Origin of the sequence: Pseudonocardia oceanicola, assembly GCF_047200735.1 — a bacterium.
GTDB lineage: Bacteria > Actinomycetota > Actinomycetes > Mycobacteriales > Pseudonocardiaceae > Pseudonocardia.
Map to the genome: position 1 here is coordinate 170644 of NZ_JBJZON010000009.1, position 57177 is coordinate 227820.

At 69.0% G+C, this 57177-nt stretch carries 57 protein-coding genes and 2 pseudogenes (1 of these 59 only partly in view); 20 read left to right on the forward strand and 39 right to left on the reverse strand.

Features of this window, described 5'->3' with window-relative positions:
• From ACL02T_RS15655 to ACL02T_RS15710, 12 genes are all read left to right on the forward strand, one after another.
• The gene (locus ACL02T_RS15655; protein ID WP_412831444.1) at positions 1-453 is read left to right on the forward strand and encodes a pyridoxamine 5'-phosphate oxidase family protein; all 453 of its coding nucleotides are present in this window, start codon (positions 1-3) and stop codon (positions 451-453) included.
• Positions 454-522: 69 nt separating this feature from the next.
• A complete protein-coding gene (locus ACL02T_RS15660) occupies positions 523-1311 on the forward strand; it encodes an SDR family NAD(P)-dependent oxidoreductase (RefSeq protein ID WP_412831445.1) in 789 nt (262 codons plus the stop codon).
• Between the two features lie 12 nt (positions 1312-1323).
• The gene (locus ACL02T_RS15665; protein ID WP_412831446.1) at positions 1324-1722 is read left to right on the forward strand and encodes a cupin domain-containing protein; all 399 of its coding nucleotides are present in this window, start codon (positions 1324-1326) and stop codon (positions 1720-1722) included.
• A 25-nt stretch (positions 1723-1747) separates the two neighbouring features.
• Entirely contained in the window at positions 1748-2305 is a 558-nt protein-coding gene (locus ACL02T_RS15670; RefSeq protein WP_412831447.1) for a VOC family protein, read from the forward strand.
• Between the two features lie 35 nt (positions 2306-2340).
• Positions 2341-3078 carry an acetoacetate decarboxylase family protein gene (locus tag ACL02T_RS15675; protein WP_412831448.1) on the forward strand — a complete coding sequence of 246 codons (738 nt, stop codon included), beginning with the start codon at positions 2341-2343 and terminating at the stop codon, positions 3076-3078.
• Positions 3078-3914 (forward strand): mycofactocin-coupled SDR family oxidoreductase, encoded by an 837-nt coding sequence (locus ACL02T_RS15680; protein WP_412831449.1) that lies wholly within the window; start codon positions 3078-3080, stop codon positions 3912-3914. The genes ACL02T_RS15675 and ACL02T_RS15680 overlap by 1 nt, the downstream gene beginning before the upstream one ends.
• A 97-nt stretch (positions 3915-4011) precedes the next feature.
• Positions 4012-4995 (forward strand): sugar ABC transporter substrate-binding protein, encoded by a 984-nt coding sequence (locus tag ACL02T_RS15685; protein ID WP_412831450.1) that lies wholly within the window; start codon positions 4012-4014, stop codon positions 4993-4995.
• Between the two features lie 52 nt (positions 4996-5047).
• Complete coding sequence (locus ACL02T_RS15690; RefSeq protein WP_412831451.1) at positions 5048-5488, forward strand: Lrp/AsnC family transcriptional regulator; 441 nt, start codon at positions 5048-5050, stop codon at positions 5486-5488.
• Between the two features lie 43 nt (positions 5489-5531).
• Positions 5532-6461, forward strand: coding sequence for a LysR substrate-binding domain-containing protein (locus tag ACL02T_RS15695; protein ID WP_412831452.1), 930 nt, complete (start codon positions 5532-5534; stop codon positions 6459-6461).
• A gap of 123 nt (positions 6462-6584) precedes the next feature.
• Positions 6585-7253, forward strand: coding sequence for an RraA family protein (locus ACL02T_RS15700; RefSeq protein WP_412831453.1), 669 nt, complete (start codon positions 6585-6587; stop codon positions 7251-7253).
• 8 nt (positions 7254-7261) lie between these two features.
• Positions 7262-7918, forward strand: coding sequence for an RraA family protein (locus ACL02T_RS15705; protein WP_232874061.1), 657 nt, complete (start codon positions 7262-7264; stop codon positions 7916-7918).
• A complete protein-coding gene (locus tag ACL02T_RS15710) occupies positions 7915-8535 on the forward strand; it encodes a 4-carboxy-4-hydroxy-2-oxoadipate aldolase/oxaloacetate decarboxylase (RefSeq protein ID WP_412831454.1) in 621 nt (206 codons plus the stop codon). The genes ACL02T_RS15705 and ACL02T_RS15710 overlap by 4 nt, the downstream gene beginning before the upstream one ends.
• 570 nt (positions 8536-9105) lie before the next feature.
• Here ACL02T_RS15710 and ACL02T_RS15715 read toward each other — a convergent pair.
• The 7 genes from ACL02T_RS15715 to ACL02T_RS15750 form a co-directional block, all read right to left on the reverse strand.
• A complete protein-coding gene (locus tag ACL02T_RS15715; RefSeq protein WP_412831455.1) occupies positions 9106-10005 on the reverse strand; it encodes an SDR family oxidoreductase in 900 nt (299 codons plus the stop codon).
• 9 nt (positions 10006-10014) lie between these two features.
• A complete protein-coding gene (locus tag ACL02T_RS15725; RefSeq protein ID WP_503129090.1) occupies positions 10015-11790 on the reverse strand; it encodes a CocE/NonD family hydrolase in 1776 nt (591 codons plus the stop codon).
• 76 nt (positions 11791-11866) lie between these two features.
• On the reverse strand, positions 11867-12586 hold the full coding sequence (locus ACL02T_RS15730) for an SDR family oxidoreductase (protein WP_412831456.1): 720 nt from the start codon (positions 12584-12586) through the stop codon (positions 11867-11869).
• Positions 12587-12707: 121 nt separating this feature from the next.
• Positions 12708-13127, reverse strand: coding sequence for a nuclear transport factor 2-like protein (locus tag ACL02T_RS15735; RefSeq protein WP_412831457.1), 420 nt, complete (start codon positions 13125-13127; stop codon positions 12708-12710).
• Between the two features lie 72 nt (positions 13128-13199).
• Positions 13200-14228, reverse strand: a complete 1029-nt coding sequence (locus ACL02T_RS15740; RefSeq protein WP_412831458.1) for a hypothetical protein — start codon at positions 14226-14228, stop codon at positions 13200-13202.
• A gap of 110 nt (positions 14229-14338) precedes the next feature.
• On the reverse strand, positions 14339-14986 hold the full coding sequence (locus ACL02T_RS15745) for a hypothetical protein (RefSeq protein ID WP_412831459.1): 648 nt from the start codon (positions 14984-14986) through the stop codon (positions 14339-14341).
• Between the two features lie 294 nt (positions 14987-15280).
• Positions 15281-16222 (reverse strand): MarR family winged helix-turn-helix transcriptional regulator, encoded by a 942-nt coding sequence (locus ACL02T_RS15750; protein ID WP_412831460.1) that lies wholly within the window; start codon positions 16220-16222, stop codon positions 15281-15283.
• A 461-nt stretch (positions 16223-16683) separates the two neighbouring features.
• Here ACL02T_RS15750 and ACL02T_RS15755 point away from each other — a divergent pair, with 461 nt between their 5' ends.
• The 4 genes and pseudogenes from ACL02T_RS15755 to ACL02T_RS15770 form a co-directional block, all read left to right on the forward strand.
• The gene (locus tag ACL02T_RS15755) at positions 16684-17730 is read left to right on the forward strand and encodes a cupin domain-containing protein (RefSeq protein ID WP_412831461.1); all 1047 of its coding nucleotides are present in this window, start codon (positions 16684-16686) and stop codon (positions 17728-17730) included.
• Positions 17727-18959, forward strand: coding sequence for an FAD-dependent monooxygenase (locus tag ACL02T_RS15760; protein ID WP_412831462.1), 1233 nt, complete (start codon positions 17727-17729; stop codon positions 18957-18959). The genes ACL02T_RS15755 and ACL02T_RS15760 overlap by 4 nt, the downstream gene beginning before the upstream one ends.
• A complete protein-coding gene (locus tag ACL02T_RS15765; RefSeq protein ID WP_412831463.1) occupies positions 18956-19852 on the forward strand; it encodes a fumarylacetoacetate hydrolase family protein in 897 nt (298 codons plus the stop codon). The genes ACL02T_RS15760 and ACL02T_RS15765 overlap by 4 nt, the downstream gene beginning before the upstream one ends.
• A gap of 320 nt (positions 19853-20172) precedes the next feature.
• Positions 20173-21312, forward strand: a pseudogene (locus ACL02T_RS15770) (IS701 family transposase); the annotation flags it as partial.
• Between the two features lie 269 nt (positions 21313-21581).
• Here ACL02T_RS15770 and ACL02T_RS15775 read toward each other — a convergent pair.
• Both ACL02T_RS15775 and ACL02T_RS15780 read right to left on the reverse strand, forming a co-directional pair.
• Positions 21582-22202, reverse strand: coding sequence for a TetR/AcrR family transcriptional regulator (locus tag ACL02T_RS15775; RefSeq protein WP_412831464.1), 621 nt, complete (start codon positions 22200-22202; stop codon positions 21582-21584).
• A 172-nt stretch (positions 22203-22374) separates the two neighbouring features.
• On the reverse strand, positions 22375-22806 hold the full coding sequence (locus ACL02T_RS15780; RefSeq protein ID WP_412831465.1) for a DUF1330 domain-containing protein: 432 nt from the start codon (positions 22804-22806) through the stop codon (positions 22375-22377).
• Positions 22807-22893: 87 nt separating this feature from the next.
• On the opposite strand from ACL02T_RS15780, the gene ACL02T_RS15785 reads away from it, so the two are divergent.
• The gene (locus tag ACL02T_RS15785) at positions 22894-23016 is read left to right on the forward strand and encodes a hypothetical protein (RefSeq protein WP_412831466.1); all 123 of its coding nucleotides are present in this window, start codon (positions 22894-22896) and stop codon (positions 23014-23016) included.
• A gap of 8 nt (positions 23017-23024) precedes the next feature.
• On the opposite strand, the gene ACL02T_RS15790 is transcribed toward ACL02T_RS15785, so the two are convergent.
• The 12 genes from ACL02T_RS15790 to ACL02T_RS15845 all read right to left on the reverse strand — a co-directional run bounded on the left by ACL02T_RS15790 (position 23025) and on the right by ACL02T_RS15845 (position 33556).
• Positions 23025-23279: a transposase family protein gene (locus tag ACL02T_RS15790; protein ID WP_412831523.1), complete on the reverse strand. Its 255-nt coding sequence runs from the start codon at positions 23277-23279 to the stop codon at positions 23025-23027.
• Between the two features lie 6 nt (positions 23280-23285).
• The gene (locus ACL02T_RS15795; protein WP_412831467.1) at positions 23286-23795 is read right to left on the reverse strand and encodes a flavin reductase family protein; all 510 of its coding nucleotides are present in this window, start codon (positions 23793-23795) and stop codon (positions 23286-23288) included.
• The gene (locus tag ACL02T_RS15800; RefSeq protein WP_412831468.1) at positions 23792-24364 is read right to left on the reverse strand and encodes an NADPH-dependent FMN reductase; all 573 of its coding nucleotides are present in this window, start codon (positions 24362-24364) and stop codon (positions 23792-23794) included. Before ACL02T_RS15800 ends, ACL02T_RS15795 begins: the two co-directional genes overlap by 4 nt.
• A complete protein-coding gene (locus ACL02T_RS15805) occupies positions 24361-25605 on the reverse strand; it encodes a MalY/PatB family protein (protein WP_412831469.1) in 1245 nt (414 codons plus the stop codon). Before ACL02T_RS15805 ends, ACL02T_RS15800 begins: the two co-directional genes overlap by 4 nt.
• Positions 25598-26299: a helix-turn-helix transcriptional regulator gene (locus tag ACL02T_RS15810; RefSeq protein ID WP_412831470.1), complete on the reverse strand. Its 702-nt coding sequence runs from the start codon at positions 26297-26299 to the stop codon at positions 25598-25600. The genes ACL02T_RS15805 and ACL02T_RS15810 overlap by 8 nt, the downstream gene beginning before the upstream one ends.
• Positions 26292-27563: an MFS transporter gene (locus tag ACL02T_RS15815; RefSeq protein ID WP_412831471.1), complete on the reverse strand. Its 1272-nt coding sequence runs from the start codon at positions 27561-27563 to the stop codon at positions 26292-26294. Before ACL02T_RS15815 ends, ACL02T_RS15810 begins: the two co-directional genes overlap by 8 nt.
• A gap of 11 nt (positions 27564-27574) precedes the next feature.
• Positions 27575-28297 (reverse strand): ABC transporter permease, encoded by a 723-nt coding sequence (locus ACL02T_RS15820; protein WP_412831472.1) that lies wholly within the window; start codon positions 28295-28297, stop codon positions 27575-27577.
• A gap of 202 nt (positions 28298-28499) precedes the next feature.
• Positions 28500-29204, reverse strand: a complete 705-nt coding sequence (locus tag ACL02T_RS15825) for an ABC transporter ATP-binding protein (RefSeq protein WP_412831473.1) — start codon at positions 29202-29204, stop codon at positions 28500-28502.
• 95 nt (positions 29205-29299) lie between these two features.
• Positions 29300-30628, reverse strand: a complete 1329-nt coding sequence (locus tag ACL02T_RS15830; RefSeq protein ID WP_412831474.1) for an NtaA/DmoA family FMN-dependent monooxygenase — start codon at positions 30626-30628, stop codon at positions 29300-29302.
• A gap of 73 nt (positions 30629-30701) precedes the next feature.
• A complete protein-coding gene (locus ACL02T_RS15835) occupies positions 30702-31637 on the reverse strand; it encodes an ABC transporter substrate-binding protein (protein WP_412831475.1) in 936 nt (311 codons plus the stop codon).
• Positions 31638-32388: 751 nt separating this feature from the next.
• Positions 32389-32796 carry a hypothetical protein gene (locus ACL02T_RS15840; RefSeq protein ID WP_412831476.1) on the reverse strand — a complete coding sequence of 136 codons (408 nt, stop codon included), beginning with the start codon at positions 32794-32796 and terminating at the stop codon, positions 32389-32391.
• A gap of 139 nt (positions 32797-32935) precedes the next feature.
• Positions 32936-33556, reverse strand: a complete 621-nt coding sequence (locus ACL02T_RS15845; RefSeq protein WP_412831477.1) for a TetR/AcrR family transcriptional regulator — start codon at positions 33554-33556, stop codon at positions 32936-32938.
• Positions 33557-33724: 168 nt separating this feature from the next.
• On the opposite strand from ACL02T_RS15845, the gene ACL02T_RS15850 reads away from it, so the two are divergent.
• Positions 33725-34684: a quinone oxidoreductase family protein gene (locus ACL02T_RS15850; protein WP_412831478.1), complete on the forward strand. Its 960-nt coding sequence runs from the start codon at positions 33725-33727 to the stop codon at positions 34682-34684.
• Between the two features lie 379 nt (positions 34685-35063).
• A pseudogene (locus ACL02T_RS15855) lies at positions 35064-35871 on the forward strand (transposase family protein); the annotation flags it as partial.
• 589 nt (positions 35872-36460) lie between these two features.
• Here ACL02T_RS15855 and ACL02T_RS15860 read toward each other — a convergent pair.
• The 10 genes from ACL02T_RS15860 to ACL02T_RS15905 all read right to left on the reverse strand — a co-directional run bounded on the left by ACL02T_RS15860 (position 36461) and on the right by ACL02T_RS15905 (position 46777).
• Positions 36461-37495: an IS110 family RNA-guided transposase gene (locus ACL02T_RS15860; RefSeq protein WP_412831479.1), complete on the reverse strand. Its 1035-nt coding sequence runs from the start codon at positions 37493-37495 to the stop codon at positions 36461-36463.
• Positions 37496-37594: 99 nt separating this feature from the next.
• Positions 37595-38779: an LLM class flavin-dependent oxidoreductase gene (locus tag ACL02T_RS15865; RefSeq protein ID WP_412831480.1), complete on the reverse strand. Its 1185-nt coding sequence runs from the start codon at positions 38777-38779 to the stop codon at positions 37595-37597.
• A gap of 309 nt (positions 38780-39088) precedes the next feature.
• Entirely contained in the window at positions 39089-40216 is a 1128-nt protein-coding gene (locus ACL02T_RS15870; RefSeq protein ID WP_412831481.1) for a helix-turn-helix domain-containing protein, read from the reverse strand.
• The gene (locus ACL02T_RS15875) at positions 40210-40734 is read right to left on the reverse strand and encodes a hypothetical protein (protein ID WP_412831482.1); all 525 of its coding nucleotides are present in this window, start codon (positions 40732-40734) and stop codon (positions 40210-40212) included. The genes ACL02T_RS15870 and ACL02T_RS15875 overlap by 7 nt, the downstream gene beginning before the upstream one ends.
• 2 nt (positions 40735-40736) lie before the next feature.
• Positions 40737-41513, reverse strand: coding sequence for an enoyl-CoA hydratase/isomerase family protein (locus ACL02T_RS15880; protein ID WP_412831483.1), 777 nt, complete (start codon positions 41511-41513; stop codon positions 40737-40739).
• Positions 41514-41662: 149 nt separating this feature from the next.
• Positions 41663-42823, reverse strand: a complete 1161-nt coding sequence (locus tag ACL02T_RS15885; protein WP_412831484.1) for a CaiB/BaiF CoA transferase family protein — start codon at positions 42821-42823, stop codon at positions 41663-41665.
• An 11-nt stretch (positions 42824-42834) separates the two neighbouring features.
• On the reverse strand, positions 42835-43935 hold the full coding sequence (locus ACL02T_RS15890) for a CoA transferase (protein WP_412831485.1): 1101 nt from the start codon (positions 43933-43935) through the stop codon (positions 42835-42837).
• Positions 43936-43946: 11 nt separating this feature from the next.
• A complete protein-coding gene (locus tag ACL02T_RS15895; protein WP_412831486.1) occupies positions 43947-44111 on the reverse strand; it encodes a hypothetical protein in 165 nt (54 codons plus the stop codon).
• Positions 44112-44238: 127 nt separating this feature from the next.
• Positions 44239-44850: a GntR family transcriptional regulator gene (locus ACL02T_RS15900; protein WP_412831487.1), complete on the reverse strand. Its 612-nt coding sequence runs from the start codon at positions 44848-44850 to the stop codon at positions 44239-44241.
• Positions 44851-44968: 118 nt separating this feature from the next.
• A complete protein-coding gene (locus ACL02T_RS15905) occupies positions 44969-46777 on the reverse strand; it encodes an acyclic terpene utilization AtuA family protein (RefSeq protein ID WP_412831488.1) in 1809 nt (602 codons plus the stop codon).
• 115 nt (positions 46778-46892) lie between these two features.
• Here ACL02T_RS15905 and ACL02T_RS15910 point away from each other — a divergent pair, with 115 nt between their 5' ends.
• The gene (locus ACL02T_RS15910; protein ID WP_412831489.1) at positions 46893-48014 is read left to right on the forward strand and encodes an NDMA-dependent alcohol dehydrogenase; all 1122 of its coding nucleotides are present in this window, start codon (positions 46893-46895) and stop codon (positions 48012-48014) included.
• Between the two features lie 41 nt (positions 48015-48055).
• On the opposite strand, the gene ACL02T_RS15915 is transcribed toward ACL02T_RS15910, so the two are convergent.
• From ACL02T_RS15915 to ACL02T_RS15950, 8 genes are all read right to left on the reverse strand, one after another.
• Positions 48056-48352: an enoyl-CoA hydratase/isomerase family protein gene (locus tag ACL02T_RS15915; RefSeq protein ID WP_412831524.1), complete on the reverse strand. Its 297-nt coding sequence runs from the start codon at positions 48350-48352 to the stop codon at positions 48056-48058.
• Positions 48353-48722: 370 nt separating this feature from the next.
• Complete coding sequence (locus ACL02T_RS15920; RefSeq protein ID WP_412831490.1) at positions 48723-50165, reverse strand: NAD-dependent succinate-semialdehyde dehydrogenase; 1443 nt, start codon at positions 50163-50165, stop codon at positions 48723-48725.
• Between the two features lie 626 nt (positions 50166-50791).
• Positions 50792-51898: an NADPH:quinone oxidoreductase family protein gene (locus ACL02T_RS15925; RefSeq protein ID WP_412831491.1), complete on the reverse strand. Its 1107-nt coding sequence runs from the start codon at positions 51896-51898 to the stop codon at positions 50792-50794.
• A 162-nt stretch (positions 51899-52060) separates the two neighbouring features.
• The gene (locus ACL02T_RS15930) at positions 52061-52852 is read right to left on the reverse strand and encodes an enoyl-CoA hydratase/isomerase family protein (RefSeq protein ID WP_412831492.1); all 792 of its coding nucleotides are present in this window, start codon (positions 52850-52852) and stop codon (positions 52061-52063) included.
• Between the two features lie 29 nt (positions 52853-52881).
• Positions 52882-54117, reverse strand: a complete 1236-nt coding sequence (locus ACL02T_RS15935) for an acetyl-CoA hydrolase/transferase family protein (protein WP_412831493.1) — start codon at positions 54115-54117, stop codon at positions 52882-52884.
• Positions 54118-54244: 127 nt separating this feature from the next.
• The gene (locus ACL02T_RS15940) at positions 54245-55411 is read right to left on the reverse strand and encodes an acyl-CoA dehydrogenase family protein (protein ID WP_412831494.1); all 1167 of its coding nucleotides are present in this window, start codon (positions 55409-55411) and stop codon (positions 54245-54247) included.
• A gap of 46 nt (positions 55412-55457) precedes the next feature.
• Positions 55458-56282, reverse strand: a complete 825-nt coding sequence (locus ACL02T_RS15945; RefSeq protein ID WP_412831495.1) for a mycofactocin-coupled SDR family oxidoreductase — start codon at positions 56280-56282, stop codon at positions 55458-55460.
• A gap of 107 nt (positions 56283-56389) precedes the next feature.
• Positions 56390-57177 carry the 3' portion of a GAF domain-containing sensor histidine kinase gene (locus tag ACL02T_RS15950; RefSeq protein WP_412831496.1) on the reverse strand. Its footprint extends 1168 nt past the window's final position, so the window shows 788 of its 1956 coding nt (coding positions 1169-1956); its start codon lies off the right edge, out of view — the gene reads right to left on this strand; it ends in the stop codon at positions 56390-56392.

The window sequence follows — 57177 nt, forward strand, 5'->3', positions numbered from 1 at the left end:
ATGTCGATCCCGATCCATCCCGAGGCACGCAAGATCCTGGAATCTCCGGTCAACGCCCACTTCGTGACGATCCGGAGCAACGGCAGGCCCCACGTCTCGTTCGTCTGGTTCGACCTCACGCCCGAGGGGACCATCACGATCGGTACCCCGCCGTGGCGGGTCAAGACGAAGAACGTCCTCCGGAATCCCTACGTCGTCCTCTCGATCATGGACGACATCAAGGCCGCGAACGGGCTGCACCGGCACCTCCTGGTCGAGGGCAACGCGACCGTCGACCACGACCCGGTCAAGGCCAAGCGGTTCATGGACGACCTCGCCTTGAAGTACACGGGCAAGTGGGGCCTCGACCTCGGCGAGGACGACTTCTGCACGATCAACATCGACGTCACGCGCGTCACGGGCCACGGCCCCTGGCACACCGGGCGGACAACGTCCTACGGGACGCCGGTCTGAGCGACCCCCGGAGTCGCCCACAGGCGGCCCCTTCTCCCTTCATCAGACCGCAGAGAGGAATCAGCAGACATGAAGACTGGACTCGACGGAAAGAACGTCGTGGTGACCGGTGCAGGTTCCGGCATCGGCCTCGCCACGGCGAAGGCCTTCCTCGCCGAGGGCGCCAACGTGGTGGGGGTCGACATGAACCCCGGCGAGATCGAGCCGCTGACGGGCAGCCGGCTCGTCTTCCTGAAGAAGGACCTCACCGGGGCCCGCGTCGGCGACGAAGTGCTCTCCGCGGCGGTCGAGGCGTTCGGCCCGCCCGCGGTGCTCGTCAACTGCGCCGGTATCGCTCCGGTCCGCGAGAGCGCCCTCGACGGTGCCGATGCGGACTGGATGCATTCCATCGACGTGAATTTCCTCAGCGTGGTCCGGATGTGCCGCGCGCTGATCCCCGCGATGGTCGACGCCGGGGGTGGTTCGGTCGTCAGCGTCGCCTCCGACGCGGCGCGCATGCCCGACCCGTTCTTCGCGGAGTACAACGTCACCAAGGCGTCGATCGTGATGTTCATGAAGACGCTGTCGATCGAGTTCGGGCCCAAGAACGTCCGGGTCAACACCGTGAGCCCCGGTCCCACCAGGACGCCCATGTGGGACCGGCCCGGCGGTTTCGCCGACTCCCTCGCCGAGCAGCTCGGGTTGTCGGCAGAGGAGGCCATCCGGCATTTCGCCACGACGATGCGGCGCCTCCCGCTGGCGCGCCTGGCCTCGGTCGACGAGGTCGCGGCGGTGAACGTGTTCCTGTCCAGTCCCCTTGCCAGCTTCGTCACCGGTGCCGAATACACGGTCAACGGCGGCAGCATCCCCACAGTCTGAGAGAAGGACGAAATGAGCGACGAAACAGCGGTTCCGACCTACGACGTCGACGAGTTCCAGGACGAGCTAAAGGCGGCCAAGGACAACCTGGCCGTCGGCAACGTCGTGTGGTTCGAGAACGAGTCGGTGCGGGTATGGGGCTCCACCATCGAACCAGGCACTCGCGTGCCCTTCCACAACCACACGATCGACTACTTCTGGGTGTGCGTGCGCGCCAGCTCGGCCTTCCAGCGGTTCGAGGACGGGACGGGCCGCTACATCGAGCCGACAGTCGGGCAGGTGTCGTTCCAGCGCTACGGCCCCGGCGAGAACCTGATCCACGACCTCGAGAACGTCGGCGACTCGCCGCTGGAGATCGTGACGGTCGAGCTCCTCGACGGCGGTCAGCGTCCCCACACCCATGCCCATTGACCCCGATGAGTCCGGGAGGACGAACATGACCGACACCCACACGGCCGTCGGCGTACCCACGGCCACCAACGTCGACCACGTCGCCTGGACCGTCCCCGACCTCGACGCGGCCGTCGCGTTCCTGGTCGACGTGCTGGGGGGCACCGAGCTGTTCCGCGCCGGGCCGTTCGGCGATCCGACCGGCGACTGGGTGAGCGACCACTTCGACGTACCCGCCCGGGCGACGGCGGTCCTCGCCATGGTCCGCCTCGGACCGACACAGGTCGTCGAGCTGCTGGAGTGGACCGACCCGGACCAGAGAACCACCTGGCCGCGCAACCACGACCGGGGCGCGACCCATCTCGCCATCCAGGTCGGCGACGTCGACGCCGCCCGCGATTACCTCGTCGCCCGCGGCTGCACGCCCTGCGGCGACCCCGTGCTGCTCGAGGACGTGCCGCATGCGGGCCTCACGATCCTCTACCTGCGGACGCCGATCGACCTCTACCTCGAACTCGTCCACCGGCCCGGCGGGGCACTGCCGTACGAGGCGTCCACGGACGCCCGCCTCCTACAGCCCGCCGCAGCGTGGACCAACTCCTGACCGACCGTTCCCTGCGACCCACGAGGAGATTCGCCATGACCTCCGTAGCCCGCGCCGACAGCGACACGACCGGCGTCGTCCCCCTCGAGCGCCAGCTCATCAAGGGCGCCCACATGATGATCATCGCCTATCGACCGGCCGACCCCGGGGCCGTCCGCGCAGCGCTGCCCGAGCAGCTGGAGCCACACGACGACGGGTGCGTGCTGCTGAACCTCTGGGTGGCCCCGCACCCGGGCACGTCCTCGGGCTTCGGCGAGTACTCGCCGCTGTCCTGCGGCTACCTTGCCGCCGAGGTGAACGGCTGGGACAGCACGATGCCCGGGGGCGGCGTGGCCCATGGGCGCTACTTCGCCCAGCACTGGCTGGGCCACGACGGGATGCGCGCCTACGCCGAGGCCTCGTGCGGCAACGTCGCCGACGTCGGCCACGTCACCTACACCGAGCCCGAGCCCGGGCGACTGGTGGCCGAACTCCATGTCGACGACACCGTGCGCATCCGGGTGCGCGCGTCGGTCGGCATGGACACCCTCGACACCGCCGGCGGCCACCTGAACTACTTCACGAGCCGCGCCGGCGACGGCGGCTCCGAGGTCGCGCGGATCCGAGTGCCTTTCGTCGCCGACCTCCTGGCGGCCCAGGTCGACAGCATCGAGTGGCTCTTCCCCAGCGACCACCCGGCGGCGCGGCTCGCTCCCGCCGATCCGCTCGACGTCCGGGACGTGCTCTACGGCTACGTGTCCTGGGTCCCCTTCACCGTGGCCGAAGTCCTCTGATGCCCAGCCGCCTGTCGGGGAAGGTCGCGCTGATCTCCGGTGTGGCGCGGGGGCAAGGACGATCGCACGCGGTCGCACTGGCAGCAGAGGGCGCCGACATCATCGGCTTCGACATCTGCGGTCCGGTGCAGGCCCAAGGTGCGCCGCCGGCCTCGGGTGCCGACCTCGCGGAGACCGTGAGACTCGTCGAGAAGCTCGACCGCCGCATCGTCACGGCGGAGCTGGACGTGCGCGACCACGATGCCGTCGAGCACTTTGTCGCCGAGGCCGCAGCCGAGCTGGGCGGCCTGGACATCGTCGTCGCGAACGCGGGGATCAACGGACCGGGCGTGACGGTCGCCGAGACCCGGCACGAGGACTGGCGATCGGTCATCGACACCAACCTCACCGGCACCTACAACACGGTCAAGGCGGCGCTGCCCCCACTCCTCGCCGGCAGCCGCGGCGGCTCGATCACCCTCGTCTCGTCGTCGCTCGCCCTGCGGCCCGGCCTGCACTTCGGTGCGTACACCACGACCAAGCACGGCATCGTGGGCCTGATGGAGACGCTCGCCCTGGAGCTGGGCGGCCAGTCCGTCCGGGTCAACTCGGTTCATCCCACCGGTGTCCGCACCGACCTGTTCCTCAACCCCGCCACCTACCGGCTGTTCCGACCAGACCTCGAACGGCCGACCCTCGACGACGCGATGCTCGCGTTCCACGACCTGAACGTCCTCCCGATCCCGTGGATCGAGGCCGACGACGTGTCGAACCTCGTCGTCTTCCTGGCCACGGACGAGGCCCGCTACATCACCGGCGCGTCGATCCCCGTCAACGCGGGCCACCACATCCACTGACCCCGACAAGGACTTTCCGATGACCCCACCAGCCGCCTCCCAGCGGCCCCCGGCGCCACCCCTGTCCCGGCGCTCAGTCGTCCGGGCAGGGGCCGCAGTGGCAGGCACGGGCCTCGTTGCGTCCCTGCTCGCCGCCTGTACCCAGGTCCAACCCGGCCCGACGGCCGGTGAAGGCGGGGGCGGCAAACCGGTCAAGATGCTCTCGACCTCGTACGGCAACGTCATTCCGTGGACCACGCAGGGGTACGCAGCACAGAAGTACTGGGCGCGCCAGTTCGGCGTCGAGCTCACCCAGCTCGACCCGGGCGGCGACCCGGCCAAACAGCTCAGCCAGCTCGAGGCCGCCCTGGCGCAGAAATGGGACGTCGCGATCATCAACGGCATCATCCAGGGCAACCTCGCGGCGCCTGCGCGCAAACTCGTCGACGCCGGCACGGCGGTGATCAGCTACCTGAACGACGTCGCCCTTCCCGACGACCCCGTGCCCGGCCTGCTGAGTACCGTCCAGGCCGACCACTACCAGCTCGCCTTCGACATGACGACGAAGCTCTGCAACGGCCTCGCGGGCAAGGGCAAGCTCATCGAGACGCAGGGCATCGCGGGCAGCAGCAACGTCGTCGACCGGCACCGCGGGTTCTCGGACGCGGTGAAGGCCTTTCCCGGTGTCGAGGTCGTCGCGTCGGACTACGGCAACTTCGTGACCGACAAGGCCCAGTCGCTGTGGGAGTCATACATGATCAAATACCCGGTCATCGACGGCGCGTTCCTGCACAACGAGGACATGACCTTCGGCGCCCTCAACGCGCTGACGGCGGCCGGTCGCGCAGGCAAGACCCTTCTGGCAGGCGTCGACGGCTCGATGCGTGGCTGTCAGGCGGTGCTCTCCGGACAGATCTTCGGCACCGTGCGGCACGCCGCGTCGCAGGTGTACGGCTGGCCAGTGATCCTCGGGGCGCTGCACGCCCGGGGAATGGTCCCGGAGGGTATTCCGGAGAAGGTCGTCGTCAGCTGTCCGGTCGTGGACAAGTCCAACGCCGACAGCGTCATCTTCCTCCAGAGCGAGAACGTCAATCTGGTCTGAATAGCTGCGTCGATCAAGGTTTTGAGGAGGGAAAACTGCGTAGGATCGGGTGGTGACTGACGACATCGACCGGCGGCTGATCGGCCTGCTGATCCGTGACGGCCGGACCAGCGCGAGCGCGCTGGCCGGCGCTGTCGGCCTTTCCCAGACCGCCGTCACTCGGCGGCTCAAGCGGCTGGAGGCGGTCGGGGTGATCACGGGATACACCGTCCGCGTCGACCATGCGCGCCTCGGCCTGCCCGTCGAAGCGTTGATCGAGCTGCGGTTCAGTGGTCGTACCCGTCCCCAGAGCATGGACGACACCGCCTCCGCGATGGAGGAGGTCGTCGCGGTCTTCACCGTGTCGGGCAACTACGACGCGCTGGTGTGGGTCCGCCTGCGCGACATCGGCCACCTCACGCAGGTCATCGACACGCTGCGCCAGACGCCAGGCGTCGTGGACACCCGCTCGCACGTCATCCTCGCCTCCCACGTCACGCAGGGGGTCGGATGAACAGGCGAGCCGGACAACCACCGCAGGCGGGAGAGGGCTGACCGTGGAGCTGCGCCATCTCCGATACTTCCTCGCGGTTGCCGAGGAGCTCAACTTCAGTCGGGCGGCTGCTCGCCTGCACATCGCGCAGCCACCCCTGAGCGTGCAGATCAGGTCCCTGGAGCGTTACCTCGGTGCCGCTCTGTTCCTGCGGCAGGGGCGCACTGTTCGGCTCACGAAGGAGGGCGAGGCGTTCCTCGTGGAGGCGCGCCGCATCCTCGATCTGGCCGACTCCGCCAAGCAGGTCGTGCACCGGGCGTCGGCGGGGCAGGCCGGGACACTGCACATCGCCGGCATCGCGCACGCGTTCTGGCAGATCCTGCCACTGACGGTCACCCGGTTCCGGACCACCAACCCCGACGTGACGATCGACCTCGCCGAGGTCGACACCGCCGAGGCGCTCGTGCGGCTGCGCGACCGCGTGGTCGACATCGCCCTCGTGCGGGCCGGGGCCGCCGACGACGACCTGGCGCTGCGCCCCCTCAAGAAGGAGCTGCTCGCCGCCGTCGTACCCGCGACGCATCCGCTAGCGACGCGCGCCCGGGTCGACATCGCCGAGCTCGCGGGCGAGCCGTTCGTCATGCCCAGCCGCAGCGTGTCGCCCTACTACCACGACCAGGTGGTGATGGCGTTGCTGAACGCGGGGATCCCCAGCAGGATCGCTTTCGAGGGCTCGACCATCCAGTCCCAGATCGGCTTCGTCGCCTGCGGTCTCGGGGTCACCCTCGCGCCGACCTCGGCCCGTATGCTCCGAACGCAAGGTGCGGTCTGGGTGCCGCTCGCCGAGTCGGTCCTGCTCACCGAGATCGCCGCCGTGTGGCTCCGCGACTCACCGTCAGCGCTCGTCCGAAGCTTCCTCCGCACCCTCGACGTCGTCTACGGCCCGGAGGACGCCCCGCCCCTGCCAGGCTCCGAGGAGAGCATCGATACCTAACGCGGGGAGTATCGAGTGGTCGCCTCGCAGGTATTGGACGGCGCCCACGACGCGTCCGACGATGTGGAGTAGCTAACGATCCGACGCACTTCGCGTCATGCACCGTCGACTTCAGGGGCCGCATTGACCACGCTCACGGACACCGACATCCTCGGCCAACTCGCTTCGTACGACACCTGCGCGATCTCGGACGCGCTCGACTTCCTCGACCGACCCGGCGCCGTCCACGGAGTCCGGCCGCTCTGGGACTGCGACAAGATCGTGGGCCGCGCCCGGACGGTCAGCGTCGTGCCGCGCGCGGAGTCCGAGACCGGGACGAGCCATCTCGCCACCGAGGCGATCGCGACGGCGGAGCCGGGCGACATCATGGTGATGGCCAACCACGGCCGCCTCGACGTCTCGTGCTGGGGCGACATCGTGACACACGCCGCCCGCCGACGCGGCATCTCCGGGGTAGTGATCGATGGGGCCTGCCGGGACATCGGCGCGAGCACGGCGCTCGGCTTCCCGGTCTACGGCCGCGCCGTCGTCCCGATCAGTGCCCGGGGACGCATCGTCCAGCAGTCATACAACGAGCCCGTCGACTTCGCCGGGGTGCGGGTCGCCGCCGGGGACTACATCCTCGCCGACGCCTGCGGTGTCACCTTCGTCCCGCCGGACCTCATCGTCGAGGTGCTCAGGTTGGGTGCGCTGATCGTCGAGCGGGAGCGCCAGATGATCGAAGCGGTGCAGGGCGGCGCATCAGTGGTCGACGTCATGCACGACTCCCAGTTCGCCGCGATCGTGAAATGAGCGCCACGATGACTGATGACACCCGCTCCGCCCTGGCCGTCCACGGAACCGCGACCCTCTCCGACGCTCTCGACAAGATCGGGGTGCTCGGATCGGCGCTCGGCATCGCTCCGCTCGACCCGTCCTCCCGGATCGTCGGCCGCGCATTCACCGTCCGGTACGTGCCCGTGGGGCACGGCACGTCGCACTCCGGCGACTGGCTCGACGACGTGGCGCTGGGCCAGGTCCCGGTGATCGACAACGGCGGCCGGGTCGACTGCACGGTCTGGGGCGACATCATGACCTCGATCGCCGCGGCCAAGGAGCTCCCCGGCACGGTGATCGACGGGGTCTGCCGCGACAGCGCGACGGCGCTGGACATCGGCTACCCCATCTTCAGCCGAGGTCGGTTCATGCGCACCGGGAAGGACCGCATCGAGCTGGCCGAGACCGGTGGGACCGTCAACGTCGGCGGGGTCCGGGTCCGCCACGGAGACTGGGTGGTCGGCGACGCCGACGGGCTGGTGGTCATCGCCGCAGAAGCGGTCGACGACGTCGTGGCAATCGCGCGCGAGATCGCCGAGCGGGAGGCGAGTCTGCTCCGCTTCGCGCTGCTGGAACACCATTCGCTGCGTGCCGCGCGCGAGAAGTTCCAATACCACACCCTGCAGCGACCGAGCTCATGACCGAAAACAACCCCTACGAGGCGTTCCGGGCCCTCGACGCAGCCACTGTCTACGAGGCGTCCGGTCTCGAGGCGGCCGTGGATCCCGCGATCCGGCCGGTCTGGGCCGGGGCCCGGGTGTGCGGTCCAGCGGTCACCGTTCTCGGCCATCCAGGAGACAACCTGGCTCTCCACGACGTCGTCGCCGCCGCGGGTCCGCACGCCGTCCTCGTCGCGGACGTCGGAGGCCACCTCGCGGGCTACTGGGGCGAGATCCTGTCGATCTCCGCACAGGCGCGGGGGATCCAGGGCCTGGTCATCGACGGCGGCGTCCGCGACGTCGCCGCGCTTGAGGCACTGCAGTTCCCCGTCTTCAGTCGCGGCATCGACATCCGGCGGACCGGCAAGTTCCATCCGGGGAAGGTCAACGTGCCGGTGGTGTTGGGTGACGTGCCGGTGCGGCCGGGCGACCTCGTCATCGGCGACCAGGACGGCCTCGCCGTCGTACCCGCGGCCGACACCCGTCGCGTCCTCGACGCGGCGCGCCGACGCGCGGCGCGCGAGCAGGCCGCCGTCGAACGGCTGCGAGCTGGTGAGACAACACTGACCGTCTTCGGCCTCGGTGTCGCGAAGTCCTAGCTGGCCGTGCGCCCAACATGGCCCGCTCGGCCGGTCTTCCTCCCGCGTCCTCCCGGGACAAGATGACGGTATGAAGAACGACAAGGACGAGGAGATGGCTATTTCGCTGTCGGGGAGGGCACTCACAGCCCCGCGGAGGTGACCGGTGAGCTGCGGGTCCGGTGAGGCAGCCACTGGGGTGGCGGACGTCCACAACCCAGCGATGATCTGGGCGGTGTCGTGGCTTCGGATGTGCGCCGGGGCCACGTCAGCGGAGGTGGTGTACAAGATCGCTCCGCGTGATCTTGTGTGGACTTTGGGCCTCAGGGCTTCGGTTGTCACGGTCGGCTCCGGGGTCGCGGGGTCGGGTTCGGCGGGGACGATGCGGATGCGGGATTTGGCCAGCAGTTCGAGGCTCATGTAGCGGCGGCCTTCGGTCCATTCGTCGCCCTGCTCGGCGAGCACGGCGCCGACCAGGCGGATCAGGGCGTCGCGGCTGACCGCTGCGGTCTGGCACAACCGCGCCACCGGGCAGCCTGTCACCCGGTCCTTGATCGCTTACGACCACTGACCGGGTTCGGACTTACTCGTCTAGGTGAAGTAGTGACCTTCGTTGAGGTCGGCGAGCAGGCTCGGCTGGGCCGGGAACCAACCTGTCGCTTCCCGAGTGATGGTGCTGGAGACGGGGCTGTCGGCTTTGAGGAACGGGGCGAGGAACCCGAAGTGGTCATCAACGAGACTCATCGGGACGGATCGGACCGGAAGGTCCAGATGGTGGCCGATGGCCTTGGCGATCTCGCGCAGAGCGATGCCTTCCTCGGCCACGGCGTGCAGATAGCCCGTCGGTGCCGATTCGACGGCGAGCCGGAAGAGCCGGGCCGCGTCGTGGACATGGACCGCGGACCAGCGCGCCGCCCCATCGCCGGGGTAGCCAGAGAACCCGGTGCGTCGAGCGGTCGCAACGAGGTGCGGGACGAAGCCGTTGTCGCCCTTGCCGTGCGTGGTCGGTGGCAGACGGACGACGAGCGGACGAACGCCTCGCTCGGCGAGCGTGAGCGCGGCGCGGTCACATGGCACTCGCAGGGCGATCAACGCACCCGGCGGCGGTTCGTCGCGCTCCGTGGCCGGGATCCCGTGCGTCGCCAACCCCACCGTCGCAGAGGCGATGGCGATCACGCCGTCGTCGCCCAGTCCCTCGCCGAGGGTCTTGATCGTGGTCACATCGGTGGTGACGGCATCCGCGATTCGCCCGGCGAGCGCCAGGTCGACGGGGAAGGCGAGGTGGATCACGGCGTCGGACTTGGCGGCGGCGTCGCGGAGCACATCGAGATCATCGATACCGCCGCGCACAGTCGCGGCTCCAGCGGCCTCGATCGCGGCCGCTGAAGTGTCGGAGCGGGCGAGGCCGGTGACGTGATGACCCGCGGACAGGAGCTCCGGGACGACAGCTGAGCCGACCCAGCCGGACGCTCCGGTGACGAGGACACGCATCGGAATTATCTACCTCCCGTGAGGATGACGTGCTGACTGACAAGGTGATCGGATCGCACGTCCGGCGGTCCCGGCCCGGCCGAGGCCGCGTGGGATCATCTCAGTTCTGGATGACCGGTAGGAGCAGGTGACTGTCGGCGGTCCCGCCGGTGTGAATGCGATGTCGGCCGCGATTGACGGACTGTTTGTGAGCCTGCGTCGCCGCGACGTCGTACTGGTGCAGGTCCTGCCCCTGGACGACGAGCCGCACCGACTCGCCGGCCTCGAACAGCGTCGACGACGGCCACAGTTCGATCTCGAGTGGCACACGCTCGCCGGGACGCAGCGGGATGCGCCGTTCGTGGCGCAGTCTTGGCTGCCACGGCGTCGAGTGCTGCTCGTCGAGCTCGCGATGGCTCGCACGCAGCCACCCAGCGCCACCTGGCCGTCGTCCATCATCGACCAGTACGGGAAATGTACCTCCGCGCCGTGTCGGTCGAGCTTCTGCAACGCCACGAAAAGGTCCATGTCGTCGGCCTCATCGGACTCGACCCACAGCCGCAGCTTCGCGTAGCCGGTGATCTCCGTGCGGGACCCGAACCGGAGGTCGAAGACGGCGCGCCCGTTCTCGGCGCTCGGGTCATAGTCGACCGAGGCTACGGTGGCCGGTGGTTCAGAAACTAGGCGCCCGTCCGCGGCGTCCAGGGCGTATCGCCGGTAGGAGGTGCGCGCGAGAGGCCATTCGTGCTCGGCACGCTCGACACCCCGGCCGGTGCGCTCGCGGATCTCGATGCGCACCCGCGGCCAGGATGTGACCTGGTCATCGGTGCCCTTGAGGAAGTGGTCGAAGAAGGCCTGCTGGCGTCGCAGACTCTCGGGTCGGTAGTAGTACTGCCACTTCTTGCGCCCGTGCACCTCGAGCCACTTGTGCTCGGAGCCGAGCTCACGCCACGCCTCGATGGTCCCGCGCGTGTGCAGCCCGTGATCGCCCCACCCCGCTACGCAGTACGCGGGCACATCGATCACCGAGAGGTCGTCGACCGACTTGCTCCGATTGTACTCGTCGAGCATCGGGTGGGCGTCGTGCATCGCCACCAGGTCCTCGACGCGCCCGGTCCCGCACCGGACAGACCACCGCATGAAGTTGACGAACTTGGTCTCGGGTATGCCGCCGTGCGCGAAGTACTCGCGGTAGACGTCGCTGAGTCCCTCCCACGGGTTGATCGCCGCCAGGTGTGGCGGCCGTGTCGCTGCGACGCGCCACTGCACGATCGCGAGATAGGAGACGCCGGACATGCCGACCCTGCCATTGCACCACGGCTGCTGTGCCGCCCATTCCACGAGGTCGTGCCCGTCCTCGCCCTCCTGCTCGCCGAAGACGACCAGGTCGCCCTCGGACATCCATGATCCGCGCGAGTCGGCGTTGACCACCGCGTAGCCCTGTCTCGCCCACCACAGGGGGTCCGGTCCCTCCCACACGGTGTGGCGGGACACCGCGCCGTCGGGCACGTCGGCCCCCGGGAACAGGTGCAGTCCCTTCGGCGCGTGCTTCCCGTAAGGGCTCAGCGTCAGGATCGCGGGCACCGCCGATGCGGCGGCCTGCGGCCGGAAGACGTCGACGAAGACCGTCACGCCGTCCCGCATCGTCACGGGGACGTCGTACTCGATGCGGACGCCGTCCTCGTCGAGTACGACACCGCTTCTGAGGCCGGGATGCCCGCCCTCGACCGGGTCCAGCGCCTTCACCCAAAGCGACTCCCGCCCGGCGGGGTCCACCGGGCGGGGGGGAAGCGACGACGTGCTCATGGCGAATCGGCTCCTGTGGTGCGGTGGTTCAGATGGGGTTGCGCCTGGCGGGGACCGGTCGCCGGGCCAAGGCCCGTCATGCGCGGAGGAGTCCGCCCTCGACCAACGAGACGGTGCCCGTGACGTAGTCGGCGGCCATCAGGTGCACATATGTCTCAGCGACCTCCTCCGCCTCCGCGACCCGGCCGACCAGCGTCTGCGAACCTGCGTTCGCGAACATCTCGTCCTGTGTCTCCTGCGGCATGCGGTCCCAGAGCGGCGTGCGCACAATGCCCGGAACCACGACATTGACCCGGATCGGGCCCAGCTCGGACGCCAGCGACTGACCGGCCGAGATGATGGCCCCGCCCACTGCGGCATTCAGCACCCGTCCGGGCCCCCCGAGGTAGGCGGCGGCTCCGCTGGTGAGCGTGACGGAACCGGTCGACTTCAGGGCTGGGAGTGCGGCGCGGACGGTGTCGAGCGCCCGAAACAGCCGAACGTCGAAGAACGTCTGCGCCTTCAACGGCGTGTACTCGGCGATGGGCGCACGAATGACGTCGTCGCCGGCGGTGTAGACAAGGTGGTCGATCTCGCCCGCCTCGGCGAAGAACGACTGCAAGGACTCCGGGTCGGTGACATCGACCTGCCGGCCCGCCCCACCGGTCAGCCCGGCGAGCGCCTTCTCGACCGACTCCGACGAGCGCGACCCTATGTAGACCTGGGCACCCCGCTTCGTCACCGCGCGAGCGACGGCCAGTCCGATGCCACTGGTGCCGCCGACGACGACGACTCGAGATTCTGAGGTGATGGACACGAATCTGCCTCTTTTCTGGTACGACCGACGGACCGTCGAGCGGACAAGCCACCCGACGGTCCGCCCGTTGGATTAGGCGCACCGGCCGCAGTCCGGCGCGAGACCGCGAGACCGTGCGGCGTCAGGTGCCCAGTTCTGCCTGGGCGAGACCGAAGAAGCGCTCGACCGCCGGCCAGTCCGCGCACAGTTCCCAGTGTTCGACGAGGACCCCGGGCCCCGGACCGAAGCGCCATACACCGCAGATCGGCACGTCGAGCTCGTCATCGCCCCGCTGGACCTGGAATCGAGCGAACGACGCCCCGAAGTGGTCGTTGGCGATGACGATCTCGACCGGCTCCGAGAGGGAGTTCCCCGATAGGCGCTTCATGTCCTCGACGCGCTTCGTGAAGTTCACCTTCCCGACGCAGTCTCCCTTACCCATGCCCGTTGTCCCCTGGGGGTGGACGACGATGTCGTCGGCGCACTGCTCGAGCATGAAATCGTAGTCCTGATAGGCGCGGCGCAGGAGGGCCGCGTTCGGGTGTTCGGCTGATGCTGTCATGGCCACCTCACTGTGGATGTGTACTCGGTCATTTCTTGCCGGGAGACGCACGTACGTCGTCGGGCCCGGAAGCTAGGCGGTATCGCCGTCGTGGAGCGGGTGGAAGAGGCTGGTCTCCATCAGCACGGCCGCTCCGAGCCCCTCGGGTGTCAGCCGCAGCGTCCCGCCGCTCTCCACGAGCCAGGCCATGAACCCGCCCTCGACGTTTTCCTCTGGACCCCGGTGAGCGACGGCCTTCGGGATCCAGACCGTGCTGCCGGGCTCGGTGAGACCCCCATAGGGGGCCGGCCCGCGGAAATAGAACAGGAGCTCGTCGTAATCGGCGTTGTGGTGCTGGGGTGGGCGCCCACCCGGCCGTGAACTCGCCGGATAGAGAAGGAGATCCTTGGTCGGCGTCTCAGCGAAGTGAGTCGGGGGCCCTCCGTGGGGCAGATAGGCCACAGCCTGGATGTCGGCCAGATTGATCTTCCAGACCGGCGCTTGGCCCGCGACCATCGACGTCATCGCCAACGGGTCCTGCTCCATTGTGAACCGCGTGATGCCGTCGGTTGCTCGGATCAACAGCGTCGTCTCACCGCTCGCCTGAGAGGTGCGAGTCGCGTCAGGCCGATGCACGTCCCTCGCGGTGTTAACCATCCCCCGCAGAGCCTCCGGGTTCAGGGCGATCGGCTCGGGAGTCTCTATGATCACCCGCAGCGTCGAGGGGGTCGTCGGTACCACGCGGTAGGACGCCGCCCGCGGCAGGAAGACGAAATCACCCGGTCGAACCTCGAGCGTCCCCCAGTCGGTGACGTACTCGAATTCTCCGTCCTGCACGAAATGCACCTCGTCGTACTCGGCGTTGCGCCATACGAACGGGGTCGGCTCGGATCGCGCCGAGACCGAGAAAGTGAGGTCGTTGCGCGAGTGCGCGAACACCGTTGGGAGCTCCGCAGGGTCCGATGCATCGACCGTCTTGATCGCGGTGATGTCGATTCGGTGGGGTGCGTGCGTCCCGACCACCTCGGTGTACTCGGTGATGGGATGCGGCCGCAGCGTGACCGCGGCGTCACCGAGGAACCCCTCTCTGGTCCAACTGTGCGGATAAACAGCGTCGTTCATACCATTCTCACTCCGTTTCGGACCCTTGTTCACGGTGCCTTCCACAGTTCGCCTGGCCGATTCACGTCACGGAGACGCGCCAAGAGCAGACGAGCGAAGTCGATCGCAGATCAATCTCTCGACCCCTCCGGGTAGTACCAGAAGCGGTGAACTGTCTCCACGGTCCCGTCCGCCGACGTGCGAGTCATCTCCTCGACTTCACGGAGGGCCGGGTCCACTGCCTTATAGCCGTCGATGAAGCCGTCGAAGAAGGCTGCCCGTACCGGAGACTGCGCCTTCCCCGTGGTACCGAATGAGTCGTCCGTGCGGGCCACCTCGACGAGCTCGTGGTCGTACCGGGCGAACAGGGCCGTTGTGTGCCGAGGGCCCGCTGACGCATGAGCCGTGTCCTGCCACATGGCCATGGACTCCGCGCCCCCGGACGACTCCAGCCCGGCGAGAAAAGTGCCGAGCCGGCGTTTCCCGTGGAGCAACCCCGCGGAGTACGAGACCCGGCAGGCGGTCTCGACATCCAGGGTCTCCTCGAGCGCACTCCACATCAGGTCGAAGCTGTGGGCCAGCTCGTTCTCGAGCGCCTGGACCCGCAGATGAGGGTTCTCGAGGAACTCGAGAGGCGTCGCGCGGTAGTGGGCGACCCGGGCAAGCTCGTGGGCTGCCGGCTGCCTATCGCGGTAACGCTCGAGCGCCGTGTTCGCCCTCTCCGCCCAGGACAGGGTGCGCAGACAGCGCGACGCCGTCAGGTCGGCGTCGCGGTTCACGTGTCCGAGTCTCTTCAGCGGCATCGTCGAGGTCCTTTCTCGAACCTGAGTGGAGGGGCGTGGACCTTCAGGCTGCACGCGAACGGCGGTCGGGCTGCCGTCCGCCGCGGTCCCGACCGCGTCTGCTCGGAACCGGTTCAAAACAACCGGACGCGTCCGACCTCAAATCAGTACGTACACGCAGCATCACTGAGGGAACCGTACGACCAGGACTGACGTAGGTCAATACTGTCGAGCGGTGGATCGGCGAGCAATGTGCTCCGCACACGGCCGACTATCAGTTGAACACTCAACTTATGACGCAGCAGCTGGCGGGACGCCGTCGGCGTAGGCTACAACACTCAGCTGATCGAGAAAGGCGACGCGAGCCGCCTCATCGGAAAGCGGTGTCAGCAGCCTGTGCTGCACGCGATCCACCGCCGGTCGGAGCTGAGCGAGCTCTGCTGCGACGCCGTCAGCCAGGCGCAGAAGGCGGCGGCGGGCATCGGCAGGATCTCGGGTGCGCGTGACCCAGCCTCGGCGCACCAACCGGGCCACGATGTCGGCCATGGTCGACGGGTCCAGCGACGCCAGGTCGGCGCCGGCGCTCTGCTCGATCCCCAGGGGGTGTGCCCACAGAGCGCTGAGAACCGCGTACTGCGACGAGGTGACCGTCCGCCCGACCTCTTCGACCCAAGCGACGGTGTGAACCTGCTGGGCACGTCGGATGAGGTGGCCGGGTGTCGTTCCCAGCGCCAGGACTTGCTCGACCGCCTCGCCCGACACCGGGGGGTGACCCGCGTAAGCGACCAGGCGAAGTCGATCCAGAAACTCCTTACTCGTCGCCGCCGGGAGCGGAGCCAGGAGTCGCTCCTGGACGATGACGACTCGACGAGTGACGTCCGCGAGCGCGGTCCGAGCCAGCGCGGTGAGGCGCAACGTTTTGCGGCGACCGTCGCTGGGATCCTTGGAGAGACGGAGCCAGCCCCCACCCTCGAGGCGGGCGACGACATCGGCGACGCTGGACTTGTCCAACGAGGCCCGCTCACCGACGGTCCGCTGATCCAATCCGCTCTCCGCACCGATCGCCGCGATCACAGCGTACTGCGGCCCGGTGAGGACGCCGTCGAACTCGTGCGACCACAACGTCGTGTGGCGCTGCTGGGCACGCCGCACGAGGTGGCCCGCAGCCTTCCGCAGCGCGAGGACCGGGGTTCCTTCCACGGAGTGACCCCCTCGTACCCTCACCTCGCCCACCCAAGCCTCCTGCCTCCTAGTCAGGTGTGAGCGGGATTGGGGGTGCACCGCCCCTCCCGCCGCAGCCGTCCATCCAGGCACATTTCCGGGGGCCCCGTCGGCGGTGCCCGCGATGCTAGTCCTGCGCTCCGGTCGCCGAGAAGATTAGCCGGTGAGTCAGGGTAACCCTCGGCGACTGCCTTGACGCACTGAACCGCACCCCATAGCGTGGCCGGTTGAAACGTATACGGAGTACCTAACCTTGCCGCGCCGGGTGAATCCCTGCAGACTCGCGCATCACAGCACGATCAACACGGCCACCCTGCCCGTCAAGGGCCGGATGCGTCTACGGAGGAATACATGTTGTCGATCGTCTCGAACCAGCTGGTGCGGTCCGCTCGCCGCAACGCCCGCTCCGACGTCCCCGGTGGCCGCCTCCGAGCGGGGTCGACGGCAGCGAGCGCCGGTAGCTCCGAGGCGGCATGAGCACCCGTCGCTTCTCCTCACCCGACCCCGAACTTGCCGAGCTCTACTCCGATCTCAGCCGGGAGCATCTCCAGCCGCTGTGGGAGCTCAAGGACCTGCTGACCCCGACACCGACCGTGCAGTCGGTACCCCATCGCTGGTCGGCAAAGCAGCTACGTGCCCTCGGTGAGCGGGCCGGTCGGCTCGTGGGGATTGACCGCGGCGGCGACCGGCGGGTGCTGGCGTGTGCGAACCCCGGCCTTGACGACGCGCCGTACGCGGTCGCCACTTTATGGGCCGCCGTCCAGTACCTCGGCCCCCGCGAGGTCGCCCCCGCCCACCGCCACACTCCCGCAGCACTGCGTTTCGTCCTCGAGGGCGCCGGAGTTTGGACGCTCGTCGACGGGGACCCGCTGTCGATGTCGGCCGGGGACCTCATCCTGACGCCGAGCTGGACCTTCCACGAGCACCACAACGACAGCGACAAGCCGATGCTGTGGATGGATGTGCTCGACCTCCCCGTCGTCGCCGCGCTCGAAGCCGTCTTCTTCGAGGAGGGGCCATCGAAGCAGGTCGACCGCCGCACCGACCCCGTCTCATATTCCGAGCGGACTTACGGGTCCACCGGGCTCCTCCCGCCGCCCGGAGCGCGCCGCGCGCCCGCGCACTCGCCGCTGCTGGCCTACCGATGGGCGGATACCGACCGGGCACTGGACCGACGTCTCGACGTGACCGGCGCGCCCGCAGCCACGATGACCTATGTCGACCCCACCCGCGGAGGCGATGTCATGCCGACCATGCGGTGCGAGGCCCACCGCGTCCGTGCCGGCCAGTCGTCCCCGCGGGTACGCCAGACTGGCTCGCGCGTACTGACCGTGTTCCGCGGCAGCGGGATCGCGAGCATCGGCAGCGAGCGCTTCGACGTCGCCGCGGGCGACATCGTCGCCATCCCGTCCTGGGTCCCGTGGCACCTCGAGGCCAACGAGCAGCTGGACGCGTTCTCCGCTAGCGACGTTCCAGTCCTCGACGCCCTTGGCCTGTACCGCGAGCAGGCGGAGCAGTGACCGACCACGGGCACCACGACGTGCGCACCCTCGTCGTCGGGGGCGGGATCGGTGGCCTCGCCACCGCGCTGGCGATCGCCCGTACCGGCCGGCCGGTTCACCTCGTCGAGCAGGCGCCTGCGTTCACCGAGGTCGGCGCCGGCCTGCAGCTCGGAGCCAACGCCACCCGAGTCATGGACCGCCTCGGCGTCCTCGGCGCAGTCGAGGCCGTCGCCGTCCACCCTGAGCGGGCTGTCATGTTTGACGCGCGCAACGGCGAGAAACTCACTGGCTTGACGCTGGGCTCGCTCTACCGGCAGCGCTACGGGTTCCCCTATCTGGTCATGCACCGCAGCGACCTCCTGCAGATACTCCTGGACGCCTGCCTCGCCGAACCGCTGATCACCCTCGAAAACAACCGCACGGTCATAGAGGTCGCGCCCACTGCGGACGACGTCCTACTGAAATGCGCGGATGGTACGACCTACCGGGCTGATGTAGTGCTTGGAGCGGACGGGCTGCATTCGCGGTTACGCCGTCTGTTCATCGACGACGAGCCTGTCAGCTCGGGTTACGTCGCCTACCGCGGCACCATGCCAATCGAGGACGCCACTACCCAGGTCGATGTCAATGATATCGTCCTGTGGGTCGGACCGCGCCTGCACCTGATGCAATACCCGGTGCGCGCCGGCGCGCTCTACAATCAGGTCGCGGTCTTCTACAGCAAGACCTTCGCGGCCGGTGTGCCCGACTCCGACCGCGCCACCCCCGACGAGCTCGACGAGGCCTACGCCGCTACCGTCGACCCGGTCCGCATCAGCGCCGCCTCGATCTCACGCACCCGACACTGGCCGCTATTCGATCGCGACCCGCTCGAACACTTCGCGCAGGGCCGCGTCGCCCTGCTCGGCGACGCCGCCCATCCAATGCTGCAGGTCCTCGGCCAGGGCGCATGCCAGGCACTTGAGGATGCCGTCTGCTTGGCCGGCGTCCTCGACGAGCACGTCGATAATCCGGTCAAGGCGCTGACAGCCTACGAGCAACTCCGGCTGCCCCGCGCAACAACCTGCCAAAGGCTCGCACGTCCATGGGCCGACATGTGGCACCTCGCCGACCCGGTCGGTCTCGCCCTGCGCGACCGCGCGTTCCGCTCCCGCGCCGACGACGACTACAGCGACGTCGACTGGCTCTATGCGGACCCCACTGGACAACCGGCTACGCCCACCACCTCACCGGAGACCACCCCGTGAAGCTCTGCACCGCCGTCGACGCGAGCAGCACTGTCCGGATCGGCGTCCTGCACGAAGGCGCGTCGCTCGACGTCACCGATCAGGTCCCCCCGGGGCTGGGCAGTCCGATGCGCCGGCTGCTGGCCTCGGGCCAGGACCTCACCACCCTGCGACTCGACGGGCCCCCGCTTGACACGTCCAGGTTGCTCGCACCGGTCCCCGACCCGTCGAAGATCGTCGCTGCGCCGGTCAACTACGTCGATCACCAGGTCGAGATGAGCCAGGCCAGCCACATCGACTCTCTCGGCGTGTTCCTCAAAGCCCCTAGCTCGCTGACCGGCGACCGGGGCCTCATCGAACTCCCGTACCACGACCGCCGCTTCGACCAGGAGGGCGAGCTCGCGGTGATCATCGGCCGACGGGCCTCCCACGTGCCGGCGGAGCGGGCCCGCGACCACATCGCCGGCTACACATGCCTGCTCGACATGACCATGCGTGGGGGGGAGGACCGCTCCGTGCGCAAGAGCTTCGACACCTTCACACCCTGTGGCCCACACCTGGTCACCCCGGACGAGGTCGGCGACCTCGACGAGCTCGAGCTCCACACTTGGGTGTCCGGGCAGCTGCGACAGCGCGCCGACATTGCCGACCTGATCTGGGGCGTTCCGGCACTGATCGAGTACGTGAGCTCGGTGATGGTCCTCGAGCCCGGCGACATCGTCTCCACCGGTACTCCAGCCGGGGTTGGCGAGGTCCACGATGGCGACGAGGTCACCGTCGAGATCACGAGTGTCGGCCGCCTGACCGCGACGGTCACGGACAGCGGGGCGGTCGCCTGCCCCACGCTCGGGAAGGACAGTGGACCGAAGCCGCCAGCCAGGCTCACGCCCGTGTCCGAACGTGACCGTAGCTGATGAACCCGCCGCCGATCCGACCCCGACCCAAGGAGCATCGTTGCGCGCGATGCTGGCTCTGCTACCCACTTCGCGCCTGCGGGCGCCTACTGCTTGGGGCCGCGTCATCGGGAGTCAGCCGGCACTCGCCGGTGATCCGCCGCACCGTCCAGGACCGGCTCTCTGGGCAGGTCCGCCGCCCGGACGGGGCCACGGCCGCCGCGGTCGCGGTGACCGTTCCGGGCGCGGCGCCCGGTCCATCGCCCGCGCCCGAGTAGTACTGCAACGGCGGCTCGGCGTGTCGTGAGAGCTGAGTCCGGTTCGGCGGTGGTGATCACCGCGTGGTTGATGTTGCCGGGTGGGTGGCCTCGTTGGACGCGGTGGTGGAGCTGATCGTGGGTCGTTTCCGCAGGGCGGAGCCGCGTCGCCGGGTCGGGACGTACCTGCGGGGGCTGCTGGCCGGGCTGGAGCGGAAAAACGGGTGGACGCTGACCGAGCATGCCGGAGCGGTGTCTCCGGACGGGATGCAGCGGCTGCTGCGCACCGCGGACTGGGATATCGACGGTGTCCGAGACGACCTGCGCGACTACGTCCTGGACAACCTTGGCGACCCCGCGTCGGGGGTGTTCATCGTCGACGAGACCGGGTTCGTGAACAAGGGTGTGCGTTCGGCGGGGGTGCAGCGTCAGTACACCGGCACCACCGGGAAGATCGACAACTGTCAGCTCGGGGTGTTTTTAGCCTACGCCTCGACCAAGGGGCGGGCGTTGCTCGACCGGGAGCTCTACCTGCCGACCTCGTGGACCGAGGACCGCGAGCGCTGCACGCGGGCCGATGTCCCCGACGACGTCGGGTTCTGCACGAAACCCCAGCTCGGGACGGCGATGCTGGCCCGCGCCCACGAGGCCGGGGCGCTCACCTCGGCGTCGTGGGTGACCGCGGACGAGGCCTACGGGCAGAACCCGACCTTCCGCACCTGGCTGGCCGACCACGAGATCCCCTTCGTGCTCGCCACCCGCAACGACGACACGCTGACCAGCCCGGACGGGCACCGCCACCAGGCGAAGGTGCTCGCCACCATCGCCGGCGCCCGGGACCCCGACACCGACCGGACCGGGTGAGAGCAGCGGGCGATCGGGCCGGGAACGCACGGGATGCGGGTCTACGACCCGACCGCGGTCGCCCTCGACACCACCGGGCTGCCGCCCGGTTGGGGGCACTGGCTGCTGGTGCGCCGCCAGACCGAGCCAGCCGAGGGCTAAACCGTTCGCGAGTTGGCGTTCTACCGCTGCGCCGCGCCCGCGAACACGCCACTGCGGGAGCTCGTTCGGGTCGCGGGGACGCGGTGGGCGATGGAGGAGTGCTTCCAGACCGCGAAGAACGAGGCCGGGCTCGACCACTACCAAGTCCGCTCCTACCGGGCCTGGTACGCGCATGTCACCCTGGCCATGCTGGCCGCGGCCCACCTCGCCGTCACCCGCGCGACCGAGCACACACGGGAGGCCGAAAAGAGGGGATCCGCAACCGGCCGGCGCCGGCTGATCCCACTGTCGGCCAACGAGATCCGCCGCCTGCTCGCCACCCTCGCCTTCGCCCCGCTGACCTGCATCGACCACGCCCTGCACTGGTCGAACTGGCGCCGCGAACGCCAACAACAGGCCCGCGACTGCCACCACCGGCGCCGCGACGAACGACCACCAGGCTGATCAACTGCCGTTGCAGCACTACGCCTAGCGGTGGATCGGTTCGCTCACGAGGATCGGAGGCCGGACAGCATCAGCTCGACGTGCCGCTTGATCGAGTCCGTTGTGGCCGCTTGCGGGGTGACCATGAGCTCCAGACCGACGCCGCGCAGCTGGCCCACCACGAGGACGGCCACCGTGTCGGGGTCGGCGTCGGCACGGATCGTGCCCTCATCGATGCCTTCCTGCACATCGCCCGCAACCTGTCCCCGAAACGTGTGGTCACGCTTCTCGAATATCGGGCGCAGCGTAGGCTCCGCGCCGGCCGCTTCTGCCCACATCAGCAGGGCTGCCTGCCAGGCCGGCGCGAAGTTGCTGAGCCCGTCGATGTACCAGAGGCAGCGGGCGACCAGTCGCTCGAACCCGGTGAGCCCGGCGTCCGGCATGCTGAACCGGGCCGCGGCCGCCTCGGGCAACGCGGCGATGAGCGCCTCGCGCGTCCCGAAATGATGGTTGACGATTCCGCGGCTGTAGCCGGATTCCTCGCCTACCGCCGCGATGCTCAGCTTCCGGGAGCCTTGCGCAGCGACCAGCCGTAGGGCCGCGTCCAGTACTCGCCGCTCGGCCTCTGCGCGGCGCTGCTGCTGAGTGCGGCGAGGTCCTGGGTCCGCGCTTCCGCCTTTCGGCATCGTCCGGCTTCTCCTCGCGCTCGCTGGACATGGCCTTCCTCGTCACGACGGGCGGCCGGTCGTCAATCCTTCTCGTTGCTTGTCACCACACAAGCATCTGCTCGACGGACCAACGGTCGCCGCCGGAAGACGGTGAGGATGGCATGACTTCCTCGTGCACGCGAGCACCTGGTCAGTTTCCCGCGGGGACGGTTGGCTGGAGCACAGATTCGATGAGTGCGTCCGTGCGATAGTGACTGCCGGCCTGATACTCGGGATCGCGAATCATGTCGGCGAAGTGCTGCCGGCTCGGATACCGGACCAACAGGACCATGTCCCAGGCTTGGCCATACTCGGCAACCAGAGCACGCTCGCCGGTTCCCGCGTAGAGGACGTCCGTCTGGTAGCGCGCGGAGATCCCCGTCTCGTTCAGGTACTGTGCGTATCTCCGGTAGCTCTCCCGACCCCCGTCGGGTCGGAACCGCAGCAGGTTGAGCATGACGACGGGCCCGCTCGGGTCCTCGGCCAGCAGCGCGTCTAGTTCCCGGTCCTCAATTTCGATCATCACAGCCCTGTCTTCTCTGTCAGCGGAACGTCCCAAGACAAGATACTTGATGGACAGCACGCAAGTTAAGCGGGCCTCCTCCGGCCGCGCGGCTCGGCGACGGGCCACCTACAGCCGTCACGCCAAGTTCGATACGGTGTCAACGCGGTGCTGCCGGGCCCGATCGACACCGGCATGATGGCCCGCATCGGGGAGGGCTCCGCGACCACGCCCGTCGGCGGGGGCACCCTGCTCGCCGCATGGGCACACCCGCCGAGGCCGCCGCAGTGATCACGTTCCTACTGAGGTGGTCTCAGCGAGGTTCGGTGGAGTTGACGGTCGATGAGGGTGAGTACGAGGCAGGCGCGGACCAGTGTGCCGATTCTGCTCGGGCTGATGGTGATGCGTTGCGGGCAGCGCCAGGTGCTGGTGAGCAGCGCGAAGCCGCGTTCGCCGAGGGCGCGAGTGGCCCGGTGCAGGGCGTTGAACGTCAGCTGTGAAGCGGCCTGGGTCCGTCGGAGGCGGGGTTCAGGCCACCTCGGGTGTCGAGGCAGCCTCGTTCACTGGTTGAGCAGCCCGTGGTACAGGGCCCGGAACGTGCTGGCGTGGAAGACCAGCGGTTCGATGTGCGGCTGCGCGTGCAGGTCATCGACGGTCAGGAGGACGATGCTGTGGTCCCCGGCGACGATCGTCTCGTGCACGGAACAGCGGAGCCAGGCCGTCGCCCCGGGGACGAGGACTGCTCCGTCGGGCGTGCTTTCGATTGCCAGCCCCGCGAACCGGTCGTCGTCCCGCGTGGCCAACCGGTGGGCGATCGCCCCCTGGTCCGCACCGAGGATGCTCACCCCCAGGCGGGCCGCCGTCGCCAGGGCCGGCCAGGTGGTCGAGGTTCGCTGCACGCAGAACGCGACCAGCGGCGGTGCGAGCGAGACAGGGACGAAGGTGCTCGCGGTCATCCCGACGGGTCGGCCGTCCACCTCCGCGCACACCGCGATGACCCCGGAAGGGAAGCACCCGAACGCGCGGCGCAGGGCCATGGCATCAAGAACCGGGTCCTGCCGATCGATCACGAGACCCTCCGCGCAGCGGCCGTCGCGCCACTGGCGACGAGAGACTGGAGGACCGGCGACCATCGCGTGACGAAGGTGTCAACTCCTGGATCGGTCTCGTAGGTCCGGTCGGACAGGTACAACCCCGGTGTCGGGCAGACCGCCCCAAGCTCGACGAGCACGGATTTGAGCAGCAGGTCGGGCGCCAGTCCGTGAGCGGGACCGGCGCCCAGCATCAGGGGGACCGCCACAACCCCGGCGAGTCCCTCCGCCGTCGCGAACCGGTCCAGGAACAGCTTGAGCAGCCCTGTGTACGTGCCCTTGAAGGTCGGGCACGAGACCACCACCAGGTCGCATCCAGCGACCTTTTCGACCGCGGCGCGCACGTCGGGGTCGTCCCGCTCCAGCAGGCCGCCACCGAGCTCCACGAGGTCGACCACAGCGTCCGGGGCGCGCCCTGCCAGCTTCCCGGCCAGAATGGAACCCGCGGCGAGCGTCCGGGACGCGGGCTTCGGATTGCCGACAACGACGCCGACCGTCACCTCCGGGCCGAGCGGCGGCACAGTCGTCGAAAGGTCTGGCGCGGTCATCCTCGGTCCTCCGGGCGTCGTCGTTGCGGGAAGAAGGGTGCGGGCGGCGGCACCTGGTGGCCGACCTCGGCCAACGCCTTGTCGAGGCGCGCCAGGATCTCGCCGAGGCCAGGCGTCGTGGTCGCGAAGTTCAGCCGCAGGAATCCGGCGCCAGCGCTGCCCGTCCGGGTGCCGTCGGTGAGATCGACCCGGGCCGTCTCCGTGACGACCCGATGGACGTCGTCCCGGCCAATCCTGCGGAGGTCGAGCCAGGCGAAGTAGGTCGCCTCCGGCGTCCGGTGGCTCACGGGCACCGGCAGACCGCCCACCCAGTGCGCGATCTGCTCCCGGTTCGTGCGGAGGGTCGCGAGGACGTCGGCGAGCCAACGGCCGCCTTCGGTGTAGGCAACGGTGTTCGCCACGATCCCGAGCGTGGAGGCGCCGGCTCGGGCCCGGTCGCGGAAACGGTCCCAGAGGGCACTCAGCCGCTCACTGGTGTGGATCACTTGAGCGCACTTGAGCCCGGGGAAGTTCCAGGCCTTCGAGGCCGAGGTCGCCGAGATCGTATGTCCGGCGGCGGCGGGAGAGACCGACGCGTACGGGGTGTGCACGGCCGGCCGGTAGGTCAGCGGAGCGTGGATCTCGTCGGCGAAGACGACACCGCCCTCCGCCTCGACCAGCTCGGCGACCGCTTCGAGCTCCGCTCGGTGCCAGCTTCGTCCGACGGGATTGGCGGGGTTGCAGAGGATCAGAAGCCGGCCACCCTGGTGGAAGGCCTCCCGCAGCGCCGCTGGATCGAACGTGTGCACGCCGTTGGGGTCCTCGCCGTAGGGCACCTCGATCACCCGGCGGCCGAGCGAGGCGGGGATCGTGAGGAAGGGCATGTATGCCGGGGTCGGGACGATGACGCCATCACCCACCGTGGTCGTCGCGGTGATCATCAGCTCGAGCGCGCGCAGTACATCCGCGACCGCGTCGACCTGGCCGGGCGAGATCGACCAGTGGTACTGCTCCTGCATCCAGTCGGAGCAGGCATGACGCAAACCCTCGTGCAGTGCCGGGGGGACGTACCCGAACAGCCCGGTGTTCACGACGTCGTGGAGCCGCTCGACGACAATGTCGGCCGTCGGGAAGTCCATCTCCCCCACGCTCGCCCCGATCCAGCCAGGTGGGACCTGCCACTTCATCCCGCCGGTCGAGGTGAGGGCCGGCAGGTCGAGACGTGTCGTCGATGTCGTCGGCGGGGAGCTCTGCTCAGCCATCCTCCGGCCCCTCCGATGCCGAGTTCAGGTAGTTGTAGACCGTGAAGCGGCTGACCCCGAGCGCCTCGGCCGCGAGATCCGCCGATTTCTGAAGCATGAAGAAGCCGTCTTCCTTGAGTTGCTTCACGGCCGCGACCTTGTGTTCCTTCCGCATCAGCTCGCGGGGGACTCCTGTCTGCTGCAGCGCCTTCGTGAGAAGGATGCTCGCGAGCTCTTCGACGCTCTGCGGAAAGCTTTCCGGGCTTGTCGCCGGCATTTTCCCACCGACCGCTTGGGGTGCGGATGAAGGCGATGCCAGCAGGAATTCCTGAACGAAGCGCTGCGCTGCCGACCAGAAGGTGAGGTCGATGTTGACGCAGAGGGCGTAACGAGCCTCATCGGACTCGTCCTTGACGATCACCGTGGACGAACGTAGCTCGCGCCCGTCCGGGAGGGTCGTGGTGTAACCGATCTGGGTGGCGAACGTCCCGGCGGCCGCCTGCGCGAGCAGCATGTCCGTCGCCGGGTCCCCGACCTTGCGGTCGGTGGCGTGCCCGTCGACGAAGATCACCGAGTTCGGCAGCTTCGCGAGATCGTGGATCACCACCTCGCTGCCCGGGGGCAGACTCAGCTGGAGGAGCTGGATGAGACCGTCCAGGTCGATCCGCGCAGATCGCACCGAGACGGCTTCCCGCCAGAACGCCGCGTCATTCATCAAGAGCTCCTCGTGGGTCAAACCTGCCGTCAGCCTGGCTCGCGGCAGACTCCGGCAACGGGAGTCCGGAATTCCTCTCCGTGTGGCCCAGGAGCGCCGAAACGATGCTGATCACGGCTAGGAGGACGCAGACGCAAGCGGCAAAGGCGACGACCACAACTACAGCCGGGACCCTATCGGTCGCGACGCCGGAAATCGATGTCGGCGCGACCATCCCGAGGTAGGCGCACGCCAGGAAGGCGGACGCGACGCTGCCACGGCTCTCGTCCCGGCCGAGCGAGTTCGACGTCGACGATCCGGCCATGAACACGCACCCCGCGCCGAGACCGCACACCGCCCCGACCGGTACGAGCGCCCACGAGGTCCGGCCGGCGACCGCGAGGGCGAGGCAGGCGATTCCCACGAGGAGCACCGCGCTGCCCACGACCAGGAGGGTCGTTGGCTCGACGCGCCGACCGAGCACGACCTGGCCCAGGGCAGCACAGGCGAAGACCACGAACAGCACTGTCCCGGGCATGAGCACGGCGTTGGACCCGAGATCACCCGCCAGGATGGCGGGCAGGGTGGCGGCGAAGAACGCGAAGACGGCGTTGGCGAGGAACCCGGCCGTGCCCGCCACGAGGAAGCTACCGCGCCGGGTGGGTGGTAGGCGCGGCCGGCGCACAACGGCTCGGCGGTCGACCTCGTTCCGGGAAGGCCCGCTCGCGGAGAACGTCGGGAGCAGGGCCACACAGGCTGTCAGCATCACCGCGGACACCAGGAAGGGCGCGACGAACGGATCGGCCCAGGCAACTGCCACGATCGCGCCGACCAACGCGCCGCTCCCGAGCCCGCCCAGGGTCGCGACAACCACCAAGGTGCTTCCCAGCGCGATGCCCCGGGTGCGGTCCCGCCGGCTCGCGAGATCGACTAGCCCGGCCGTCGCGGCCGGTGCCACCAGGCCGGTGCACAGGCCCTGCAGGAGGCGGGCGGCGAAGAGCTCCGCGAGATGCGTCGAGAAGGCCAGCCAGAGCGCGGAGACGATCCCGATCACCAGTGCTCCGGCGACCGTGGCCCGCCGGCCCACCACGTCAGAGATGCCCCCGAGCAGGAGCAGCGCGGCCAGCACGCCCACCGCAAACGTGGCGAACAGGAGGGTGATCGTGGACGCCCCAAACCCAAAGCGGTGGGCCAGCGGGTTCCACAGGGGCGTCGTTATCGTACCGTAGCCGCAGACGGTGAACAGGACGAGCCAGTTCCCGGTCAGGCGCAGGGAGGAGGACATGGCGGTGCCCCTCATCCCGAGTAGCCGTCCCTCCAGGTCAGCAGCCTCGCCTCGAGCCAGCGGACGACGCTGTCCGAAGCCTTGCCGACTGCGGCGAAGACAGCGACTCCCACCAGCACCGTCGAGGTGTCGAGCAGCGACCGGGCGTTCTGGATGAGGTAGCCGACGCCGCTCTCGGCGCCCATGAGTTCCGCGACGACCAGGCAGAGCCAGGCCAGGCCGACCGAGAGCCGCAGCCCCAGCAGGAGGTTCGGCATTGCGGATGGTATGACGAGCCTCCGCAGCTGCTGCACTTTCGAGAATTCGAGGACCTGGGTTACCTCGAAGAGCCGTGCGTCGACGCTGCGCACGCCGAGGAAGGCGTTGACGTACATCGGGAAGAAGGCTCCCGTCGCTATCAACAGCACCTTCGACAGCTCACCGAAGCCGAACCAGAGGATGAACAACGGCGTCACCGCCAGGAGCGGGACCGTGCGCAACATCTGGAGGGTCGGGTCGAGCAAGCGCTCCGCCCGGCGGGAGAAGCCGACGGTCAGCCCGATCACGAGGCCTGCGGAGGCCCCGAGCGCGAGCCCGACGGCGACCCGCACGAGGCTGACGAGGAAGTTGGGCCACAGCACCCCTGAGGCGGCGAGGTCGATCCCGGCCTCGAGCACCGTCACCGGGCTCGGGAACAGCTGGGTATCGATGAGCTCCTGGGAGGCGGCGAGCTGCCACACGGCGACGAGCAGCATCGGGAGCAGGATTCCCGTCAGGTTGAAGTGAGGGGTGGGCCACGAGCGCCGGGCCGAGGGCGTCCGACCGCTTGCGGCTCGCGGTCCTGCTCCGCTGGCACCGGGGTTGTCGCCGACGACGACCGACGTGTCACGGTCGTCGTTCGAGGAGGCCTGCCGGGCCTCGCCCTCCCGCTGGGCCGTGTGCGGGGACGTCGATCGGTTAGTCATCGTGATCCAAGCTGTCGAAGGTCCGCATCAACTCGCGGCGGATCCGGGCGTAGGCCTCGGAGAGGCGGTCGCGTGGACGCGGCAGATCGACGGGGATATCCGCCTCAACCCGTCCCGGACGTGGGCTCATCACGATGACCCGGTCGGCCAGCGTGACGGCTTCGTCGATGTCGTGGGTGACGAACAAGGCGATCATGCGACTCCGCTTCCAGATCAGCTCGAGGGCCGTCTGCATGTGGTTGCGCGTGAACGAGTCGAGCGCACCGAACGGCTCGTCGAGGAGCAGCATCTCCGGCTGGCGGAACAGCGCCCGGGCGATGGCGACCCGCTGGGCCATCCCGCCGGACAACTCCCTCGGCATGGCCTTCGCCGCCGCGGGGAGCCGAACGAGCTCCAGTAGCTCGTCGACGCGCGCCCGAACCGACGGCTCACGCAGGCTGTGATTCGCCGCGATGTTCTGCTCGACGGTGAGCCACGGGAACAGCCGGTGCTCCTGGTAGATGACGCCACGATCGGCGCCCGGTCCTCGGATGGGTGAGCCGGAGAACTCGATGTCGCCACTGTGCTGCACGTCGAGGCCGGCGATGAGCTTGAGCAGCGTGCTCTTGCCGCAGCCGCTGGGGCCGATCAGGGTCACGAACTCGCCGGGTTCGACCCTCAGGCTGACGTCGTTCAGGGCGACGGTGGTCGAGGTCATCCCGGAGAACGACCTGGACACATTCCGGACAAATAGGCCCCCGTCGGTCCGGACAGCCTCGGCCCGGCTGGATGCGGACGTTTCTGCAGTGGTCATTAGGCCGGCCCGAGACGGTCTTCGGCATAACGGTTCGGCACGAAGGGGAGCCCGAGGTGCTCGCGCAGCGTGCTGCCCTGGTAGCCGTCCTGGTAAAGGCCACGTCGACGCAGCTCAGGGACGATCAGCGTCACGAAGTCCTGGAGCCCTTCGGGCTGCAGCCAGTTGTGCACGAGGAAGCCGTCGGTGGCCTCGGCCTCCATCCAGGCCTCCATCGCGTCGACGACCTCTACCGGTGTTCCGAAGAAGTCTTCTTCCAGGTAGGCGGCCATGTGCGCCGTCTGGCGGAGCGTCAGCTGCCTTCGCGCGGCTTCTCTCTCGTACTTCTCGGCGAGACCGCGATGGAAATTCGTGGCCAGGTGGGAGATCTCGGGGAACGGGCCGTCCAGGTCGTACTTGCTGAGATCGGCGTGATTGTAGTAGCCGGCGAGGTTGTTCAGCGCGTCGTCGTCGTTGACGTAGGAGAGGACGGTCTGGTACTTGTCCTCGGCCTCGCCCCTCGATTTGCCGACGATGAATTGGGCACCCGTGAACACCTGAATGTGCTCCGGCTTGCGCCCGTGCGCGGCGGCCCGGTCCTTGAGGTCGCGGTAGGAGACGCGAGCCGACTCGATGTCGAACTCTCGAGCAAAGATGGCTTCCGCGTATCGCGCCGCGAAGTCGCGGCCGCTGGACGAGGTGCCGGCTTGGAACATCACCGGGTGCCCCTGCGGCGAGCGGATGAGATTCATCGGCCCTGTGACGGAGAAGTACTCGCCCTTGTGGTCGAGCGCATGGACCCGGTTCACGTCCAGGTAGGTGCGGGTCGTGACGTCACGAACCAGCGCGTCGTCCTCGAAGGAGTCCCACAGGCCGCGCACGACCTCCATGAACTCCGCGGCCTTGGCGTAGCGCTGGTCGTGGTCGATGAGCGCGTCGTCGCCGAAGTTCGCCGCTGCGCTCGCCAGCGCCGAGGTCACGGCGTTGAACCCGGCTCGCCCGCCGCTGAGCACGTCCAGGCTGCCGAGCTGGCGTGCCGCGGTATAGGGCGGGCTGAAGGTCGTGGAGATCGTGGCGACCAGGCCGATGCGTGAGGTCACTGCCGCGAGCGCGGACAGGGCCGTGATCGGCTCGAGCCTGTTGACGTAGTACGGCTTGGCCGTCAGGTCCATCGACACGTTGTCGGCCATGAAGGCAAAGGCGAAGTTCGCAGACTCGGCGAGCTCCACGAGCCGTTGTGCCGCCGCGAGGCTGGTGGCCGCGTCCCGGGGGGTGCCGGGGTGCATCCACGAGTGGTAGGCCGCTCCGGGTGTCTCCAGCAGCAGGCCGAGCTTGATAGGGCGGGTCATGTGCGGGTCCTCTTCCGTGCCGATCGGCTTGATCTGTCAGCGAGGGTCGAGCAGGACTTTCGGGCGGTCTTGGCTACTTCGCAGCCGCATTGACGGCGGTGTTGTCGACGAGATCGGACAACTCGGGCCGGGAGGTGATCTCGCCCTCGGACAGGAGCAGGTCGGCCACGCCCTGCAGGCGCTTGATCGTGTCGTCGGCGATCTCGGTCTGCACCGGTGAGCTAAGGGTGAAGAAGTGTTCGACGAGACCCGGGCTGACCTTCCGACCCTCCGCGATCTGCGCCGTGACGGTGGCGTGCTCAGTGGTCATGTCAGCGAGAACGGCCGCCCGAGTTGCCAGGTACTCCTGGACGAGGCCGGGGTTCTCGTCGAGGAAGGCGGTGCGGACGGCGACGAGTCCCGGCACGAGCCCTGCCGCCGCGCCCGTGGTGATCACGGTGGAATTGGCGTCGCTGACTGCATTGGGGGAAACCGATCCCGCCCAGACTGCCCACGCGTCGATCTGCCCGCTCAGGAACGCGTTCTGCGCCTCGTCCGGCTGGAGATTGACGATGCGGACGTCGTCCTTGGTCATGTTGGCCGCCGCCAGGCTTCGGAGGAGCAGCGCCCATCCGCTGCTGCCCTTGGCGGTGGCGACCGTCCGCCCACGGAGGTCCTCGACCGATCGGACGGGGCTGTTCTCCGGCACCAAGATTTGATCCCCGCCACCATTACTAGCCTGGCCGACCAGCGTGAACTTCACCCGGGACGCCGCGCCCGTGATCACTCCGACGTAGCCGAGCTCCACGATGTCCACACTGTTCGAGGCCAGCGCCTCGAGCATCTGCGGACTGGTGTTCAACTGCGCGTACTCGACCGCCACCCCCCGTTTCTGGAACGCCGATTCGAAGGCTTTGTCGAGTCGGCCGACGTAGGCCGGACTGGTCATCACCGTGGTGTCGATCCGGATGCTGGCCGCGTGGTCCTTCGCATCGCTCGGGGCGCTACCCGAGCATGCTGCAACGGCCATGACAACCGCTCCGGCGAGGAGCGCGACGATGGCCCTGACAAGGTGATGCATAAGAGTCCCTTGAGGTGGGGCGCCCGGGCGCCGGTCGAGGGGGATGAGGTGGTCCGTCGGTCACCACGCCGGGGATATCCGCCGCGCTGCTGATCCCTGTAACTCGATGGGGTGGCAAGCCGTCGCGGTGGGAGCATGCGGGAGGCTTCCACAGGTTGTCAATCTGGCGAACAGATCGTTTAACAGACCTGTTACGCCCGGTGTGGAGCTGTCATCTGGTGGCCTGATCTGGCGATGGCACGGAGCCAACTTGTCCGCCGCCGTGAGTGTGAGCGCCCGGCCACGCAGGGCGTTTTCCGGAAGCCGGCCGTCACTCGGCCCGCGGGCCTCAGGGCTGGGGAGACCTCTGTGACGCCCCCACCTCCGGGGTTCCTCCCCACGCCATTCCCGTCCGCTCCGCCCGGAACAGCTCCGTGCCTTGAGCGTCTCCCGGGCCCCCGTCCGCCCGGCGGCACGGAACGCCGCGGGCGGGTGAGCGCCCTGCTCACCGGGATCGACCCCGTGGCCGCGCACCTGGCCCGCGCCGCGCAGCTCGGCGAGTGGGTTGCCTGCACCGCGAAGCCAGCGATCTCGACGACGGCACCCGCCCGGCGTCCACCGCGTTGGGGGGATGTACCCGGCGGCGGAGCCACGTATCTCGAGCAGGTACAGATCTGGCCGGCTGAGGCTGCAGAGCGGACCGACGCCTTCGACAAGCGATCTACGCCAGGAAGCGATCGGCCGGGTCCAGACCCGACTGCGACAGCTCACCCTCGCGCCTTGCGCGGCGGACGTCTTCGCGGGCCCGCACCAGATCCCAGGCGGCTTCCTGCCCCACGCTGGGCACCGTGACCGGGCCAGGCCGCGACCCCAGCCAGCCCAGCAGCTCGCCGTGGTCCGGGGTCAACTGGCGCTCGAACACCTCGTCGACCCGGGCGAGCATCGTGGGCAGCAGGAACGCGACCCGTCGGGCTGCTCCGCACTGCTCGTGTTGCCGATGCCCGCAGGCTGCGATGAGCGACGTCGGTCGGACGATGGGAGGTCGCTCATGGGTAGTGTCCAGGCGCCGATCGTCGCCACCGCCGCCGCCATGCTGACCTGGCCCCACCGCAGTGGCGGTGAGGTCCACACCTTCGTCCGGCTCCGGACCATCCGGATCGACGGGGCACTGGCCCCCGCGGTGGTGGCCAGCGACCTTTCGCAACCTCGGCGCCGAGCCGAAGTCCTGGTTCTCGACCCGGGGACTGTGCCGGTCGGTTTCGTGGGGCTCAGCGTCGTGTCTGTGTGCTGTGGGGCGAGAGGCCGAGCAGTGGCAGCCACACCGCGTCGACGATCTCGACGATCGTCTCGTCGGGTACCGCACCCATGCTCATGAGCATGTCGTGGCGCACCAGGTCGAAGGGGAGGTTGACCACGCGTTCGGACCGCGGCATATCCGCTAGCTCGCCGCGTTCGACCGCGCGGTCGACGAACCTCGCAAAGGGGGGTGTCTCGTCTGCAGGGTGCAGGTGGTTGCGCAGACGGTTGAAGGTGGTGCCGGTTTCGCGGAAGTAGTCCGCAAGCTGGATGCGCAGGAGTATCAGCGCGCGAGCTCGCTCGGCGTTGACCGTGCGCAGCAGAGTGAGCGCGTCCTGCCGCAGGCTGCCAGTATTGGGGATGTTGAGCGGACGCCAGTTCCGGGCAAGTGTGGCGAGCAGCAGGTCCTCGCGCTGCGGCCAGCGCCGATAGAGGACCGGTTTGCTGGTTCCGGCGCGCGCCGCGATGGTCTCGAAAGTGAAGCCGTTGTAGCCCCGCTCGACCAGCACCTCCCAGGCGGCATCGATGATCGCGTTCTCCAGAGCGGCGCCCCTGCGCCGCGTAGGAGTGGTTGGAGTGCGTCGCTGGCTCACCACCACTACCCCCGGCGTTCTCTTCGAGGCCTACTTCCCGGCGATTAGAGCCGCTTGCGTACCTTAACCCGCCTGCGTATGCTGGAGAAAATAAGATACGCGACAGTATCTACGGGAGCTCCTCGCTCCCCCGCCACCGAGCCATGCGCTGACGCAAGGAGTGCACACATGTCCGTGGTCAACGCCGCGTTGATCGAGTCCTTCGACGAGCCGCCGCATTTTCGGTCCATTCCCGCGCCCGAGGCCGCGCCCGGCCAGGAGGTGGTGGACGTTCTCACCGTCGGCGTGCACCCCGCGACTCGGGGCATCGCCGCCGGTAAACACTACACAAGCCCCACGACGCTGCCCGCCCTGGCCGGCGCCGACGCCGTCGTCCGCAGGGCGGACGGCAGCCTCGCCTACGTGATGATGCTGGGCGAAGGTACGCTGGCCGAGCGCATCGTCATCGATCCGGCCGTCGCGATCCCGGTCCCGGACGGAGCCGATCCCGCGATCCTGGCCGCCACCATGAATCCCGCCCTGTCCTCCTGGGCTGCGCTGCGCACTCGTGTGCCCTTCCAGGCCGGGCAGTCGATCCTGGTGCACGGCGCGACCGGCAACGCCGGGTCGATGGCTGTCAAGGTCGCCAAGCACCTCGGCGCCGGGCGAGTGGTCGCCGCCGGACGCAATCGCTCCCGCCTCGACGCACTCACGGCCGAGGGCGCGGACGACATCGTTGCGCTCACCCACGACCAGGACGCCACTGCGGCTGCGCTCGGCGAGGCCGCCGCCAACGTCGACGTGGTCCTGGACTACGTGTGGGGGCCGCCCACGGAACTCGCCATGCGTGCCGTCCTCGGGGCACGTACCGAGCACACCCGCCTGCTCGACTGGGTGCAGATCGGCGGCATGGGCGGAGACGAGATCACCCTGTCCGGGCACACGTTGCGCTCCAACGCGTTCCGCGTCCTGGGCAGCGGCTTCGGCTCGGTCGACATGCCCGTCATACTGCGAGAGTTCACCGAGCTCGTTGCCGCGATCGCCGCAGGCGGCATGGCCGTGCGCCCGCACCCGTTCCCGCTGGAGAAGGTCGAGGCAGCCTGGTCCAACCAGGACGAACCCGGCGAACGCACCGTCATCGTCCTTTGACCCACGTGCCGCCTCCTGGAAGGTGACTGCCCGGCGATGCGCTGCGAACGCGCCGCTGGGACAACTCCCACGGAGGCCGTTTCCGTGAAGAACAGCTCCGCGCACCCAACCCGTGGTGACATCGATGATGCCGGCCGCCGCGTCCAGGTGCCGAGACCGAGAACAAGGCAGTGAGCCTTTGCCGTGCGCCCAGCAGACAGGAGGTTGACCATGTAGGTGGTTGAGCTGTTGTCGTCAGCTCGATGTCGCTTTGACGTTCCGACCTGGATGAGGACACCGGTCGGGCAGGGCTAGATGATCACTGGTCCTGGCTGGAGGCGTCGTGTCAGGCTCACTCGTGAGGTTCCTGCCGCTCTGTTCGGGGGCCGGCTCGTCGGGGGTCTGCGGCTCGGTACGGGTGTGGCTCGAGCGGCTCGGCACCGGCCGCAAGACCGCCGATGACGGCACCGCAGCCCCCAGCCCGCTCGCACCCCGCCCGCCGCGTCAGGCCCGCGCCGGCGGTGGGTCCAAGGTCGGCGAGCTGGTCGGCGGGTCGGAGACGCCCGAGCAGGCCTGGCCCCTGGAGGTCGAGAACGCCGCGCTGCGCCCGGAGCGCGCCAAGCTCGTCACCGAGCGGGAGATCGTGCGCCAGGTGGCCACGTATCTCACCGGGAGACGCAATGGTGAGCCGCTTCGGAGTTCGCCGCCGACCCCACCGGCACCTCCGCCCATTCCGGGTGGAGCGCGAAGCGGCTGTGCGCGCTGCTCGAGGTGCAGCATTCCTCGTTTCACGCCTGGCGTGCCGCCGCTCCGGCCCGGGCCGCACGCGCAGCAGCCGACGCGGCATTCGCCGAGCGGATCCGCGCAGTGCACGCCGAGAACACCACCTGCGGGCGGGCGAGGATCGCCGCCGAGCCGGGCGACGGCGCCCCGCCCGAGCAGCAGGTCAACCACGAGCGTTCGGCCGGGTCATGCGCGAGCACGGCATCTGTGGCTACCGCAGGCACCGCCGCGTGCGCACCGCCATGCCCGCCCGGCCAACCGTCGTGCCCGACCTGCTCGGGCGCGAGCTCACCGCGCACGCGCGCAACCGGGTCTACGTCGGCGACATCACCTACCTGCCCCTCGCCGACGGGAAAACCCGTTATCTGGCCACGGTGATCGACTGCTACTCGAGGCGCCTGGCCGGCCGGGCGATCGCCGACCATGCGCACCGAACGCCTGTCCTTTCCGGACACCGACAACCGGGCGGTGATCAGCTCAGCCAGCCCGTAGCGGGCCGCCAACCCCAGCACCGGAACCAGTCCGGCGCACGACACGACCCCCACTTCAGGCGCCACGAGTCATCCCTGAAGGGGCGGGGCCGGTCAACCCCCGTGTCTTGGTGTCGTCGATCTTCTTCTGTGTCTCGCCGAGTGTTGTGGGCGCGACGGCCTGGCGGCGGGGTCAAGGAGCGCCCGTGAGGGCGCCCGCGTAGCGGCCGCAGGTCCTTGAGGCCGTCGCCGGGGCGGCGCATGCTGTTCAGCTGGCGAGATCGCGCAAGGTGTCGGTGGCTCCTGCCCATCGAGGCGGGGGTGTGTGTGCTGCGCCGAAGCCGTGGTCCCGGCTTTGATGTGGACGAGCCCCAAAGGGGTCGTCGGTCATCCCTTCGCCGCGCCGGCTAGTCAACGCCGGGCGCCATGGTGCGCTGCGACAAGACAGGGTGGTGGGCGAGATCAATCAGACGGGACGATCACGCCGAGCCGGCTCGGGGATCATGACTCGTACGATCCGCGCCCACCCCGTTGTCGGGCCTGCTCACGCCGCACCGGCGGCGGGGTGCAGGCAGCGGATGTGGTGATCACGGAGCCCGTAGAACACCAGCGTGACCAGGTCCCGGGCGGCGGCGACGACCCCGATGTTGCGGCCCCGCCGGTCGGCGACCCGATCCCGGCGTTGCCCGAGGCAGGTGTGTGCCGGCACGCGTTGCACGGCCTCGACCGCGGCCCACCGCACCAGCCGGGAGCCCTGCTTGGTGATCCGACCCCGGCGCACGGTGGTGTCGGACTCCCGGTGGGTCGGGGTGAGCCCGGCCCACGAGGTCAACTGCTGGGGTCGGTGGAAGCGGCTGATGTCGCCGATCTCGGCGACGAACACCGCGGCCAGGACCGGCCCGACCCCGGGGATGGCCTGGATGGCCAGGTAGCCGGGGTCGGTGCGTAACCGGCCGGCGACCAGGCGGGCGTAGGTGTCGATCTCGAAGTCCAGCGCGGTGATCAACCGCAGCAGCGAGTCCACCCGCGCTCTCGACCCGACCGCCAGCGCGGTGGCGGCGAGGAGCTTGTGCCCGCCGGGGCTGAACAGATCACTCATCGGCACCGCCACCCCGGCGCCGGCCAGCACGGCGTGGACCTGGCACTTCAGGTTCGACCGGATCCCGACCAGCTTCGCCCGCTGCCGCACCCACCCACACAGTTCCCGCGCCGCGGGCGGGGCGATCCACGCCTCCGACAACCGCCCCATCCGCAGCAGGTCGGCCAGATCCGCGGCGTCGCGCTGATCGTTCTTCACCCGCCGAAGGGAGAACATCTTCACCCCCAGCGGGTGCGCCAGATGCACAGTCGCGCCCAGCTCGGCGAGGGTGTCCGCGGCCCAGTACCAACCGTAGGTGGCCTCCAGCACCACCTCCGGGTCCTCCCCGGCGCGGGCCATGACCTGCGCCAGGTACTCCGGGTCGTTGGAGATCCGCACCGTCTCCAGATGCTCCCCGGACTCGGTCATCCGCACCAGCACCGACCGGCGCCGGTGCCGATCCATCCCGACGATCTGCCGTCCCTCGTATGCTTCGCTCACCGGGGCCTCCCCACATCGTTGGCGTGAAGCGAAGCACCTCGAGCATGAGCCGAGGGCCACGAGGAGCGGGAGGCCCCGCCCCTTCATCACATCAGGACGTCAGGCGTTCTGCTTCGTCTCGGCGGTGTACTTGTCGGTGGCGGCCTGGATGGCGGCGCCGTTCTTTGCGTCGAGCTCGCCGTGCCGGCTGCGCGCCCACTTCTCGGCAGCGAGGAGGCGCCGCTGGGAGGGCTGGAATGCGGGAATGACGTAGCGGGCGAAGAGTTCGTAGTGACGCTGCGTGGCTTCCCAGTTCGCCCAGTCGTGCTGCATGAACATGTAGCAGCCGAAACCACCGTCGGACTGGTCCATCAGGCGCTGGATCTGCGCGATCGCCATCTCCGGGGTGCCGATCACGCCGAGGCCGGTCTCATTGATCCAGGCGACCCGCTCCTCGAAGGTCTCACCCTCCGCCCGAAAGGTGGGCAGGGCGAGAGTCTTCTGGGTGTAGTCACAGAAGGTGTCGAAGCCGTACCGGACGTCCTCGATGGCCTGTTCTTGGGTCTCGGCAATGTGCATCGGGCCGACGAGTCGCCACTTCGAGCGATCCGTCGGCTTGCCGGCCTTTGCCGCCTCGGCCTCGAGCACCTTCCAGTGATGACCAAGCATGTCGAAGCCCTCGCGGGTGGTTGCGCCGAGGGACAACATCGACAAGCCGTGCTTGCCCGCCAGCACCGGGCCGGCCGGGGAGATCGTCGCGGCGACAGCGATGTCGAACACCGGGTCCGAGTACGGTGCCAGTTGGGTCGCAGCCTCGACCAGGTTGTAGCGGTCGGTCTTGCGGGTGACCCGCTCCACGCCGTGAAGCAGCTGCAGGACCACCTCGAGGTCCTCGGCGAGTGCGGGACGCAGGTCCTTCGGCTCCAGCCCGATCATGGCCGAGTCGGTCGGCAGCGAGCCCGGGCCGACACCGAGCATCAGGCGACCCCGGAGCAGGTGGTCAACCAGGATCGCGCGGTCGGCGACCCAGAGAGGGTTGTGATAGGGCAGTGAGACGACGCCGGTGCCGAGCTTGATGTGCTTCGTCACCGCTCCGACGTGGGCGATGAACGTGAGCGGGTCCCCGATGATCTCCGTACCGGCACTGTGGTGCTCGCCGATCCACGCCTCGTCGTAGCCGAGGCGATCCATCAGCTGGATCGTCTCGATGTTGCGTTGAAACGAGCTCGTCGGGTTCTGCGTGGCGGGTGAATTAAACGGCGGCATGAAGATGCCGAACCGAAGCTTGTTCACGGGATTCGCCATGGCGTCCTCCTTGACAGTGAGGGAATCGATCTTCGTCTTCTCGCGTTGTAGCGCGCTGAGACCGAGTATGGGATCGGAAGCAGTCTCATGACCTGTTCAAGTCTTGAACAGATGCCGCGATCCGGTGTCGACCTGTCCAGAAGATGAACGGTCCGGGGTCAGCGCTGGCGCCGACACTTCTATTGGGTGCAGCAACGACGCGAGCACGTCGGAGGGGAGTCAGCATCGACATCTGCGGCGATGTCTCGACTGTGGCCTTGAGCAGTCGGCGAGTCGGACCGAGGAGCGTCGCGCAACAGCCTGGGCTCGTCAGGCGAAGGGAGCCGCACCGGGCAGGCCGATGCGGTAGCGGCGCAGCTTCTGGTAGAGCGTCGCGCGCGAGATCCCGAGCCGTGCCGCGACGGCTGACTTGTTGCCTCCGCACTCACCCAGGACCCCGGCGATGACCTCGGCCTCGGCCGCCTCGAGCGGGCTCAGGCCCGGGACGTCGCTCCTCGACGGCGCCGGGGTCTGGGCATCAGGGTGCAGTGTCAGGAGAACCCCGGCTACCTCGCCGAGAGGGTGGGCACGACCGCGTAAACCGGACTTCAGCACGAGGTCGGTGCCGGGGTCGGCTGCCCGGGCCAGTTCCCACACGGCGCGGTGGTCCAGTCCCCAGGCTCCGGCGACGTCGTCGGCGATCATCATGCGTTCGCTGACGACGAGAACCGGTGCGGTGCTCCGCCGCTGGCCGAGGACGAACGCGTCGAGCATGGCTCGCTCGTGGGCGGTCGCCGACTCCGTCAGCCTGCTTGCCACCCCGTCGGCGAGCGAACTGGTCATCGCCCGGAGGAAATGGTTCGCGTCCGGAACGAAGCACGTGACGTTCACGGCGCCCATCACGCGCCGGGTGATCGGGTGCGTCACAGGTGCGGCGACGCACGCCCAGCCGTGGAAGGCTTCGACATAGTGGTCCGCACCGACCACCTCGGCCAGCGTCCGACACTCCAGCGCAGTACCGATGCCGTTCGTCCCGACGCGTTCCTCGCCGAACGACGCGCCCTCCTGCATCCGCGCCTCGTCGAGTGCCTGTCCGATCGAGCGCTCTGACACCCACCGCCACAGCACGTTCCCCCGCGGGTCCGCCAGCGCGAGGCACGCAGGTCCCCCGGTCAACAGGTCCGCTGCCCGGAGCAGGACGGGCGAGGCCAGCCGGACGAAGTCCGAGTCGGTATCGACGTCGACGACGGGTACCTCGATACTCGCGGGATCGACGCCGCTCCAGCGGGACCGTCGCCACGACGTGAGCACCTGCTCGGAGACGCCGGTGGGATCGGCCCCCGCCTGGAAGGCCTCCCAGGCGCTACGCCCTCTAATCGGGCTCACCTCCTGCCCGCTCTTCAGTGAGTGGTCGGGTGGAGGGTACGGCGTGCCGCGAAAGCGCGGACTGTTCAACATCTGTACACCGGTTCAGCACCTGCGGAAAGTCGCGGTAGCCTCGGTGCGCGCCTCTCCCCACATACCGTCCACGCCCGCATCGCGATCAACGGGCCGCCTTGCCGCCGTGGTGCGGTGTCGAGCGTCCAGGTACTGCCGGTCTCGGTCCGGTGGGTGAAGACCGGGGCGCGCTTGCGGGCGTGCTGTAGCAGCCGCTCGTTGAACCCGTCTGCTTTCACCGCCCGGAGGATCTCCCCTGCGCCGGCTGAGCCGGCTCGCTTCTCGTCGGCGTGATCCGAACGAAGCGCCACCTGAGACCAGGCGACCGCGCGGAACGGGTTTCCGGAGCACGAATCCCTTCGTAGAGTTCGCGGACCACCAGGAACATCGCCACGGAGGTAGGGATGTCGGCGATCGTCCACCCCCTCGGCCGGGGTGTCGCGGGCCCAGCCGTGGTGGTCCAGCGGGGCCGGGATCGCGCGCAGCGCCGCGGACTCGGCGGCGAGGTCGTCGGCCAGGGCGGCCATCGAGACGGGCATGCCTACCTCCCCTTCCACACCGGCGTCCGCTTGTCGCGGAACGCGGCGGGCCCCTCCTGGGCGTCCTCCGACCGGTAGACCGGCGCCCAGATCTCCTCCGCCCGGTCGTAGGCCTCCGCCCGGGTGCACTCCGCGGAGAGGTACGCCGTACGCTTCGCCGCCCGCACGGACAGCGGCGCGTTGGCCGCGATCCGCCGGGCGAGCTCCTGGGTGCGCGCCCGCAACTCTGCTCCCGACACGACCTGGTTGACCAGGCCGATCTCGCGGGCCCGGGCGGCGTCGAGCGGGTCGCCGGTCAGCAGGATCTCCAGCGCGATCCGCGGCGGGACCAGCCAGGACAGCGGCGCGGCCCAGGGCGAGCCGCGCCCCACCTTGACCTCGGTGACGGCGAACCGCGCGTGCTCGGCGGCCACGACCAGGTCGCACTGCTGGGCCAGCAGGAACCCGCCGGCGTAGGCCACCCCGTTGACCGCGGCGATCGTCGGCTTGGGGACCTCGATGTTGCGCCCGAACTGCGGCAGGAAGTCCGGCAGCGGGATCTCGAGGGAGGTCTCCGCCATCTCCTTGAGGTCGCCGCCGGCGCAGAAGGCCTTGTCGCCGGCACTGGTCAGCACCAACACCGCCGCGGTGTCGTCGGCGACGAACCGGCGCGTGCCCGCCCACAGCCCGTCGCGGACGTCCTTGCTCAGCGCGTTACGCGCCTCGGGCCGGTCGATGGTCGGCCAGGCGATCCCGTCGACGACCTCGTAGCTCACCACGTCGGTCAGGGTCTCGGTCACGGGAACATCCTCCGCGGCTCGGGCCGGTTCAGCTTGCCTCGAGGTGCCAGTACCCCGGCGTGCCGGCGTGGCCCTGCACATCGGCGATCCCCCGGCCGATGCCCTTCGGGCCGACGTGACCAGGATGGTCATGGGGCAGGCCTCCTTCGCTAGTCGATGACGCGGTCCGCGCGCAGCGCGGCGGCCGCGTCCGGTCCGATGTCCAGCAGCTCACCGAGCACGAGCCCGGTGTCGGCGCCCAACGTCGGTGCGGGACCCGGGGCCCGGAACGAGTGGCCGTCGACCTTCCACGGCACGGTCACGAGCATCTGCTCGCCGAGCCAGCGGTGTTCGGTCACGGTGCCGACCTCGCGTGCCGACGCACGCGGGCCGAGCAACGCTGTCTCGTACCCGACGACCGCGCCGGCAGGGACGCCGGCGGCCGTCAGCTCCGCGGCGGCCTCGGCGTCCGATCGGGCGGCCGCCCAGGCCGCCAGCGCGTCGGAGAGGTCCGCGGGCGCCCCGACGAGGTCCGCCGTCACGAGCTCACCGAGCACCGCCCGCTCTCGCTCGGTGCGCACCGCCACCGACACCCAGGTGTCCGGCTCTCGGCAGGCGAAGGTGCCGTACGGGTCGAAGACCTGGTGGGTGTTCGCCGGAACGGGCGCGACGCCGTCGGTCTCCCACTGCAGCACCGGCCCGGGTAGCACGCTCAGCAGGGCCTCGACCTGGGAGAGGTCCACGTAGCAGCCGCGACCGGTGCGTTGCCGGCGCACCAGCGCCGCGAACAGGGCCGCCAGCGCGTGCCCGGCGCCGATGGGGTCGCCGAGCGCGGGGTTGAAGGTGCCGATCAGATCGTCGGCGGCGTAGCCGACCAGGGAGTCGAGCCCGGCGAGCCCGGACATCACGGGCGCGTAGCCGCGGATGCCGCTCAGCGGCCCGGTCTGCCCCAGCATCGACATGGAGACCATCACCAGGCCCGGGTTGGCCGCGGACAGCGCCGCGTAGTCCAAGCCCTTGCGGCCCAGTGCTCCCGGTCGCATGTTCTCGACCACGACGTCCGCCTCGGCGGCGAGCCGGCCGATCAGCGTGGCGCCCTCGGGCTTGGTCAGGTCGATCGCGATGCTGCGCTTGCCCCGGTTCACCTGGTTGAAGTAGGGGGTGACCTCGAGCTCTGGGCCCTCGACGGGCTTTCCCCGGCGCAGGGCGCGCCCGCGCAGGCGGGCCGGGTCCGCCCGGTCCCGGTGCTCGACCTTGATCACCTCTGCGCCGAGGTCGCGCAGGGCGGCGGTGACCATGGGGCCCGACCACACCCAGGACAGGTCGAGCACCCGGAGCCCGGTCAGGGGCTGCTTGGAGTCGCCCCCCCAGCGGGCCAGTTCGAAGTCCTGGGGGGCGCGTCCGACGACGGCCCGTACAACTGGAAGGGACTGCCCGCCCGCCGTCGACCACGGCCGTCGCGGGCGAAGAAGTCGCGATGGGCGAACTGCTCCTCGCCCAGCGCCTCCCCCAACGACGACACAGGCGCGACGGGGAAGCCGTGCTCGCGTCCCGCGGAGAAGACCTCCGCCCGGGTGTGTGCGCCGGTCCAGGCCATGACGTGCCGGTCGGCCTCGTCGGCGTGCAGCCGTGCGACGACCCGGGAGTCGTCGAAGCCGGGTCGGGTGCTCCACTGCGGGTGGCCGAGGGCGGACAGCAGCCCCCGGTACTCACGCTGGGTCCGGCACATGATCGACACCCAGCCGTCGCGACAGGGGAACATGGCGGCGGGGTAGGAGCCACCCGACATCGTCGCCCGCGCCCCGTCACGGCGCCAGGGCCGCTCGTAGGGCAGGACGTCCGCGGAGCAGACATCCCAGCGCCGGCCGGGGTCGGCGATGCCACGGCGGAGCAGGACCGCCAGGGCGGCGACGGCGGCGGCCTCGGTGCCGGTCAGGTACTCCGGCAGGTCGTAGGGCAGGGTGAGCGGAGGTTCGCCCGGATGCCCCAAGCCCCACGACATGCCAGACGCGGCGGTGGCGACGATCGAGGCGCACGGCTCGTCTGTCCCCTCCTCCAGCCCGTCGCGCAGGCCCGCCACATCCACGAGCGGCGTGTCGGGCGGGCAGGCGGCGAGCAGGTCGGTGGTCAGCGCGGCGACCGCGCCGTCCGCGGCGTCGTCCCCACTGGAGTCGGCGACGACCACGTCGCAGCGCATGAGCACCTTGCGAACGGACACGGGGCCATCGGCAGCCAACGCGCGTTTGCCCTCGTGCAGGACCTCCCCCAGGTCGGGCCGCAGGTGGGCGGGGACGTCCGCGACCAGCGGCAGATCCACCCGGACGACGGAGGCGCCGAGCAGGCGCAGGACACGGCCGCAGTATGCCCCGGAGGGCCCGCCGGAGACCTCGAGCACCTCGACACCGGCGAGGGGCTGGTCGTCGGCTGCGAGTCGACTAGGCATGTCGGATCCGCTCAGTAGCTGCGCGGCAGCCCGAGGCTGCGCTCCGCGATGTGGTTCAGGACCGTCTGGTTGTTCACCAGCGCGATGCGCTGCACTGAACGCGATGGTCGTGGCCATGCGACGACGGCCGTGAGAAGGTCGTCGGGCGGTACCGATCTGGTGGTTTCCGTGGTCATTCCTATCCTTCATTGGAGAGGAGGGCATCGACGTCGACGGCCCGCACACTGCAGACCCGGTACCGGCGGCAGCATCGTCTCCACGAGGAGGCACGAAGGGGCGGGCGGCAGGAACCGGTGGTGCTGGTCAGCGGAGGATCGGCAGCAGCCAGTTGAGTGAGACCTGGCGGTGTTCCCGCCAGAGCTCTGCAAGCCGTGCGCCGTCACCGGCACGTAGTGCGTCGATCATGGGGTCATGGTGCTCGGCCAGCGCGGCGCCGTCGGCGAGGACGCTGAGCGACAACGCGCGGTAGGCCGCGGACATCCGCCAGATCCTGAGGATCTCGGCCACCAGGAGCCGCTGCGGCGACAGATCGAGCACACCGAGGTGAAACAGCTCGTTGCACCGGACCATGACATCGAGGTCGGAACCCGCATGACGGACCCCCTCGTTCATCTCCACGAGGTACGCGAGCTCCTCGTCGGTCGGCGTCGAGAGCTTGGTGAGGACGGCCGTCTCCAACAGGTCGCGGGCGAGGTAGAGCTGAGTCATCTCGTCCGCACCGATCTGCGTGACGAAGTAACCGCGGTTGCGCTCGTACTCGACAACCCCCTCCACCTTCAGGACCTGTAGCGCCTCCCGGATCGGCCCCCGACTGACACCGATCTGCTGAGCGAGGTCCTCCTGGCGCAACTGCTGTCCGGGGACGAGTCGACGAGTCATGATCATATCGCGGATGGCCGCGGCGGCGCGCTGCACGGCACCGTCGCCCGGCGGCCGCTCCGCGCCGCCACCCCGAGCGACTCCGCTCACGAGGGCGATCGTAGAGGCCAGGCTCGTCCGCCGAGGCGCCGTTCCCCGTGTCGACACCCCGCGCTCACCTCCCGCCGGTCCTGCTGAGCAGCGCGGACGGAACGTCGACCAACCGGGAGGCGAGGTACTCCCCCAGCCCCTTGGCCTGCGCGTCGATCCGCGTGCAGGACGACACGCCCAGCTCGAGAAACCCGTAGAGCAAGAAATTCAGGGCGTTGAGGTTCGGGAACTCGTGGCGCTCGACCCGCAGTCCGGCGGCCTCCGGGACCAGCTCCACGAACCGCTCGACACTCAGGGTGTCCCGCAGCCAGGCGAACGCCTCCGGACTGCGCGTCCATGCGCACACGTTCGCCGTGCCGCCCTTGTCGCCCGACCGAGTGCCGACGAGCTCGCCGAGCGGGACGCGCCGGGTGGGCCCCTCCGGCACCGCGCGCAGGGCCTCTGCCGCGGAGCCGGCCGCTCGCCGCGCGGGCGCGGCGGGGTCCCAGGTTCCCCACGCCACCTCGACCGGCTCGGAGCCGTCCACCCTGACCTGCGTGTCCACGTGCTTCTTCTCGACCAGGCACGGCCACTGCACACCGAACAGGCGCTCCCTCTGCGGCGGCCCGGTGAGGTAGAAGCCAGGCACGTGATTGGTCCCGAGCTGGACGATGCGGTCTGCGAATCGTGAACGGCCGACCTTGGACCGGTCGCTGTCCCGCGCCGTGATGACCACCCACGTCGATTCCTGCGCCTGGTCGCCGTCGACCTCCGTGACGGGTCCGATCACGGTCCACCGGAAGGCGTCGAACTCCTCGGGGGCGCCCACCACCCGCTCCACGGAGCTCCGCAGCCAGGCCAGCTTCTCGGCCACATGCCGCCCCGTCAGGCCCACGGTCACGGTGTTGCGGTAGCCGCCCTCGAAGGTCAACGACATCTTGGTCAACTCGTTCGGTGCCCGCCCGCGGACACCGGACACTCGCACCAGATCCGTGCCCGCGTCGGCCAGCCGCACCGACGTGAGGTCGACCGTCACGTCCGGGTTGAGGTACTCGGGCCCGCCCACCTCGTACAGCAGCTGCGCGGTCACGGTGTCCCGGGTGACGAGACCGCCGGTGTCTGCGGCCTTGCCGATCACACACGAGCCGTCCGCCTCGATGGTCGCGATCGGCATCCCGGGCAGCCCGAGATCGCCGCGGTCTCCGTGCTCGTGGAAGAAGGCGAAGTTGCCGCCGGTGACCTGCCCGCCGCACTCGATGAGGTGACCCGCGACGACGGCGCCGGCCAGCTCGTCCCAGTCGTCCCTGCGCCAGCCGTGGTGCCACGCCGCCGGTCCGACGACGAGCGAGGCGTCGGTCATCCGGGGACAGATCACGATGTCCGCACCCGCCTCCAGAGCCGCGACGATCGGCCACGCCCCCAAGTAAGCGTTCGCGGTGAGGATCTCGTGGTCGGCGAGGACCAGGTCCTCGCCCGTGTCGAGGTTGCGCAACCGCGCTTCCGGCCCGAGCAGCGAGGTGAGGTCCTCGCGCAGGTCGTCCCCGGTCACTGTGGCGATCCGTAGCTCGACACCGGCCCGTGCACAGGCGGCGCGCACCGCCTCGGCGCAGCCCTCCGGGTCCAGGCCGCCCGCATTGGTCACGACCTTCACCTCGTCCGCGGCGATCTGCGGGAGCTGGGATTCGAGCTGCTCGACGAAGGCGGCGGCGTAGCCTGGGCCGCCGCGGAGCTGGTTCTTCCGCAGTACGAGCATCGTCAGCTCGGCCAGGTAGTCGCCGGTGAGGACGTCGACACCGGTGGCCAGCAGCTCCGCCATCGCATCCGGCCGGTCGCCGAAGTACGCAGAGAACTGCCCGACCCGCACCGAGCGATTGGCTGCGATATTGGTACCCATTTGGCGAATGGTGACATCCGAAGCTCGGGAGGAGGACTGGCAGAACCGAGAGTCCTGCGCGACCGCCCCGGCCATGACGATGGAGGGGAACGACAGAGGTGTCGAAAGGAGCGCGATGAGGACGCAGGGCGCGGTCATCACCAAGGCCCCGGGCGAGTACGAGGTCGTCGACCTGGAACTCGAGGACCCCCGGCCCGACGAGCTCCAGGTCCAGCTCGTCGCAGCAGGCCTCTGCCACTCCGACGACCACTACGCCACCGGTGACCTCCACCTCGGGACCTACCCGACCGCCGGCGGCCACGAGGGCGCGGGCATCGTGACGAAGGTCGGCCCCAATGCCAAGGGGATCAAGGAAGGCGACCACGTCGTCTTCTCGTTCATCCCGGCCTGCGGCCACTGCCGCTGGTGCACGCGGGGCATGCAGAACCTCTGCGACCACGGCGCGTCGATCATGGCCGGTCCCCGCTGGACGGACGGATCCTATCGACTGCACCTGCCCGACGGGACGAACGTCGGCCAGGTCAGCGGTATCTCCACCTTCGTGCGGCACACCACGGCCTCGCTGGAGTCCGCCGTCAAGATCGACGACGACATCCCGCTCGACCTCGCCTGCCTCACCGGTTGCGGCGTCGGAACGGGGTGGGGGTCCGCGGTGAACTCGGCCGAGGTCCGCCCCGGCCAGACCGTCGTGGTCATGGGCATCGGCGGGATCGGCATCAACGCAGTGCAGGGCGCCCGGCACGCCGGCGCGTCGAACATCATTGCCGTCGACCCGGTGGCGTTCAAGCGGGAGAAGGCCGAACAGCTGGGGGCGACCCGCACCTGCTCGAGCATCGATGAGGCCGGCGAGCTCGCCCGTCAGCTCACCAACGGGCAGGGTGCGGACGCCGCGATCGTGACGATCGGCGTGCTGACCGGCGAGGCCATCGCCCAGGCGTTCGCGACGGTGCGGAAGGCCGGGATCACCGTCGTCACGGCCGTGGGGAACCACGAAGCGATCGGCATCCCGTTGCCGCTCAACGAGCTGACGCTCTACCAGAAGCGCCTTCAGGGGGCGCTGTACGGCGGCTGCGGACCGAACTGGGACATCAAGGCTCAGCTGCAGCTCTACCGCGAGGGCGTGCTGAAGCTCGACGAGCTGCTGACGAACCGCTACAAGCTCGAGGACATCACGAAGGGCTACGACGACCTGCGGGACGGCAAGAACATCCGCGGGATCATCGACTACACACTCTGAACGCGACGGGGGCGTGGCCGCCGGCCACGCCCCCGTCCTCGTCAGCGCATCGACCACACGGGGTCGCGCTTCTCCCGGAAGGCCGCGACGCCCTCCTTGATGTCCTGGGTGCTGAAGGCCAGGGCGAGCCGGGAGCGCAGCGAGTCGAGCGCCTCCGGCAGGGCGAGGTCCCGGGTCGCGGCGATCGCGTCCTTGCCCAGTCGCATGAGCAGCGGCGACTTCGCGGCGACCTTGCGGGCCCACTCCTGGACCGTGTCCGCGAAATGCTCCGGCTCGGCGACGGCGTTGACGAAGCCGAGACGCAGCGCCTCGTCCGCGTCGACCAGCCGTGGGATCACCAAGACCGGTAACAGCCAAGCCCGCCGGCTGTTGGGCGTGCAAGTGGGGCAGCACGTCGTCTCCATGCCAGGACTCGCCAAGCTGTCGCTGATCGCGGCTGGTGTTGCTGGTGCGCGTGTCGGCGAGATCGAGGCGGCCTGGCAGTGTTCTCGCCGCCGTTGCGGCCCGGGGATCCGGGCCGAGCTTGGACGGGCCACCACCTGGGCCTGCCTGGATGCCCGCATCAAGCGTTCCAGCCCTGCCGCTGGGTTCGGGCATTCCGGGTTCGGGCTGGCCGTGAGGATCGCGATGTACGACGCGCTGGCCTGTGGCTCGTGTTCGTTCTTTCGGTGCACGCCTGGACGGCCGGTCGAAAGTGGCGCGAATTTTTCAGGCGATGTGATTGACGTATTTGTGGTGGAGATAACTGTCGAGGCCCTCCGAGCCGCCCTCATACCCGTGGCCGCTGTCTTTGAGGCCGCCGAAGGGGGCTTCGATGCTGGACACGGAGAAGGAGTTGACTCCGATGCCCCCGGCCCGCAGCTCTTCGCTCATCACCTGTGCGTTTGCAGCGGACCGGGTGAATACGTAGGCCGCGAGCCCGACGTCGAGCCGGTGGCTTTGCTCAAGAGCGTCGTCGATTTCGCCAAATCGGTTGACCATAGCGATCGGCCCGAAGGGCTCTTCGTTCATTGCGCGGGCCGAGGTGGGTGTGTCGGCGAGCACGGTGGGTTGAAAGAAGTTTCCGGTTTCGCCGATACGATGACCCCCGGTAACCAGTTTCGCTCCTTGCGACACGGCATCGTCGACGAGCTCTCCGATAGCTTGCAGGCGGCGGCGGTTGGCCAGCGGACCCATCTGTACGTTGGCGGCGAGACCATCAGCGACCGTGATGCCACTCAACGCGAGGGCGAATCGTGACACGAACTCGTCGAAGATCGACTCGTGAACAATGAAGCGGGTCGGTGAGGTGCATACCTGGCCGGCATTGCGTGTCTTTCCGGCCACACAGGCGGCGACGGTTTTGTCGATGTCGACGTCGGAGAAGATCACCACCGGTGCGTGTCCGCCGAGCTCCATGGTGCTGGGTTTGGCGTTTTCCGCGGCGAGCTTGGACAGTTCCCTTCCGACCGCAGTCGATCCTGTGAAGCTGACTTTGCGGACCGTTCTCGATGCAATGAGGTGCTCGGAGATTTCTGCGGGAACGCCTGTGACGATGTTGAGTGCACCGGCAGGAAGTCCTGCGTCGTGCAGTGTCTGTGCGACTGCAGCGGTGGCGCTCGGTGTCTCTTCTGCCGGCTTCGCAATGACGGTGCATCCTGCAGCCAGCGCAGCTGCAATCTTGCGCACCGGCAGAAGCATGGGGAAGTTCCATGGTGCGAGTGCGAGGACGGGGCCCAGTGGCTGGTTGATGACAATCTGCCGTTGGCCGGGTAGCCGAGCAGGCAAGGTGCGGCCGTGTGATCGAATAGCTTCACCTGCGAACCACTCGAAGGTCTCCGCGCTGAGCGCGACCTCGAGTGCCGCCTCCGACAGCGGTTTGCCTTGCTCAATGGTCATTGCGCGCGCAATTGCGTCCGACCGCTCGCGAAGCATGGCTGCGGCCTTTGTCAGCACGGCGGCACGCGCGACAGCCGGCGTGCGACGCCATCCGGTAAATGCGTCCTCTGCTGCAGTCAGAGCGTCGTCGAGATCGCTGGCGCTCGCTCGTGCGACTGGTCCGAGGGAATCTTCAGTGGCGGGATTGACTAGATCGCCAACCGTGCCAGCCCCACCCTCGCGCCATTCCCCGCCGATGAAAAGTCGCGAGGCGGGGTGGTCGTTCGCGCTCATGTGAAAACCTCTCTGATTGATTGTCACTGACAGAGTCGAGTCCCACGATATGTGGGGCCACGATGATGTCGAGCCGACCAAGCTTCGCCTCGGCGACCTCGCCTCGACGACTCGTCCGAGGGGCTCGGCCCCGACAACATTCGAAGGCGATGACGTCGGCGCCTTCCTCGGCGAGGCGCTGAGAACGCGGACGAGCCGCGGCCTCCGTGAGACCGTGAACTGCCTCGACAGATAGCCATGCAGGCCCGTGCGAATTGATCGATAGGCGGCTGTCCGTCCTCGTTGATCGCATACCCCTGTGGCGACTCCGCACCTACCGCCATGGATTCGAGCGATCGAAGTGCCTTCGGCACCCGGAGGATCCGGGAGCGGCACCTGCCCAGTCGCCTCCCGTGCGTGTCAGCGTGATCTTCCGGAGTCCAGAGACTGCGGCGCCGACGGAAACACGGGGTCATGTGTTCTCGAACTTCTCGACGTCGGAATCCCTTGGCGCGGAATCGGCCACAGCTACGTCGGGCAGTTTGGCACATGATCATCCTGTCGGGAAAGCGTGATTGCCGCGCCCCGGAGCTGCAGCCGATCGTGGTCGCGGCCAGATGGGGTCACGGCGTGCTCCCGCTGTGCGTTCAGGGCTCGACCACACAGCCGCCGGTCACATGGCCGGCCAGTCGAGCTAGACCAGCGTCCCGAATTCCGGAGAGGGGGTAGCGATGGGACACGAAGGGTGTTATTAGGCCCTGTTCGACCCAGTCCAAGATGGCGGCGATGCGTGGGGGGCGGATCGAAGGGTCGCGGAAGGTATGGATCACCATCGGCGACCCCATGACATACAGACCTTTCATCTGGATGATGTTCGTCGGAAGCAGATTGGCTCCGTCCGAGCCCCCGCGGCCGCCTCCCTGAGCGACAGTCGTGTTGGCAGCCCAACCTACGATGACCAGCCGTCCGCCGTAGGAGAGCGACCGCATGCCCTCGAGTCCGACGGGTCCGCCCACGGTGTCGATGACGACGTCTGCGCCATTCCCGCCAGTGAACTCCTTGACCTGGTCGCGGAAGCGGCCCGGGGTTGATCCGGTCGTGTGGATGGTCGCGTCGGCACCCCAGTCGCGCAGCGTTCGGAGCTTCTCCTCGGAACGGCCGGTCACGATGACCTTCGCGCCGAGAATCTTCGCTGTCTGGACCGTTGCCATGCCGGCGGCACCGGACGCTCCGGTGATGAGGACGACCTCGCCCGCTTGAAGTCGGGCTCGGTTGACCAGTGCATAATAGGCGGTTTCGTAGTTGACGAACAGGTTCGCACCCTGCTCGTAGGAGAACGTGTCGGGGATCTTGTGGAGTGCGCTGGCAGGAGCGACCGCATAGGTCGCCCAGCCGCCGTGGGCCTGGTAAGCGCCGGTACTTCGAGGGCCGGCATGTGTGAAGTCGTTGACCACGCGATCACCGATGTCGAACTCCGCCGCGGCGACACCACCCACAGCGACGACGTCGCCGCTGTACTCCATTCCGGGGGTGAAGGGCGTACGGGGCTTGTGCTGGTATTGGCCGCTGAGCATCAGCAGATCTGCGAATGCGACGCTGCTGGCTTGGACACGGACGAGAACCTCATCAGATCGGATCTTGTACTCACCAGGGTCATTCACGACCTTGAGGACGTTCTCCAGCGCGTCGCGCTGAGACTCCGCAAACTGAGGCAGGGTGACCCGGAGTCCAGGAGGGACGGTTACATCTGTCACGCGTGTTCCTTTCAGCGTGTGCCAAGTGAAATCAGAGATCGATCGCCCGGACTACGGTGCAGATGATCTCTCGGGGATGTCGATCGCACCGGTGAGCAGGAGCTGCTCGATGGCGTCGGAGTCGAGGCCGAGCCGGCTGCTGCGGCCACGCCCCGGTCCTCGTCAGCGCATCGACCACACGGGGTCGCGCTTCTCCCGGAAGGCCGCGACGCCCTCCTTGATGTCCTGGGTGCTGAAGGCCAGGGCGAGCCGGGAGCGCAGCGAGTCGAGCGCCTCCGGCAGGGCGAGGTCCCGGGTCGCGGCGATCGCGTCCTTGCCCAGTCGCATGAGCAGCGGCGACTTCGCGGCGACCTTGCGGGCCCACTCCTGGACCGTGTCCGCGAAATGCTCCGGCTCGGCGACGGCGTTGACGAAACCGAGACGCAGCGCCTCGTCCGCGTCGACCGGCTCGCCGAGCATCATGAGCTCGTTGGCCTTCATCCGGTCGATGGAGCGGTAGATCAGAGCCGAGATCATGAACGGGAAGACCCCGACGTTGATCTCCGGGCAGCCGAAGCGCACACCGCGCCGGGCGATGACGAGGTCGCAGGCGAGGGCGAGGCCGAAGGCGCCGGCGAGGACGTCCCCGTTCGCCGCGCAGACGACCGGCTTCCCCAGCCCGCCGATTGCGGTGTAGAGCCGAGGGAAGCGGTCGAGGCCCGCGTACTTCTCGATCAGTGGCACGTCGGAGGCGAACGCCTTCAGGTCGCCACCAGCGGAGAAGACCTGATCGTGTGAGGACGTCAGCACCACTACCCGAACCCGGTCGTCGTTCCGGGCGTCGTTCAGCCGCGCGAGCAAGGCGTCCAGCAGGGCATCGCCTAACGCGTTACGGCTGGCGGGCCGGTCGAGGGTCAGGGTCGCGACGCCGTGGTCGTCGAGCAGGTAGCGGACGGCATCGGGTTGGTCGGGCATAGTCACCTCTCGTCGGGGCCGAGCGCGTCTCAGGCGGTCGCGTCGTGCAGGCCGCGGAGCAGCTCGTCCCGGTGCTCGGGCGCGGCGACCGCCGCTATCCGTTGCCCGCGCTGGGCCAGTGGGCAGCCACGCAGCATCGCGACACCGTGCTCCGTGACGATCGCGTCGACATCGGCGCGGGTCGTCGTGACGACCGCCTCCGGAAGTGCGGGCACGACGGTGGACCTGCCGCCCGCCGTGGACCTCAGGGCGATCATCGAGAGCGCCCCGGTTCGCGCAGCAGCCCCCGAGAAGTCCACCTGACCCCCGACGCCACCGAGGTAGCGTCCGCCCGAGACCTCCGCACCGACCTGCCCGGTCAGGTCGACGGCCAGCGCCGAGTTGATGGCCACGAGCCTGCCGAGCCGGCCCAACACCCGTGGGTTGTGTGTGTAGCTGGCAGGCCTGAAGTCGACGGGGAGCTCGGTGAGCGCGTCGTAGAGCCCGGGAGTCCCGACGGCCGAGCCCGTGACGATCCGGCCGGCGTCGATCTCCTTGCGGTGACCGGTCAGGACGCCGCGGCGAACGAGGCGGACGACGGCGTCGGTGATCATCCCGCCGTGGAAGCCCAGGTCCGCGTGGTCCGTGAGGCCGTCGAGGATGGCCGTGGGCAGCGAACCCACGCCGATCTGGACGGTGTCGCCGTTCTCGACCAGCCCGGCGACGTGCGCGGCGATGGCCTGGTCGACCTCGTCGGGAGCGCGCTCCGGCAGGCCCGGTAGCGCCCGGTCCGTCTCGACGTACGCCGTCAGGTCCTCGAGCGCGATACCCGGGGTGCCGACCGTGCGCGGCATGCGGGCGTTGATCTCTCCAATGAGGACGCTGGTGTGCCGGACCGCATCGCCGGCGTAGTCGGGCCCGAAGCCGAACGAGCACAGGCCGTCGGGGCCGGGCGGGGAGAGCTGCACGAGACCGACGTCGGTGGGGAGCGTGCGTTCGGCGAACAGTCGCGGGAGCACGGAGTAGTGCGTCGGCACGATGTCCAGACGCCCCTGGGCCGCGACCGACCGCAACTCCCCCATCGCTCCGTAGGAGACGAGATGGACCTCGGGAGGGAGCTCACGCAGACGCCGGTTCAGACTCAGTCCTGTGAAGGCCCACATCGGCCCGATGTCACCGGCCTGGTCGATCAGCGCGTCGACGAGTGGGGTGGCCTCCGCTCCGGCCTGGCCCCACCAGACGCCGTCACCCTCGCGGACGTGGCGGCGCAGGTCGAGTGAGGTCATCGGGGTCGTCCTTCGTCTGCGTGGTGCCGGGTGGCCGTGGCTGGCGACTCTTCAGCAGGGAGGCCACCCGCCAGATCGTCCGGGTGGGGCGGCACGGTATGGCGGTCATGCGGACTCGTGTGTTCCTCTAGTAGCTGCGGGGCAAGCCCAGCACGTGCGAGCCCAGGTAGTTGAGCACCATCTCCTGCGGGAGCGGCGCGATCTTCAGCAGCCGCGCCTCCCGGAAGTAGCGGGCGACGTTGTACTCCTCGGAGTACCCCATCCCGCCGTGGGTCTGCAGCGCCCGGTCCGCGGCCTGGAACCCGGCGTCCGCGCACAGGTACTTCGCGGTGTTGGCCTCACGGCCGCACGGCTTGCCGTGGTCGTAGAGCCACGTCGCCTTGCGCAGCATCAGCTCCGCGGCGTCGAGGTGGGCCAACGAGTCCGCCAGCGGGAACTGCAGCCCCTGGTTCATCCCGATCGGACGACCGAACACCTCCCGCTGGTTGCCGTAGGTGACAGCCCGGTCCAGCGCCACCCGGCCCAGCCCCAGCGCCTCCGCCGCGACCAGCATCCGCTCCGGGTTGAGCCCGTCGAGGATGTAGGTGAACCCCCTGCCCTCCTCCCCGACCCGGTCCTCCACCGGCACCATCAGGTCATCGATGAACAACTCGTTCGACGTGACCGCGTTGCGCCCCATCTTCGGAATCGGCCGGATGTCGACGTGCGCGCGGTCCAGGTCGGTCAGGAACAGCGTCATGCCGTCCGTCTTCTTCGCGACCTCGTCCACCTTCTGGGTGCGGGCCAACAGCAGGACCTTCTCCGACTCCATCGCCTTGGAGATCCACACCTTGCGCCCGTTGACCCGGTAGTGGTCACCCTCGCGCCTGGCGAACGTCGCGATACGCGTGGTGTCCAGGCCCGCGCCCGGCTCGGTGACCCCGAAGCACACGTGCAACGAGCCGTCCACGATCCGCGGCAGCGTGCGCTTCTTCAGCTCCTCCGACCCGTGCTTGATCACCGGATGCATGCCGAAGATCGACAGGTGGATGGCGCTCGCCGCGTTCATCCCGCCCCCGGACCTGGCCACCTCCTCGATCAGGATCGACGCCTCGGTGATACCGAACCCGTGCCCACCGAACTCCTCCGGCGTCGTGATCCCCAACCAGCCACCTGTCGCGAGCGCCTCGTAGAACTCCGTCGGGAACACCTTGTCCCGGTCGTGCTCCATCCAGTACTGGTCGTCGAACTTCGACGCCAGGTCCCGGACCGCATCCCGAATGATCGCCTGATCCTCGGACAACTCGAAGTCCACAACTCTCCTTCACGCACTGCTGACGACCGGGGCTGGGTCCCCGCGGTTACTTGATGAGGAAGCCGGCATCCACCGGCAGCGCGACGCCCGTGACGTACCGGGACTCGTCGGACGCCAGCCACGCCACCGCAGCGCTGATGTCACGCGGCGCCACAACCGGGACCGGCATGTGATTCGCGAGAATGCCCGCGGCGTCGGGGTCCTTCTCCAACCACTCGGCGACGACCTCGTTGTTGACCATCGGGCTGTCGACTCCGGTCGGGTTCACGGTGTTGACCCGGATGTTCTTCGGCGCGAGCCAGTAGGCCCAGGTACGCATCAGACCGGTGACGCCGTGCTTCGAGGCGGTGTAGCCGTCCTGCGCGCCGGAGCCGTTGCCACCGCGCCCGGAGAGCGCCTGCGTCGAGCCGGTCAGAATGATCGAGCCGCCCTCGCCCTGCTCGATCAGGCGGTCGACGACGGAGTGCACGGTGTTGTAGACGCCGGTGAGGTTGACGGCGACCGTGTCGAGGAAGGTCTGCAGGTCGTCGCTCTCGCGCACGGACATCGGCGCGATGCCGGCGTTGGCCACCACGATGTCGATCCGGCCGAGCTCGCCGATGCCCTCGGCGACGGCCTGGTTCAGGTCCGCGGCGTCCCGCACGTCCGCCTGCCGGGCGACGATCCGCCGGTCGAGCTTCTCGACCTCGGCCACGGTCTCGTCGAGGTCCTCGGGCGTGGACATGCGGTAGAACACCGTGTCGATCTGACCACAGATGTCGACGGCGATGATGTCGGCGCCGTCCTCGGCCAGGCGCACGGCGTGGGACCGTCCCTGGCCGCGGGCGGCGCCCGTCACCAGGGCTACCTTGCCGGTCAGTGGACCGCTCATGGGACTACTCCTTTCGGCGGCATCGTCACCGCGATCGTGAAGCGGGCGAGCTGAGGCACGCCCTCATGGTCGGCATCCCCCACCAGCCCGCAGAACTGGCACTTACGTCAGTTCGCCGGCGCCTCGATCAACACCTCGGTACCGCCATCCGGTCCAGCCCGGAACACGAGGGAGGCGCCCTGCTCCATGAGCCTGCGCCGGATCGCCGTCAGCCCGTAGCCGGGGCGCGACCCCGGCATGCCGACCCCGTCGTCGACGACCCGCAGGACCGCGACACCGGACGGACGCGCCGCGAAGACCACTGAGATCGTGCACGGACCGGCGTGCTTGGCCGCATTCACGATGGCCTCGCGCGCGGCGCCGAGGACCGCCGCGCGCCGCGCTCCGCGCAGGGTCGGGACGGCGTCGCCGTCCGGAAGGTCCACCCTGATGGTGATCCCGAACTGCTGTTCGACCTCCGCGACGACCTCGCAGAGCCCCTCGACCTGCGACCGGGCGGGCTCCGCTGTCTCGGCGAGGTGGTGGATCACCTCCCTGAGCTCCCGGTCCCCCCGGTCGACGAGCTCGAGGGCGCGCCGGGCGTGGCGCCGGACACCGTGGTCCGCGGGAAGGCCCCCGGGCACCGCCTCGTGCAGGTTCTGCAGCGACAGCCGGCCCGCGAAGAGCAGCTGCGCCACCCGGTCGTGGATGTCGTCCGCGATCCTCGAGCGCTCCGTCATCCGCGCCGCAGCCGCCTGCTCTTGCAGGTAACGGTCGGTGTTCCAGGCGAGGGCGACCGTGTCCGCCATCTTGCGGATGGCGCTTCGCTCGTGCCGCCGGAAGGGCACCCACGGCGTGCGCAACAGGGCCAACGTGGCCCGTACCTCGCCGTCGACGATCACCGGGACCTGCGTCG

Coding starts and splice junctions, on each gene's coding strand:
- ACL02T_RS15675 (WP_412831448.1), top strand. CDS start 2,341: ATGACCTCCGTAGCCCGCGCCGACAGCGACACGACCGGCGTCGTCCCC.
- ACL02T_RS15945 (WP_412831495.1), bottom strand. CDS start 56,282: ATGAGCGGTCCACTGACCGGCAAGGTAGCCCTGGTGACGGGCGCCGCC.
- ACL02T_RS15930 (WP_412831492.1), bottom strand. CDS start 52,852: ATGCCCGACCAACCCGATGCCGTCCGCTACCTGCTCGACGACCACGGC.
- ACL02T_RS15910 (WP_412831489.1), top strand. CDS start 46,893: ATGAGGACGCAGGGCGCGGTCATCACCAAGGCCCCGGGCGAGTACGAG.
- ACL02T_RS15680 (WP_412831449.1), top strand. CDS start 3,078: ATGCCCAGCCGCCTGTCGGGGAAGGTCGCGCTGATCTCCGGTGTGGCG.
- ACL02T_RS15800 (WP_412831468.1), bottom strand. CDS start 24,364: ATGACCGCGCCAGACCTTTCGACGACTGTGCCGCCGCTCGGCCCGGAG.
- ACL02T_RS15810 (WP_412831470.1), bottom strand. CDS start 26,299: ATGAATGACGCGGCGTTCTGGCGGGAAGCCGTCTCGGTGCGATCTGCG.
- ACL02T_RS15865 (WP_412831480.1), bottom strand. CDS start 38,779: ATGGCGAATCCCGTGAACAAGCTTCGGTTCGGCATCTTCATGCCGCCG.
- ACL02T_RS15890 (WP_412831485.1), bottom strand. CDS start 43,935: ATGCCTAGTCGACTCGCAGCCGACGACCAGCCCCTCGCCGGTGTCGAG.
- ACL02T_RS15875 (WP_412831482.1), bottom strand. CDS start 40,734: ATGCCCGTCTCGATGGCCGCCCTGGCCGACGACCTCGCCGCCGAGTCC.
- ACL02T_RS15660 (WP_412831445.1), top strand. CDS start 523: ATGAAGACTGGACTCGACGGAAAGAACGTCGTGGTGACCGGTGCAGGT.
- ACL02T_RS15725 (WP_503129090.1), bottom strand. CDS start 11,790: ATGAGCACGTCGTCGCTTCCCCCCCGCCCGGTGGACCCCGCCGGGCGG.
- ACL02T_RS15820 (WP_412831472.1), bottom strand. CDS start 28,297: ATGCTGCTCGTCGCCGTGTGGCAGCTCGCCGCCTCCCAGGAGCTCATC.
- ACL02T_RS15825 (WP_412831473.1), bottom strand. CDS start 29,204: ATGACCTCGACCACCGTCGCCCTGAACGACGTCAGCCTGAGGGTCGAA.
- ACL02T_RS15755 (WP_412831461.1), top strand. CDS start 16,684: ATGAGCACCCGTCGCTTCTCCTCACCCGACCCCGAACTTGCCGAGCTC.
- ACL02T_RS15670 (WP_412831447.1), top strand. CDS start 1,748: ATGACCGACACCCACACGGCCGTCGGCGTACCCACGGCCACCAACGTC.
- ACL02T_RS15905 (WP_412831488.1), bottom strand. CDS start 46,777: ATGGGTACCAATATCGCAGCCAATCGCTCGGTGCGGGTCGGGCAGTTC.
- ACL02T_RS15705 (WP_232874061.1), top strand. CDS start 7,262: ATGACTGATGACACCCGCTCCGCCCTGGCCGTCCACGGAACCGCGACC.
- ACL02T_RS15715 (WP_412831455.1), bottom strand. CDS start 10,005: ATGCGTGTCCTCGTCACCGGAGCGTCCGGCTGGGTCGGCTCAGCTGTC.
- ACL02T_RS15665 (WP_412831446.1), top strand. CDS start 1,324: ATGAGCGACGAAACAGCGGTTCCGACCTACGACGTCGACGAGTTCCAG.
- ACL02T_RS15655 (WP_412831444.1), top strand. CDS start 1: ATGTCGATCCCGATCCATCCCGAGGCACGCAAGATCCTGGAATCTCCG.
- ACL02T_RS15815 (WP_412831471.1), bottom strand. CDS start 27,563: ATGTCCTCCTCCCTGCGCCTGACCGGGAACTGGCTCGTCCTGTTCACC.
- ACL02T_RS15870 (WP_412831481.1), bottom strand. CDS start 40,216: ATGTTGAACAGTCCGCGCTTTCGCGGCACGCCGTACCCTCCACCCGAC.
- ACL02T_RS15830 (WP_412831474.1), bottom strand. CDS start 30,628: ATGACCCGCCCTATCAAGCTCGGCCTGCTGCTGGAGACACCCGGAGCG.
- ACL02T_RS15935 (WP_412831493.1), bottom strand. CDS start 54,117: ATGACCTCACTCGACCTGCGCCGCCACGTCCGCGAGGGTGACGGCGTC.
- ACL02T_RS15740 (WP_412831458.1), bottom strand. CDS start 14,228: ATGAACGACGCTGTTTATCCGCACAGTTGGACCAGAGAGGGGTTCCTC.
- ACL02T_RS15735 (WP_412831457.1), bottom strand. CDS start 13,127: ATGACAGCATCAGCCGAACACCCGAACGCGGCCCTCCTGCGCCGCGCC.
- ACL02T_RS15835 (WP_412831475.1), bottom strand. CDS start 31,637: ATGGCCGTTGCAGCATGCTCGGGTAGCGCCCCGAGCGATGCGAAGGAC.
- ACL02T_RS15710 (WP_412831454.1), top strand. CDS start 7,915: ATGACCGAAAACAACCCCTACGAGGCGTTCCGGGCCCTCGACGCAGCC.
- ACL02T_RS15805 (WP_412831469.1), bottom strand. CDS start 25,605: ATGGCTGAGCAGAGCTCCCCGCCGACGACATCGACGACACGTCTCGAC.
- ACL02T_RS15895 (WP_412831486.1), bottom strand. CDS start 44,111: ATGACCACGGAAACCACCAGATCGGTACCGCCCGACGACCTTCTCACG.
- ACL02T_RS15850 (WP_412831478.1), top strand. CDS start 33,725: ATGTCCGTGGTCAACGCCGCGTTGATCGAGTCCTTCGACGAGCCGCCG.
- ACL02T_RS15775 (WP_412831464.1), bottom strand. CDS start 22,202: ATGCCGAAAGGCGGAAGCGCGGACCCAGGACCTCGCCGCACTCAGCAG.
- ACL02T_RS15920 (WP_412831490.1), bottom strand. CDS start 50,165: ATGAGCGCGAACGACCACCCCGCCTCGCGACTTTTCATCGGCGGGGAA.